Source organism: Bradyrhizobium ferriligni, from assembly GCF_056837965.1.
The window spans coordinates 1-57,671 of the sequence record NZ_JBXEJO010000049.1; the positions used below are offsets into that span (position 1 = coordinate 1).

The following is a 57,671-nucleotide window of genomic DNA, read 5'->3' on the forward strand; positions in this document are numbered from 1 at the left end:
CTTTGCGGAGATGAAGCGGACGGTGTCTTCCGACAGCCCCTTCGGGGCCTTGTCGGACTCGATCAGCGTCTCAAACCCATATCGATACTGGTCGACGTCGATGCGCCGGACGCGCTCGACCGTCTCTTGTACAGCAGGCATTCAATCCTCCGCTCGCGGTTTCAAGGACCGCGGTGGATATCAAGTTCCGAAAATCTCTTACGATGCTTTGATGACGAAATCCGCTTAGAACAGTTCAAGCTGTGTTTCGTCGTCCCCCCTTAACTAAGGTATCGGCGAGCTTTCGCCAAGCCTTGAGGGTCAAATCCACGTCTGTCTCCGTGGTAGACCAGCCAAGACTGAGCCGCACCGCTCCCTGGGACACCTCCGAACGGTATCCCATTGCCTCCAGCACGTGGGAAGGCTGGACCTTGCCCGACGAACAGGCGGAACCGGACGAGACTGCGATTCCCCCAAGGTCGAACCCGATCACCGCCGTCTCGGCCTTCATTCCGGGTACCGTGAACAGGACGGTATTGGGCAACCGCTTGACGTCATCGGAGAACACCAGCACGTCCGGCGTCTGCCGCAGCCCGTGCTCGAGCTGGTCGCGCAGCCCCCTGACGCGGGCCGCGTCGCCCTTCAGCGCCGCCATCGCGGCCTTGGCGGCCGCACCGAACCCGGCAATGCCGGCGATGTTCTCGGTCCCTGCCCGCCGCCCGAGCTCCTGCCCGCCGCCGCGCAGAAACGCCTGCAGGCCCTCGACGCCCTCGGCGAGCACCAGCGCGCCCGCGCCCTTCGGTCCGCCGATCTTGTGCGCCGACAGCGTCACCAGGTCGGCCTGCGTCGAGGCCAGATCGAACGGGATCTTGCCGAACGCCTGGATCGCGTCGACATGCAGCAGCCCGCCAGCCGCATGGACGATTGCGGCGACATCAGCCACCGGCTGAATGGCACCGGTCTCGTTGTTCGCCAGCATCACCGAGACCAGAGCCGGCGGACCGTCGGCCAGCAGTGCGCGCAGGTGGTCGAGATCGATCACACCGGCGCGCGTGACATGGATTGCGGCGGTCGCCTCCGTCGCAAACCGACCGCCCGCGAGCACGGACGCGTGCTCGATCGCCGACACCAGCAGCCGCTGCACCGGTGCGCCCGCGGCGCGGCGCAATCCCGGAGTCAGTGCAAGCGCATTGGCTTCGGTCCCACCGGACAGAAACACCACGTCCTGCGGCCGGCCGCCGACCGCCTTCGCCACGGCATTGCGGGCATCCTCGAGCAGCCGTCGCGCCCGCCGTCCCTCGCTGTGCACTGAGGACGGGTTGCCAATCAATTCCCACGCCGCAGCCATCGCCGCCTTCGCCTCCTGGCGAAGCGGCGTGGTGGCATTCCAGTCGAGATAGACGCGATCGGCCATGAAGCTATCCGCGGCAACCACCGTGGTTGCGGCCTTCACTGCGACATAACGACAGTTGACGACCGAGACCAGATCAGACGTCACCGGCACGGGAGATTTTTCACGCGCGGCAGGAGCGTTGCTGCGGCGAGACACGGCGTTCGCGGTCCCCCGAGCGCGATAGCATTATGACAGACTGAAACGTCAGGTAGCCTTCGAAGCAATCCGGCCGTGTCGATCCGGATCGCCGCCGCCGCGTCGGCAACGCGCGCAACGCGACGCGGATTCGCGACCGCCAAGCGGCACAATTTCCTTGATTTTTGCCCCTTGCGTCATGCTAGAAGGCCTCCAGCGTGCCGCGCGGCGGTGCCTGCGCCGATTTCATCACGAGCTGCTCTGTTCGCGAACCGTCGCTGAAGATGGCTCCAACCGGTTGATTGATCGACGTCAATCAAGGGAACGCGGCAATCAAGGGAACACAATGCCTGAAGTCATTTTCACCGGCCCTGCTGGCCGCCTCGAGGGCCGCTACCACCCGGCCAAGCAGAAGAACGCGCCGATTGCGATGATCCTGCATCCGCATCCGCAGTTCCACGGCACGATGAACCACCAGATCGTCTACCAGTGCTACTACGCGTTCGCGCACCGCGGCTTCTCGGTGCTGCGCTTCAACTTCCGTGGCGTCGGCCGCAGCCAGGGCTCGTTCGATCACGGCACCGGCGAATTGTCTGACGCCGCGAGCGCGCTCGACTGGGCGCAGGCGATCAATCCGGAGGCGCGCGCCTGCTGGGTTGCGGGCTTCTCGTTCGGCGCTTGGATCGGCATGCAGCTTCTGATGCGCCGGCCGGAGGTCGAGGGATTCATCTCGATCGCGCCGCCCGCCAATCTCTACGACTTCTCGTTCCTTGCGCCCTGCCCGTCGTCGGGCCTGATCGTGCACGGCGACAAGGATGCCGTGGTGCCGCCCAAGGACGTCAACACGCTCGTCGAGAAGCTGAAGACGCAGAAGGGCATCGTGATCGACCAGCAGGTCATCCCCGGCGCCAACCACTTCTTCGACGGCAAGCTCGAGCCGCTGATGGAGACGGTGACCGGCTATCTCGACATGCGTCTCGCCAACGTACGCTGACGTTGCCGACCTTGTAGCCCGCATGAGCGAAGCGACATGCGGGGCGCGGCCGACAAGAACCCGGATATCGCTGCGCTCATCCGGGCTACGGTCCCTACGGCACTGACCTATTCCGGCGCCAGCTTCAGCGCGGCAATCCCGATCAGCACCAGCGCGATCCCTGCGACTTTCATCGGGTTGAGCGCCTCGTTGAACAGCAGCACGCCCATGGCCAGCGTGCCCGCCGCGCCGATGCCGGTCCACACCGTGTAGGCGACGCCGACGCCGAGCACCTGCAGCGCGCGTCCGAGCAGGAACACGAACGCGGCGAGCAGCAGCAGCGAGACCAGCGTCCAGCCGAGCCGCGTATAGCCTTCGGCATATTTCATCGAAATCGCCCAGCCGACGTCCAGCAGGCCGGCGACGATGAGCGCGATCCAGGCAATCGAGTGCGACATGGCTTACGCGGCAAGCTTCAGCATATGCGCGCGGTGGCCGACCAGGAACGCGTGCAGCAGCGCCGGATAGTCAGGCGACACCGCGCTGCGTACGCTCGGCCGCTGTGCCAGCGCGCTGCGCCAGGCGCGAAGTTTTGGCGTGTGCGTGAAAACAGCGAGATCGGTCAGCTGGTCGAACAAATCGAAATAGCGGAAGATCGGCGCGAACACCGCATCCACCAGACTGAAGTTCTGGCCGGCGAAGAACGGACCGGCGCCGAGCGAAGCCTCGACGCGCGCGAATTTCGCCGCGACCGCCTGCCGCTTGCTCTCGAAGGCCGCGGCATCTGTCGCGGTCTCGAGCCCCCAGAGATCGCCGAGAATGGCCGAGCCGAACTCCATCCAGGCGCGATGCTCGGCGCGCGTCAGCGCGTTCTCCGGATGCAGCTTCGCCCCCGCCTGCGTCTCCTCGATGTACTCGCAGATCACGTTGCTTTCGAACAGCGCGACCTCCTTGCCGTCGTCGCGCGTCACCACCAGCACCGGCACCTTGCCGAGCGGCGAGATCTTCAGGAACCAGTCCGGCTTGTTGGCGAGATCGATGTCGATCCGCTCGAACGGCACGCCCTTCTCACGCAGCGCGATCACCGCGCGTTGCACATAGGGACAGAGCTTGTGGCTGATCAGCTTCAGGGCGGCCATGACGAACCTCGCGTTCAATGCAACTGCATCGAATTAAATGCAACGGCATGGAACTGTCAAGGTAGATGCATTTGCATCTAAATCACGGTCGCGCGATGATACCCCCGGTCATCGGGATCGGCACCCCCGTGGTAGCGGGATAGCTCAGCGGCAGGCCCTTCATGCCGCGCGCGGCAAGGAAGCCGAACGCCTGCGCCTCGATCGCATCCGCCGCCCAGCCGAGCGCCTCGGCCGGCTCGACGGTCGCCGGCGCCAGCCGCTCGCGCAGCATCCGCATCATCGTGAGGTTGGAGGCGCCACCGCCGCAGATGATCCAGCTTTTCGGCCGTTTCGGCAGCAGCGGCACGACGCGGGCGATGGCCGCGGCAGTGAAGGCGGTCAACGTCGCGGCGCCGTCGGCCGGCGCCACGGCGCCGAGCTTGAGGCTGGCGAAGTCGTTGCGGTCGAGCGATTTCGGCGGCGGCAGCGCAAAGAACGGCAGCTTCAACGCCTGTGCGATCCAGGCCTCGTCCGGTTTGCCCAGCGCGGCGAACTTGCCGGCGGTGTCGAACGGCTGGTGCATCTGACGGAACATGAAGTCGTCGAGCAGCGCATTGCCCGGCCCGGTGTCGCAGGCGATCAGCGTGTCCGTGCCGTCGATATAGGTGATGTTGGAGACGCCGCCGATATTGACCACGACGATCGGCCCCTCGCGGTTCAGCGATTGCACCAGCGCGCGGTGGTAGACCGGCACGAACGGCGCGCCCTGCCCGCCGGCCTCGACGTCGGCGGCGCGGAAATCGTGCATCACCGGAATATGGATCACCTTGGCGAGCGCCAGGGCATCGCCGATCTGCACCGTCAACCTGCGCTCGGGGCGATGCAGCACGGTCTGGCCATGGAACCCGACGATGTCGATATCCTGGGCGGAGATCCGGTGCTGCGCCGTGAAGTTAGCGACCGCCTCGGCATGGGCCGTGGTGACGGCCTGCTCGGCCTGCCGCAAAATCCCCGGCCGGGCGTCGCGCTGCGACAGATGAACCGCCTCCGTCAGCGCCTGGCGCAGCAGGCTGCGCTCGCCTTCGGTATAAGGCCGATAGCCCGAGGGGCCGAAAGACTTGATCTGACGGCCATCGGTCTCGATCAATGCCACGTCGACCCCGTCGAGCGAGGTACCGCTCATCAGACCGAGTGCCGTTAACATCATGTTGGAAGCGCCCCAGCCGGGAACCCCCGGCTTGTCTCAAACAAGTACATCCTATAATGCCACTGCGCGTCCGCCTGCGGCAGCCTCAGCGCCAAGGTTCCGCAAATTGATGCAAAAACCGTAAAACAGAATGAGCTGGCTGGCCGACAAATGACTGCATTTAAATCGGATTTCCTGAACACTTTACAGGAACGCGGCTTCGTCCACCAGTGCTCCGATTTCGAGGGCCTCGACGCGCTTGCCGCGAAGGGCCAGGCGACCGCCTATGTCGGCTATGACTGCACCGCACCGTCGCTGCACATCGGCAACTTCCTCACCATGATGATGCTGTACTGGCTGCAGCAGAGCGGCAACAAGCCGATCACCCTGATGGGCGGCGGCACCACGATGGTCGGCGACCCCTCCGGCAAGGACGAGACGCGCGCAATGCGCACGGTTGCGGAGATCGAAGCCAACAAGGCCTCGATCCGCGGCGTGTTCGCCAAGGTGCTGCGCTATGGCAACGGGCCTTCCGACGCCATCATGCTCGACAATGCCGAGTGGCTGACCAAATTGAACTGGATCGAGATGCTGCGCGACATCGGCCGGCACTTCTCGGTCAACCGCATGCTGACCATGGACTCGGTGCGGCTCCGGCTCGAGCGCGAGCAGGAGATGAGCTTCATCGAGTTCAACTACATGGTCTGCCAGGCCTACGACTTCGTCGAACTGTCGCGCCGCGCCGGCTGCCGGCTGCAGATGGGCGGCTCCGACCAGTGGGGCAATATCGTCAACGGCGTCGATCTCGGCCGCCGCATGGGCACGCCGCAACTGTTCGCGCTGACCACGCCGCTGCTCACCACCGCCTCCGGCGACAAGATGGGCAAGACCGCCAAGGGCGCGGTGTGGCTCAACGCCGACCAGTTCTCGCCCTACGATTTCTGGCAGTACTGGCGCAATGTCGAGGACGCCGACGTCGTCAAGTTCCTCAAGCTGTTCACTATCCTGCCGATGAGCGAGATCAGCAAGCTTGCGGCGCTGGCCGGCGGCGAGATCAACGAGGCCAAGAAGGTGCTGGCGACGGAAGCGACCGCCCTGCTCCATGGCCGCGATGCAGCGAACGAAGCCGCCGAGACCGCGCGCCGCACCTTCGAGGAAGGTGCGCTGGCCGAAACCTTGCCGACGGTGGAAATTCCGCGCGGCGAATTTGAAGCCGGCGTCGGCGTGCTCGTCGCCTTCGTCAAGGCCGAGCTCGTCGCTTCCAACGGCGAAGCGCGCCGGCAGATCAAGGGCGGCGGCCTGCGCGTCAACGATGCCGCCGTGACCGACGAGAAGATGTTGCTGACTTCGGCCAATCTCACACCGGAAGGCGTGGTGAAACTGTCGCTCGGCAAGAAGCGCCACGTCCTGCTGAAGCCTGCATAGGCGCATTCGCATTTGTCGGTTGTCGGGAGTGCGGAAAGCGCGCTCCCATCTTTCCGATGGACCAGCAGACCACGCCTCCGAACGACACGCTTGCAACGCCGGCGAAGCAGTCCCGCGTCGCGCTGAACGTGCTCGCGCTCTGCTTCGTGCTGTCGGTGCTCGGGCGCGGCCTTAGCGACAGCTTCACCGTTTTCCTGAAACCGATTTCGGAAAATTTCGGCTGGGACCGCGCCTCTGTGGTGTCGGTCTACTCGCTGACCTGGCTCGCCAGCGGCCTGACCGCGCCACTGGTCGGACGCCTGTTCGACCGCTCGGGTCCGCGCGTGGTCTATGCGCTGGGCCTGTCGCTGCTCGGTTGCGCATTCCTCGTTGCTTCACGCGCGCAAGAGCTCTGGCAATTCCAGCTCAGCGTCGGACTCTGCGTCGGTTTCGGCACCGCGCTGATCGGCAATGTGTCGAATTCGATCCTGCTCGGCCGCTGGTTCGGACCACGCCTGCCGACTGCGATGGCCGTGATGTATTCGGCGACCGGCGCCGGCCTCTTGCTGCTGTTGCCGCTGTCGCAGGTCTTGATCGACCGGATCGGCTGGCGCGAGGCCTATCAGGTGTTCGGCATCGGCGCGCTCTGCCTGCTTGTTCCGCTGGTCTTTCTGCCGTGGCGGCTGCTCGCCGGCGGATCGCCGCATATCGTCAGGAAGGCGGAAAGCAGCTTGGCCGACGAAGGCTGGACACTGCTCAGCGCGATGCGCCACCACGCCTTCTGGGCGCTGTTCTCCACCTTCTTCTTCACCGCGATCGCGATGTATGCGCTGACCGCGCAGATCGTCGCCTATCTGATCGATGTCGGCTTCCCGCCGCTACAGGCGGCAACCGCCTGGGGCTTCTCCGGCGTCGCGCTGTTCGTCGGCATGCTCGGCGTGTCCACCCTCGACGGCATCATCGGCCGCCGCCCCTCGGTATTGTTCAGCTACGGCGTCTCGATCCTCGGCATCATTCTGCTCTGGCTGCTGCAGTGGTATCCGAACTACTGGCTGCTGACCGGCTTCATCATCTGCTTCGGCAGCATGATCGGCTCGCGCGGCCCGCTGATCACCGCGACCGCGCTGAAGATCTTCCGCGGCGAGCGCGTCGGCACGATCTACGGCACGATCATGATCGGCAGCGGCCTCGGCTCCGGCCTTGGCTCGTGGGGCGGCGGCCTGATCCACGACTGGACCCACAGCTACAATCCGCTGATCGTCTTCGCGCTGGTCAATGTGGTGCTCGGCCTGATCCCGTTCCTGGTGGTGCCGGCACTGCGGCGGTGAGTTCGCGACCGGCACGTCCGCTTACCCCGCGAAGGGCAACGTGGAATCCGACATGAACGCATGCGGCCTCGGGCCAATGCTTGGGTCGACAGGCGTTCGCGAAATGAAACAGGCCGCCAATTGCAGCGGCCCAAGTCGATGACTCCAATTCCTTGATTGCGAGAACCGGCTCGAGCGGTCTTGTAAGCCACGGAAGTCGATTCCCTGGTCCGGTACTGCTAGTCGCAGCGACGGACCCTCCGGACCGATCCGTCGTCACGCTCGATCGTGACGGTGCGGCATCCGCGATATCCGCGATCATATCCGTAGGCGCGATAAGCGGGTCGATCGTAGTCTCGGTAGTAACGGGGCTCCGGGCCCACTCTTACGCCGCCGAGCGGCGTATCAACGGCAACCTGAGCTGACGCGGGTGCAATGGAGATCGGCGTGGCCATCGCGAAACCGGCTACCGCCAGTGCACCAGCCAGTAACAGCGTTCTCATGAGAGTTCCTCCTGAGTCATTGAATTGCTCTCCAACATCCCAGATAGGGCAAGGTTCCTGCGCGAACTTCATCCGGACGGCGGGCCGCTCGGACTTGGTGGCAGCCTCGGATGAATGCGGACAGAAACCCGCCGCCGCGCGCATTCCTGAACCAGGCAATGCAACCGAGAAGTCGGGCGAGGGTCGAGAGCGGACGGTGAGACGGCCGGCGCGCGATCTCCACCGGCCTCGAAAGCAGGCGTCGATGAGCGAGCGCGCTAATTGTTCGTCGTCGGCAGATCGTTCGGGCCGTACTGCTTGAACTCGAAGATCTTGCGCGTCAGGCCGGGGGCCAGCGCGGAGATCGGATTGACGCGCAGCACCGGCGCGCTCGGCGTTCCCACCACTTCATAGGTCACGCCGATCAGGCCTTCATTGCTGCCGGCGCCGAGGAAAATCCCGAAGAACGGGATCTGGCCGAACATGTTGTTCAAACCGTACATCGGAATGAAGGTGCCGTTCATCCGCACCTGGTTGCCGATATAGTCGATGCTGCCTTCGATGGTCGCGCCGATGGTAGGCCCCTTGACCACACCATTGCGGATCGAAAGCTGGCCGCTCTGGCGGGTGAATTCGGCGCGCAGCGCGTCGAACCCGATGCCGTTCTGGGTGCTGACAGGCCCGCCGGCAACGGCGCGATCGAGCTGGGTTTCGCCCTTCACCGAGAAGCCGGTGATATTGATGAGCCCCTCCCTTGGGCTCGGCTCGGGGATCGGCGGCTCCATCGCGAGCGTAAGCTGGCCGCCGACCACCTTCGAATAGGTGTCGATGAAGCGCAGGAACGCGCCGGCGTCGGCGGTCTGCAGATAGATCACCTCGCGACCCTGCTGGCGTCCGCGCATATCGACCGTGACGGGGGTGTCGCGTCCGACCTTGCCGCTCAGCGTGAACGCCTTGAAGAACCCGTTGCGGCGCGAGACCTTGGCGTCGACGCTGCGCAGCGCTTCGCCGTTGAATCCTGCGACCGCGCCGAGTTTCAGATCGACATCGAAATCGGTGGTCCTGGTCTTGCTCTTGGGATCGCTATCGCGGCCGGAGATCGCCGACTTCAGGAAGCCGCGGCCGTCGAACACGTCGCCGCGCATCGTCACCTTGATCACGCCGTCGGGACCGCGGTCGGCACGCAGCGATGTCTTGTCACCTTCCGACGGCGCGTAGGTCGGGAAGTAGGCATTCATGAGGTCGCCGTTCTGGTCGACCTCGAGCGCGCCCTTGATCGACACGCCGGCGCCGTCGATCGAGATATCCTCAAACCTGGTCGATTGACCCTTCGGCACCACGTTGAAGGTCGCCTTGCCGGCCCTGCCCTGCGCCTTGACCCAGCCCGGCAGGATGTTGTCGAGCTTGAGCTGGGTCAGGTCGGCCTCGACGCCCATCTTGGTGGTGGGATTGTCGCCGCTGCCGATCTTGCCGGTCAGCTTGATCGGGATCGCGCCGGACACCGCGGGGCCGAGATCGAGCCCAAGGCGCGCGCGGCTCGCATCGTCCAGCGTCGCCTGCAGCTTGACGTCGGCATCGCCCTCGGCCGGCTTGCGGTAGTCGAGCGAGGCCGCCTGTCCGTTGATCTTGACGTCGCCCTTGACCTGGAAGCCGGCATTGCTGGCGATCACCTTCAGCGTGTTGGCTTCGAGCTTCTGGTTCATCACCAGCTTGTCGACGGCAACGCCGGAGATGTCGGCGGTGACCGAGTAGAGCGTATCGGCCTTGGTCAGCTCGCCCTTCACGGGCATGCCGAGATTGATCGTCGCGGTGACGTTGCCCTTGCTGGCGTTGGGATCGATCGGCGGACCGGAGAGATCGCTGAGCCGGTCGGACGCGAGGATTTCGGCGGCGGCCGGCACCGGACAGTCGACCCGGAACTTGACCTTCGACGGCGACGGCTTCGGCGCCATGTCCGGCACCTCGAAGGTGAAGTCCGACAGCGTGATCTTGCGGCCCGCCGGCGTGTCGGCAATGCCCTGGTTGATGGTCACGGTCGCGGTGCGGCCGGTCACCCGGGCCTTCAAATCCGCGTCATGCACCGCGGGCATCTGATCCACCGGACGCACTGTGACACCCGAGGCGACAATGTTGACCGAGAGGCCGTCATCCGGGATCGGCGGTCCCTTGCGCGACAGGTTGTGCACCGGCGAATTGACGCCGACATCGATACGCTGGAGCGTGCCGCGGTCGATCCGCTCGAGCACCCATTCGCGCACCTCGGGCACGATGATGATCGGCCATATCCTTTTGAGGGCCGAGGCCGACATCGGCGTGCCGGCGAATCCGAGTTGCAGCCGCGGCTCGCCGGAATAGTCGATGCTGCCGGTTCCGGCGACGCCGATCTCGCCATTGGAGATGTCGGCCTGGGTCAGCAGTACGCGCTTCTTGTCGGTGTCGAACCGGAAGCCGATGTTGATGCGATTGAAGATCAGCGGCGGTTCGTTCTTGTCGGCGCCGGCCAGCACGATGGTGCCGCCGGACAGGCCGGCCTGCCAGTCGGTGACGTTGTCGTTCGGCGGCTCGAGATGGCCGAGCAGCGTGATGCGGTTGGCGCCCGAGATGATCTTGATCGGCGCCAACAGCACGCGCCGCCCCGAATCCCATTCGACGCTCATCTCGGCCGAATCGACCGGCATCGGGTAATCGGGCGTGTCGGTGTCGATGATGTTGCCGGCGCCGACATTGATCTTGCCGCGGAAGTAGGTCGGCAGGCCGTCGCGGCCGAGTTCGCCCTTCATCTCGCCCGAGAGCGGCAGGTCGGCGGTGTAGGTCAGATCCTTGGTCCGGAGCGCGAGCAGGATGTTCCGGGTGGAAACCTTGTCGGCCTTGATGTCGACCGAGCGCACGCCGTTCTGCTGCGGTCCGACCAGCACGCGCACCGACCAGGGTTTTGCGCCCTCCTCGCCGAAGCTGAGCGCAACGCCGCCGCCGCTCGGGCGCCGCAGGCTGAGGCTGATGTTCTCAAAGCTCCATTTGTTGCCGCGCTGCTGATCGTCGACGACGAGATTGCCGTTCTTCAGGCCGATCTCGTTGAGGTTCTGCCCGTCGAGGCCGGTCATGCTGAGGCTGTCGAGCCAGTCGAGACCGGCGAGCAGCCCGCTCTGGGCCGAATCGGGTGACGCGGAGGGCTCGGCGGCAACCGGCGGCGAGGCAACCGGCGGCGGCGGTGCTGCGGGTGTCGGCCGCGGGAATGTCGGCGGCATCCCCGCCTCCCGCTTGGAGGCAACGCCGGTGGCCAGCGGTTTTGCGGTGTCGCCGGCGGACACGGTGACATTGCCGTCGGGCGTGATGCGCACCGACAGCTCCGCATCGACCAGATTGAGGCTCTCCGCCCGCAACTGACCCATCAGGAGCGCGGTTCCCGACAAGCGCACTTCGGCCTTGGGCGCGCTCGCAACCACCGCATGGTCGCGGTCGCGGACGATGATGTCGCGGATGCGCACCGCGATCCTGACGCGGCCGGCGCGCTCGATCTGCGTCCCGCCGACCTCGACCGTGTTGCCGTGGCCGATATTCTCCTCGATCGCCGCGGCAAGCCACGGCGTCGCCATATCGAGATTGATCGGGCCGGCGCCGAGCCGCCACCACAGCGCGCCGAAGCAGGTGGCGAACATCGCGACCAGCACCACGAAGACCAGTCCGATGCGACGGATCCAGCGCCCGCCGTTCAGCCAGCGCTGCATGCCGGAGCAGAAATCGGTGAAGCGATGCAGGTTGGTGTTGGAACGCGCCAGCAATTGCCGCGCACGGTTGCCCGCCGCCTCATCCTGCTCGTCCCACGCAGCGTCGACTTCCCATTGCGAGAAGTCAGCCCCGGCGCGCGGATTTGGACCCTGCGGCGACGTGTTCCTTGCCATTGCCTCTCGGTGCTGACGGCGAAGCTGATCGCCGCCATCGGGGCGCCCGTCGATGCGTATCGAGCGCTCCTGTGCCGGCATCGCCGCCTATCCTCGCCTAATCATGTTACTCGCCGATGGCCCCCAGAACGGACCAAACCAACCAATCAAAAGCCAATTCAGCAAGCGGACGGGTCACGCGTCGAATTCCTTGTCACCATACTCCGTGGCCATCAAACTTGCCCAGCGGCCGGAGCGAATCCGGCCGCCGCCAATAAGACCCGCAATACCCCAATGGTTGAGCTTCGGAAAGCGACGAAAGGAAGGCGTATGTCCAAGAAAACGCGCAAGAAATCCTCCAACACAACCGGAAAGCGGGTCGCAACAAAGGTTGCGCGTGCCGCAAGCGCAAGCACTGGGAAGTCCGCGACGAAAACCCGCACAACGGTTGCGAAGAAGGCAGCGGCCAAGAAAACAACTAGGAAAACAACTAAGAAAACGACCAAGGCAACGAAAGCAAAGACCGCAGCGGGTGTTCGAAGCAAAGCCTCGCACAAGGCGGCATCGAAACCGTTAAAGCGAGAGCCGACCGCGACCGTGACCAACTCGTCCGCCGTCACACTTGCCGAGGGTGCCACGGCGCCTGGCTTCAACCTGCCGCGCGACGGCGGGGGCAGCGTTTCGCTGAAGGATTTTGCCGGCAAGAAGCTGGTGCTGTTCTTCTACCCCCGCGCCGACACCCCCGGCTGCACCAGGGAGGCGATTGATTTCACCCGGCTCAAAAGCGAGTTCGTAGCCAGCGGGACCGAAGTGGTCGGCATTTCCGCCGACACGGTTAAGGCGCAGGAGTCATTTCGAAACAAACACCAGCTGTCGGTGCCGCTGGTCTCCGATCCGGCCCACCGGATGCTTGAGGCGTACGGCGCCTGGGGCGAAAAATCCATGTATGGCAGGACCTTCATGGGAATTATTCGCACCACGGTTCTGGTCGATTCCAGTGGAAAAATCGCCCGCGTCTGGCGTCATGTGAAGGTCGACGGCCACGCCGAAGCGGTATTGGAGGCTGCCCGAGCGCTCTGACGGGACGAGTTCCGTTTCCTGAAAATTAACCATGACGGGCTCAAATCGGCCCCGCAAATTAGCCGTACGGAGCTTGGTCCGACCGGCCGCGGGAGTACCGATGTCGAGCCGGTCCGGTCACCACCAGGAACATCACAAACACCATCATGCGCAGGACCATGGCCGGACGCCGGCGCGCCGTCCGGCAGCCCATCACCCCGCAGCGGTGGCAGCGGTGGCGACCTCCGGCGAGGGCTATACCCTGGTCCATGCCGGCAAGCAGGTCCGGTTCGGGCCGGTGGTGTTCTGGATTATCGTCGGCACCGTGGTGCTGCTCGGCATGTGGTCGGCGGCGACCGCGACCTATTTCGCGTTCCGCGACGACGTGCTGACCCGGCTGATCGCGCGCCAGGCCGAGATGCAATACGCCTATGAGGACCGCATCTCGGAGCTGCGCGCCAAGGTCGACCGCACCACCAGCCGTCAGCTGCTCGACCAGGAGCAGTTCGACCAGAAGCTCGACCAGATCATGAAGCGGCAGTCGACGCTGGAATCGCGCGCCACCGCGCTTGGCGCGATGCCCGACGTCACCAGCACCGGATCGATCAAGCCGCAGGGCCGCGCCGAGGCGGCGCCCTCCTCCGGCCCGCTGAAACCCTCGCCGATCAGCGACACCGTGATCTTCGTGGCGCCGCCGGATCGCGAGGCACGGCTGGAATCGCGCGCGCCGCTGATCGCCAAGACGCAGCCGAACCAGTTCGCCAAGGCTCAGGGCGTCGACAACGTGCTGGTCCGCCTGCAGACCTCGCTTGACCAAGTCGAGCGGCGCCAGGTTGCCGCGCTCGCCTCGGTCGAGGACAGCATCGATTCCAAGGTGCGCCGGATGCGCGGCGTAATCTCCGATCTCGGCCTCAACATGGCGCAGCTCGAAGCGGCGACGCCGCGCTCCGGCATGGGCGGGCCCTTTGTCCCTGTGAAACTCTCTGCCGACGCCGGCGGGTTCGAACGCCAGCTCTATCGCATCAACATCAACCGCGCACAGATGCAGCGGCTGAACCAGACGCTGGCGCTGGTGCCTTACCGCAAGCCCGTGGTCGGTGAAGTCGAATTCACCAGCGGCTTCGGCGTGCGTACCGATCCCTTCCTCGGCCGGCCGGCGATGCACACCGGCCTCGACTTCCGGGCCGCGCAAGGCGATCCGGTGCGTGTCACCGCCAACGGCAAGGTGGTGTCGGCGGGCTGGGCCGGCGGCTATGGCCGCATGGTCGAGGTCGATCACGGCAATGGCCTGTCGACGCGTTACGGCCATCTCTCCGAGATCGGCGTCAAGGTCGGTGAATACGTCAAGATCGGCCAGGTGATCGGCGCCGTCGGCTCGACCGGCCGCTCCACCGGTCCGCATTTGCATTACGAGACCCGCATCGACGGCGAAGCGGTCGATCCGCAGAAATTCCTCCGCGCCGGCGTCCGGCTCAGCGCGGGCTAGCTCAATCGCACAACGATCGATCTGAACATCGGCGCAAGCGGTCTCGCTTGCGCCGATCGCGCGTGTCGTTTCAGCGGCGGCCGCCGCCGCCCATGCCGCCGGGCGGCCCACCGCCACCGAATCCACCGCCGGGCCCGAACGGACCACCACCGCCACCGGGCCCGAACGGTCCGCCGGGCGGGCCGAAGCCACCGGGACCGGGGCCGGTCGGTCCACCACCCAGCGGATCAGGCGCAGGCCCGCCGCCTGGCGGGCTGCCGCCCGGCATGCCGGACGGCGCTCCACTGGGGCCGCCACCCGGACCGCCGCCACCAGGCGCGCCGCGGCCGCCCGGTCCGCCAGATCCGGGTCCATGACCCGGTCCGGATCCGCCGCCGCCGGGGCCACGGCCCGGCGTGCCCGGGCTCTTCACCGACGAGCCCGGGAACTTGCCGACCGATTGCACCGATTCGACGCGCAGTTCGCGCGGGCCCGACAGCTGCGCGTTGACGACGACGCGCGTATCGGCCGCCGGCGAGAACCGCGAATGGTCGCGCGCGACAAAGCCGGAGCCGAGCTGCAGGTCATTGCCGACCCGCCGCACATAGGCCTCGATCAACAGTCGGTTCGCGCCGGCGAGATCGGAGAAATCATCGGCGCGGCTGCGCGACACCTGCATCACGCCCTGCGCGAGATGTCCCTCGGCCTGCACGCGCTGACCGACCAGCGCCGCATCGACGCCGGCGAGCTTGAGCTCGCCGATCCGCAAGGCGCCGGCGCGGTCGCGCTCGAGCGGCCCCGCGACGCGCGCGGCGGCGTCATGGCGCTCCTGCACCAGACTTGCGACGACGACGCCGTCGGTGCGGCGCAGCCCGAACACGGCGACATGCGCGCCCATCTTCAGCCAGCTCTCGCGCCCGGTCCAGGCGACCGTCTGGCCGAGCACCGTCAGCCCGCCCGGCCTCACCTGCTCGACCGGCCCGGTCACCTCGCTGGTCACATCGATGCGCTTGGTCGACAGCGTGCCGCCGGCGTCGCGCTGCGCCATCACACGCGCGAGCTGTCCGATCCGCAGCGCCTTGGCGCTCGCCGCCTCGCCGTCGATTCTGACCGGCACGTCGGGTGCATAGGCGACGCGCTCGCCATTGACATAGATCGAGCCGAACCGCTGGATCACGCCGACGATGCCGGTGCCACCGATGCCCTGATCGGAACCGGTGATGCCGGTGCCGCCGATGCCCTGATCGTTGCCGCGCTTCTTGACCTGCGCGCCCGCGAGCGACGTTCCGGCAAGCCAGAAGCCGACGAGCAGCGCACGGCGCGAGATAACGGGCGGACCGTTCACGACGCACCGCCTTCGTCGGCGTCGTCATCGACCGGGCCGTCCGGACCCTCGCGATAGATGTAGATGCCGAAATTCCAGCGATAGTCGCCGCCCTTGTCTTTTGCCAGCGCGCGGTTGGCCTCGCGGTTGGCGACCTTGAGCGCCTCCATCGCCAGCTCGCGCGAGCGGCCCTCGAGCCGTTTTGCCAGCTTCGCCGACAGGCCGTCGTAATGCACCGCGCGTTCGAGGAAGCGCGGCGCGGCCGAGGATACGTTGAGCTCGGCGGCCGCGACATGGTCGTGCAGGTTGCGGCCGAGATAGTGCCATTTGCGGTCGTCGTCGCCATGCGGCACGAAGGCCTCCTCGACCAGCATGATCTCGTCGTCGTCATTGATGGTGACGAGCTTGCGGTCGAGCCATTCGTCGAGCACCGCGCGCGGCCGCACATCCTTGGTGATCGATTCGACCAGCGTCTCGAACGACGGCGCGCCGCCGTCGGCGGTGCGCGGCAGCGGCAGCGGATCGCCCTTGGCATCGGTGAACTCGGGCGCGGCCAGCCAGCGCGCGATGATCGCGCTGGTGCGCGACAGCGTCGCCGGCACCGCATTGACCGGCGCGCCGGCGCCGCGCAGCCGCGCCACCTCCTTGCGGTGAATGCCGGTCAGCAGGCTGACGCGGCTGTCGGTCTGCTCCTTGCCCTCGAGCGCGAAGTCGTGCTCGGCGACGTTGACATAGAGCTCGCGCAGCAGCTGGGTCAGCGCCGGAAACGTCATGCCGCCGCGGATACAGAGCCGCACCAGCGGGCGCAGCATCCGCGCCAGTGGCGCATGCAGCTTCGCCGCGGCGATCGGCGCGGACGATCCCACCTTCGACTTCGGGGCCTTGGCATTCATGCCTAACTTTTAGCCGCCCGCGCCGTGAGACACAATCCCACCTCACTTGACGTGTGACATTTTCCCACTTATGGGAAACAAAATCACCTCCGGACACAGTCCGCGCGCTCGCTAACGGGTGCCACGGTGTCCGGCATTGCCGCCATCGCCACGGACCGCTCCATGACGACTGCCCGATTCGACCTTGCAATCGCGGAAGCCTGCCGGATCGCCCAGGTTCCCTTTGAGGAGTTCGTGTCGACGGTGATGGCGGGCGGCTATCCCTGCCTGCCGGGCGTTGCGCCCGGATCACCGCGCCGCTTCGACGAAACCGACCTGCTCGCGCTCTACATCTACGGGCGCCTGCTCGCCTTCGGTTTCGGCGGTCTGCGCGCCGGCGAATATGCCTGCCGCGCGCATGCCGGCCTCCGCGCCGAGCCACGCGCGCAATCGATCTCGATTGCGCTGACGTCCGACGGCGGCAAGCGCGTCGTCATCGAGCAGGATCTGCAGCGCCCGGCAGCGGCAATGCTGCCCGAGCGGATTCATTTCGACATCGCCGCGATCAGGCGCCAGCTCCAGCAACCGGCCGACCGCAGCGCCGCCGAGCCGGTCTGACGCTCCGCTAGCAACTCGCGCATTTGCTTGCCCGCCCCGCGCCATCGCGGCGCGATCGCACCGTCATGCGTTCCGATCCTTCCTCCCAGAAAAGTTGTCCACCGCCATACGTGGGACATAATCCCACATTTTAGTTCGACGCCATTGACGTGTGAAATATTCCCACGTATCCAGAATCCGTTCAGCAGGGAATCCGACGCAATGTCTCTTCGTTCGGCCCGCGAATCCGGTTCGTTTCACGAATCCGGTCGGTTCGCCGCCACCACATTCCGCTTCACGCCGCAGGTCCCCTGCGGCCCGATCGAGCCGGTGTTTCCGGCGCTGCTGCGCTCGCTGGTGTTCGCCGCCGCGCTGGCGCTGCCGTTCATCGTCGCCCTGTTCGTCGCATGATCCGGATCGAGCCGCCCATGATCGTCGTCAACGAGCCGGCCCGGCGTCCGTCGGTGCTCCACATCTTCAAGGTCTACTATCCCGACCTGTTCGGCGGCACGCTGACGGTGATCCGCGATATCTGCGCCGGACTGAAGGACACCTTCAACGCCGCCGTGCTGGTCTGCTCGCGCTCCGGCGGCGAGCGGCAGATCGTGGTCAACGACGTTTCGGTCGAGCGCGTGCACTCGTTCGGCGACGTGCTGTCGCTGCCGGCGGCGCCGACCTATCCGTGGCGGCTGTGGCGCCGCATCGCCGAGCACGATCTGCTGGCGCTGCACGCCCCCTTCCCGCTCGCCGACCTTGTCTTCGCCTTCGGGCTCGGCCGCACCCGCCCGCTGGTCGTGCACTGGCACGCCGACATCGTGTCGCACGCGGCCTTGCGCTTCCTGGTCGAGCCGATGATGCGGCGAACGCTGCGCCGGGCCGCCGCGATCATCGTCTCCGATCCGGTGCTGATCGAAACCACGCCGCTGCTGCAGGAATTTTCCGACAAGTGCCACGCCGTTCCGTTCGGCGTCGATGTCGCCAAATATGACCGGCCGGCCGCCCAGGCCGACGACGTCAACGCCCGCGGCCGTCTCGTGCTCGCCTGCGGACGCCTCGTTCCGTACAAGGGCTTCGACGTGCTGGTGCGTGCCGCCCACGCCCGCAATTTCGAGGTCTGGATCGTCGGCGAGGGCCGCGAGCGCGACAACCTCGAGCAGCTGATCCGCGACTACGGCCTGCAGGACCGCGTCCGCCTGCTCGGCTCGGTGTCCGAGAGCGAGCGCGTCAAGCTGATGCGCATCGCCGACGTCTTCGTGATGCCGTCGGTGACCAACGCGGAGACCTTCGGGCTGGCGCAGCTCGAGGCGATGGCCGCAAGCCGGCCCGTCGTCAACACAGCACTCGACACCGGCGTTCCGCATGTCGCCCGCGACGGCCTCGAGGCCATCACGGTGCCGCCCGGCGATCCCACCGCGCTTGCCGACGCCATCGAGACGCTGATCAACGATCCCGAGCGGCGACGCCGCATGGGGCGGGCCGCGCGCCATCGCGCGATGACGAAATACTCAACCGCAGCCTTCAAGGAGGGAGTCGAGACGGTGTATCGCAAGGTCGTTACCGAGGAGGCCGCCGCAAAGGACGCGGGGTCGTCAGCCCCAGCCCCGCGTCCCCGAACGGCAGGTTTCGTCGGCGCGATCCAGATCGCGGCAACACTGGCCTGGTCCGACGTGCGTCATCGCTACGTCCGCTCCCTCCTTGGACCCTTCTGGATGTCGATCCAGATGGCGATCATGGTGGCCGTGCTCGGCTCGGTGATCGGCCATCTCTCCAACGCCAGCACGGTGGCGCGGCTGCCGATGCTGGCGGCGAGCCTCACCGCATGGACCTTCCTCAACAGCGTGGTGCTCGACGCCACCACCGCGCTGCAGGGCTCGGCCAGCCTGATCAAGGATCGCGCGCTGCCGCCGGTGATCTTCCTGCTGCAATGTACCTTCCGGCAGGCGCTGTTCGCCGCCCATAACGCGATCGTGCCGCTGCTGCTCTGGCTCGTGCTGACGCCGCACGATGTCGGCGGCGCCATCGCCGCCCTCCCCGGCCTCGTTCTGTTCGTGGTCTGCACGCTGGGCCTGAGCCTCGTGCTCGGCGCGCTGGCGACGCGTTACCGCGACATCAAGCCGATCATCGAGTCCTCGCTGACGCTGGCCTTCCTGGCCTCGCCGATCATCTGGACATCCGAGATGATCGATCGCGGCTCGACCGTGATGCGGCTCAATCCGCTGACGCATCTGTTCGCGATCTGGCGCGACCCGCTGACGACCGGTCATGTCGCAACGGCGAGCGTGATCTACGTGCTGGCCTGCCTCGCTGCGCTCGCGGTCGCCGCGATCGTCACCATCACCCATCTGCGCAAAGCGGCATTCTGGATCTAGGGCATGGCAAGCATCCACCTCCGCGACGTCTGCCTCGATTATCCGCTGTACGGCGCCTACGACTTCTCGCTGAAGCGCCGCCTGCTCGGCCGCCTGTTCCGCCAGACCAGCGAGATGCGGACCATCCGCGCGGTCGACAACATCTCGATCGAAGCGAAGGCCGGCGCACGCATCGGCCTTGCCGGCCCGAACGGATCCGGCAAGTCCACTCTGCTGCGGCTGATCGCCGGCGTGTTCCCGGCGACCAGCGGCCGCGTCGAGATTTCCGGCAACATCGTGCCGCTGCTCGGCCTCGGTGCCGGCGTCAATCTCGATTTCGTCGCCGCCGACAATATCAGCCTGCTGCTGCGGATCTCGGGACGCAAGCCGACGCCGGCGGTCCTGGACGAGATCTGGGCGTTCACGGAACTGGAGGAGCGCATGCAGCGGCTGCCGCTGCGCATGTTCTCGTCGGGCATGCTGATGCGCGTGCTGTTCGCGACCGCGACCGCGTTTCCCGCCGACATCCTGCTGCTCGACGAATGGCTCAGCGTGGTCGACGAGAATTTCTCGGCCAAGGCCGAGCAGCGGCTGCGCAAGATGGTCGAGAGCGCGGCGATCGTGATCATCGCCTCGCACGACCACGCTCTGCTGCGCCGGACCTGCAACAGCATCATCAATCTCGATCACGGCCGCATCGCCAGCACCGTCGCGCTGGAGGCGCCCGTCCCGCATCACCTCGAGCTCAGAGAAATCAGCGTATGACAAAGATCCTGGTCGTCAGCGAGGCGCTTGGCGAGCCCAACCACAAGCGCGGCATCTTCCATTTCACCCGTGAATTGATCCGCTCGCTGGCCGGCGACGGACATGCCCTGACCCTCGTCGTGGAGACCACGCGCCGCTACCGGAAGCTGCGCCGCAGACAGCAGCGGACGCGCCTGCTGCCCGAGGACTCGCGGCTGATCGAGCTGCTCGCGCTCTATCGTTACCTCGATGAAACCGACATGAACTCGCCGATCATGCGCGGCGGCCTGCGCCGCACGGTCGACTGGTTCAAGCACAAGCTCAACGCGGCGACCTCGCTCGAATTCATCATCGCCTTCCTGCGCTCGATTCATCTGCTGCCGACCAGCGTCACGCTGATCGAGAACCGGACCGAGGGCCTCGAATACATTCCGACCGATTTGCGCCATCTCGAGTTGTTCGGCGATTTCCTGCTCGAGCCCGGCTTCTACAGCTATCAGGACACGTCGGCGCTGACCAGGTTGCCGCCGCCGCGGGTCGATGCGCGCGACTACGACGTCATTCTCATCGACACCCCGACCCGGGTTGCGATCCAGCGCCGCCCGGGCGCAAAGGTGATTTGCGTCGTGCATGACCTGTTGCCGATCACCGATCTCAAGCTGGATGACATCGCAACCCGCCTGTTCCTGTCGCGCCTTTTCACCAGCGTGAACCAGGCTGACGAGCTCGCCTTCGTCTCGAACTACAGCATGAACCGCTTCCGCGCCCTGCTCCCGCAATATGCGCACATTCCGGCGCGAGTGGTCTATCCGCGGACCCGTTTCGACGTCGCGGAAGCGCCGCTTGCGCCGGTGCCAACCGCGGTCCCGGCACGGCCGGGCTTCGTCGTCATCGTCTCGAACGAGCCCCGCAAGAACCTCGCGGCCGTCATCCGCGCCTTCCGCAAGCTGCCGGAGGCCGATCTCGTCGTGATCGGGTATGCCGGCGGCGCCAACCAGGCGCGCAACCTGCCGAAGAACGTCCGCTTCTCCGGCTATGTCGACGAGCACGAGAAGGCGGCACTGATCGCGGGCGCGCACGGCCTGATCATGCCGAGCCTCGCCGAAGGCTTTGGCGTCCCGATCATCGAGGCATTCGCGGCCAATACCCCCGTGCTATGCTCCGATATTGCCGTGTTCCGCGAGGTCGCGGGCGAGCTTGCCGACTATTTCGATCCGTTCTCGACCGACTCGATCTGCGCCTCGGTAGGACGCGTGCTGGCGCAGCAGGAGCAATGGCGCGACCGGATCCGCGCGCGGCGGACCGAGCTCGCCGAGCGCTTCGGCCACCACACCCAGGCGCGCGACCTGCTGTCCCATCGGGCTGCCCCGGACGTCGCGGCCGCCGCCGCGGCGCTCGCCGCCGCGATGGCGACCTTCAACGGTGCAACCGCGCATGGCGTGTGACCGGCCATGAGCACCGATTCCGACGCCATTGGTCTTGCAATCGAACCGCCAGCACGATGGCGCGATCGCGTCCGCGCCTGGTCCGGCTCGGTCGCCTATGTCCGCGCCACCGATACCCTGATCGCCCTGACCGCGGCGTCGCTACCCTGGTCGACCACGGCACTCGCCGTCTTCATGCTGCTGTGGCTTGTCGCCGTAATCCCGACCATCGACTGGGAGCAGTTCATGCTCGACCTCGCGCAGCCGGCCTTTGCATTGCCGATCGCGTTGGTCGCACTTGCCGTGATCGGCGTGGCGTGGTCGGAGACGAGCTGGGCCGAACGGCTGCAGGGCATCAAGCCGCTCAGCAAGCTGCTGCTGCTGCCGTTCCTGCTCGGCTATTTCCAGCGCTCGCAGCGCGGGCTCTCCGTGTTCCTGGCCTTCCTGGTATCGTGCACGCTGCTGATGATCCTGTCCTGGATCGTGCTGGCGCTGCCGCAGCTCAAGCTCGCGCACACCGCCTCCGACGGCGTGCCGGTCAAAAACTACCTCGACCAGAGCCAGGAGTTCGCGCTCTGCGCGTTCGCACTGGCGCTGCCGGCATTGACGGCGCTGCGGGCCCGGCAATGGCGCATCGCAGCCGGCGCCATCGCGCTGATGCTGCTGTTCGTCGCCAACATGCTCTACGTCGTGTCGGCGCGGACCGCGCTGGTCTACATGCCGGTGCTGTTGATCCTGTTCGCCTCGCTGCATCTGTCGCGGCACGCCACGCGGCTGCTGTTCGCCGGCGTCGCTGTCATCAGCCTCGTGGTCTGGACCACGTCCCCCTACCTCCGCCAACGCATCGCCGACGTCGGCATCGAGTATCGCGCCCACGACACCTCGGGCATCGCCTCGACCGCGCAGCGCCTGACCTATTGGCGGAAGTCGGTGAAATTCATCGCCGAGGCGCCTTGGCTCGGCCACGGCACCGGCTCGATCAGGCACATGTTCACGCAGGATGCCGTCGGGCAAACCGGCCTTGAGGCCGAGGTGATCAACAACCCGCACAACCAGACCCTCAATGTCGGGATCCAGTGGGGGCTGATCGGCATCCTGCTGCTCTGCGCGATGTGGACCAGCCACGTCAGGCTGTTCGCCGGCCGCGATCTCGCGACCTGGATCGGACTCGCCGTGGTCGTGCAGAACATCACGAGCTCGCTGCTCAATTCGCATCTCGCCGATTTTCACGAAGGCTGGATGTACGTGATCGGCGTCGGCGTCGCCGGCGGCATGGCGCTCCGCGCCCGCCGGCCGGAGAGGATTTTGGCGTAGATTTGTGACTCACGCCGCGCAGCACACTCGGTGTCGTCCCTGCCTAGTGCGCAATTGCGCACGGGAGCAGGGACCGATAACCACAAATGCTGATTGTTGCGCGATGCTGGAAGGACGAGTCCCTTCAACAACATCCGCCGCGGCGTATGGGTCCCTGCTTTCGCAGGGACGACGGTGGTGTTGCGGCGCGAGCGGCGCCTCCCCCTACCGCGACGCCTCGTGCCCGACCTCGCCCGTGATCACGTCGCCGAACAGCTCCCACGCCTCGCCGTTGAACCGCATCAGCTGCATCTGCTCGATCGGGAAGTAGTCGTCGGGGGAGGTGTTGACCATGACGCCCGGCAGCATCAGGTCGGAGTGGAAGTTCTTCAGGTTGGCGGCCTGCTTCATCACGTTCTCGCGCGTGAGATTGTCGCCGCATTGCTTCAACACCTGCATCATCGCCTCGGCCTGGACATAGCCATAGAGGTTGTTGGCGTTGGCCTTGTCGCCGTCGGGATAATACTTGTCCATGAAGGCGCGCCAGCTTTGCACCGCCGGATCCTTGTCCCAGGTCGGATCGGTCGGGTCCTTCAGATAGGCCGTCGAGATGATGCCCTTGGAGAACTCGAGGCCGGCCGCTTTCAGCACCGAGGCGACCGAGGTCGCGGTGTTGGCGAGGAAGAATTTCGGCTTCCAGCCGAGTTCGCCCACTTTCCGGATCGCCTGCGCCGAGCCCTTCGGCGCCGCCCAGGAGAAGAAGATGTCGGCGCCGGAATCGTGCAGCGCGACGATCTGCGAATCGATCGAGGGATCGGAGACCTCGTACGACTTGTCGGCGATGATCATGCCGACCTTGTCGCCGAGCCCGTCCTTCAGGCCCTTGAACTGATCCTTGCCGGCATCGTCATTCTGCCAGAACACCGCGATCTTGCTGTCAGGGAATTTGTCGCGAATGTACTTGGCGTAGATGCGTCCCTCGCTCTGGTAGTTGGGCTGAAAGCCCATCGTCCAGGGGAAGTTCTTGGGGTCGCCGAATTTGGTGCCGCCGGAGGCGACGAACAATTGCGGCACCTTCTTGGCATTCATGTATTTCATGATTGCCGAATTGGACGGCGTGCCGAGCGGCTGGAAGATCAGCAGCACCTCGTCGCTCTCGACCAGCTTGCGCGCCTGCTCGATCGCCTTCGGCGGCGAATAGGCGTCGTCGTAGCTGATGAAGTTGATCTTACGGCCGTTGATGCCGCCCTGCTCGTTGATCATCTTGAAGAACGCGGCCTCGGTCTTGCCGATCACCCCATAGGACGACGCCGGGCCGCTGTATGGCATGATGTTGCCGATCTTGATTTCGCCATCACTCGCGCCGGGATCGTATTTCTTCTGCGCGGTGGCCGAGGTCGCGATCAGCGCGGCACTTGCGAACGCCGCGATTGCGCCAATATATCCGAAACGAGCCGGCATCGTTTTCTCCCGATTTTTGTCGTTGGTTTTGGCGGCAAGTCTCGCAAGAGACGCATGTGCTGGCAAGCGCTGGGTTTTTCCGTTGGGCGAAACGGCATTGTTGCCTGGCGCTATTTGTGATTGAAGGTCGATCTGGGGATCACGAGTCGAGGCGTTCTGATTGCGTAAACCGGACATCCGTACCGGTCCGCGGCATCCGCATCTTGCGGCCGCGGGCTATGAGATCACGCGCCGCCTCAGCGAGTCAGCGTTGGCGAAGCGTGGCCTGCACAAGGCCAATGGCGAGTTCGCGCAGCGCACGATCGCGTCGATCCGCGAAAAGCTGCAGCGCGGCGAGACGGTCTACATCGCCGGCCTCGCCTGCCCCGGCACGCACAATACCGGCGTCGCGCTGGTCGAGGTCACCCAGAAGGACGGACCGCGCCTGATCGTCAACAACGAGGAAGAGCGCTTCTCCGGCAACAAGCACACCAACGAGTTCCCGCAGCATGCGCTCGACGACATGCGCAAGGTGTTGCAGCGGGTGGGCCGCGACATCGGCGATATCGCCGCCTTTGTCACGACGTGGGACTATCCGGCGCTGCTGGCGATGCTGATCCGCACCTCGCTCGAGGAAGCGCCGGCCAGCCTCAAATTGCTGCGCGCCCCGATCGCACCAGCAATCAATCTGCGCCAGCTGGATCAGGTGCGGCGGCTGTCGCGCCGGCTCGGCAGGATGTACGGGCTCGACAAGCAATTGCCGCTGATCTGCATGCCGCATCACGACAATCACGCCTGGTACTCGTTCACCGCCTCGCCGTTCGCCGATACGCGCGAGCGTGTCGCGATCGCGGTGCTCGACGGCACCGGCGACGTCGGCTCGATCTCACTCTATGTCGCCGAGAACGGCGAGATGAAGCAGCTCTATTGCAATGAGAGCCTGTTCGACTCGCTCGGTGCTTTCTACACGGTGATCTCATCCAGCCAGGGCGGCTGGACCTGGCTCTCCAGCGAGGGCCGCTACATGGGCGCCGCCGCCTGGGGCGACATGAATCGCGCCACCAATCCGTATTATCAGCGCCTGAAGGCGGTGCTGCAGCTCGGGCCCAATGGCAGCGTGCAGCTCAATCGCGCGATGGCCAATTGGTACGCCGATCCCGCCGACAATCCCTATCATCAGCCGCTGATCGACATTCTCGGCCCGCCGCTGCGCCCCGACCAGCTCTGGAATCCCGATGCCGTACTGCGCGTCGAGGACATCAATCACCGCCCCGACACCAAAGACCGCGTCGACAAGGCGGCTGCGACGCAATTGGTGTTCGAGGACGCGATGATCCATGTCATCGACCATCTCTTGCGCACCACCGGCACCGACCGCCTTGTGCTGACCGGGGGCGTCGCGCTGAACGCGCTCGGCAACATGCGGCTGCTCGAGCATTTCGACGAGGCGTGGTTCGAACGCGCGCAGCAGCGCAAGACGCGGCTGCATATGTGGGTGCCGCCGGTGCCCGGCGATCCCGGCGTGCCGATCGGCGCGGCCTGGCTGTTCGCGCATATGGCGGGCGCGCCACGCGGCGCGCCGCTGTCGCACGCATTCTACTGCGGCCTGCCGCCCTCAAACGCCGACATCACGACGGCGCTGCAAGCCGACGACGTTGCCTCGACCGAGATCGGCAATGTGGCGACTTCAGAAGGGCGCGACGCGGTTGCCGACCTGATGGCGTCCATGGTCGCGCAAGGCGGCGTGATCGCGATCTATCAGGGCGCCGCCGAAACCGGCCCGCGCGCGCTCGGCCACCGCTCGATCCTCGCCAATCCCTGCGATCCCGAGGTGCGCGAGCGGCTCAACGAGCGCGTCAAGTATCGCGAGGCGATCCGGCCGCTGGCGCCGATGGCGACGCTAGAGACCGCGCGCGACTATTTCGAGCTCGAAGACGGCGCCGCCGACGCCGACTACAACGCCTATAACTACATGGTGCTGACCGCGCATTCGAAGCCCGAGGCGCGCGCGAAAATTCCGGCGGTGGTGCATGCCGACGGCACTGGCCGCATCCAGATCGTGCGCGAGGCCGACGATCCCCTCACCCATGCCTATCTGAAGGCGCTCGGCCGTCATATCGGCGTCGAGATGTCGGTCAACACCTCGTTCAACGTCGCAGGTCCGATCGCACAGACGCCGGCGCAGGCGATGGACACGCTGCGCCGCTCCAGGGGGCTAGATGCCGTGGTGCTGGTCGCCGACGATGGCACCGCCTATGCCGCCTGGCACGGTGGCGAGCGCGACAGCGGCCGCTTCAGCGGATGGTATGCGGCGTGGAAGCGGGCGCGCGGCTGAACCAGGCCAGCACGCGGCCGTCGATCAAGAGCAGCGCGCTCGCGATCACCAGCGCGCCGATCACCTCGCGCAGCGCGATCGGCTCGCCGAGCACGAGATATCCGAGCAGCATCGCGGTGACCGGAATCAGCAGCGTCACCAGCATCACATTGGTCGCGCCGGAACGCCGCAGGATCTGAAAGAACACGATATAGGCCAGCGCCGTCGACAACGCCGCGAGCCCGAGCACGGCGAGCCATGTCGCCGGATGCGGCATCGGCAACAGCCACGGCCGATCGACGACGGCGGCGATGGGCGCCATCAGCACCGCCGAGGCGATCATCTGGAACGTCGCCGTCCCCAGCGGCGGCACGCGCTGCGGCAGCCGCCGCCCGACCAGCGCAGCGATGCCGTAGCTGAAGGCGCCGGCGAGGCACAGCAGGATGCCGATGCCCTGCCGGCTCTCGAAGCCGAGCGCATCGCCGTGCAGGATCGCAACCCCGATCAGCCCGACCAGGACGCCCGCCACGCGGCGCGCCTGTAGCCGCTCCTCGCCGGCCGCCGCCATCACGACCACCGCGAACAGCGGCGTCGTCGCATTGAGGATCGAGGCCAGCCCGCTCGGAATATAGGTTTGCCCGAACACGATCAGCGCAAACGGCAGCACATTGTTGAACAGCCCCATCGCAACGAATGGCGCCCAGCCGGACAGGCCGCGCGGGAATTCGATTCTGGCGGCCCGCAGCAGCGGCAGCAGGATGATCGTGCCGAGCACGACGCGCAGCAGCACGAGGGTCAGCGGCGGCAGTTCGCGCAGGATCACGCCGTTGAAGAAGAACGAGCCGCCCCAGAGCACCGACAGCAGGACGAGCAGCCCCCAGTCGCGACGATCGATGCGGTTGTCGGCGGAAGGCATGTCGGGCACTCACCTGCAGTCGCACAGGTGACTAGCGCAGCGCCGCGAATATTCCCACCCGATTTCCGAGAATGGCGGCCCCGCCTATTTCGGCCGCGACACGATCTCGATCATCTGGCCCTCGTCGGCGTCGGGCGCATGGGCCTTCGCCTTGTCGTAGGCGGCGAGCGCGGCGCGGCTGACGGGCACACCGGGCAGCAGGGTCTCGGCGAGCCGCACGGCGTAGTCGGCATCCTTGTGGCGCAGCGCCGCGGTGAACGATGCGCCGGAGAAGTTGCGGTCGATCATCCGCTTGCTGTGGCGGATCACCTGCGGGCTTGCCACCGCGCCGGTCGCCAGCGCCTCGGCCACCAATTGCATGTCGAGGCCCGCCTGCTCGGCAATCGCCACGCCTTCGGCGAGGCTTGCGATCTGCACCGCGCCGATCAGATTGTTGATCAGCTTGAACACGGTGCCGGTGCCGACCGGGCCGAAATGCCGGATCGTGCTGCCGATCGGCGCGAGATAAGGCTGCGCGCGTTCGAGATCGGCCGGATCGGCGCCCACCAGCAGCGTCAGGTTGCCGGCGGCCGCCGCCTCCGGCAGGCCGGTGACCGGACAATCGATGTAGATCAAGCTGCGGCTGTTGAGCTCGCGCGCCATCTCGAGCGTGTGCTGGTACGAGACCGTGGAGCATTCGATCGCGAGGGTACCGGCCTTCATGTTGGCGGCCGCGCCGTCCTTGGTCAGCCAGACCGCGCGTGAGGCCTCGTCGTCGGCGACCATGGTCACGACAGCATCGGCGTCGATCGCGGCATCCTCCGGCGAGGTTGCCCAGAGCGCGCCGCGAGCGATCAGGTCCGCGGCCTTGGCTTTGCTCCGGTTCCACACCGCGACCGTGAAGCCGGCATCGAGGTAACGGCCGGCCATGCCGTGGCCCATGCGTCCCAATCCGATGAAAGCGACGCGCGGCATGGGCTAATCCACATCCTCGACGGAGCCGGGCCCGGTGCCGAAGGCACGCTGCGCCAAGGTCGCCGCCATGAATTCATCGAGGTCGCCATCGAGCACCCCCGACGTATCGGAGGTCTGCACGCCGGTGCGCAGGTCCTTCACCATCTGATAGGGCTGCAACACGTAGGAGCGGATCTGGTGACCCCAGCCGATATCGGTCTTGGCGGCCTGATCGGCCGCGGCCTGCTCCTCGCGCTTCTTCAGCTCGATCTCGTAGAGCCGCGCCCGCAGCATGTCCCAGGCCTGCGCCCGGTTCTTGTGCTGGGAGCGGCCGGCCTGGCAGACCACCGCGATGCCGGTCGGGATGTGCGTCAGGCGCACCGCCGACTCGGTCTTGTTGACGTGCTGACCGCCGGCGCCGCCCGACCGCATGGTGTCGGTGCGAACGTCCGACTCCTTGATCTCGATCTTGATGCTGTCGTCGATCACGGGGAAGATCTGCACCGACGAGAACGAGGTGTGCCGCCGCGCGTTCGAGTCGAACGGCGAGATGCGCACCAGGCGATGCACGCCGGCCTCGGTCTTCAGCCAGCCATAGGCGTTGTGGCCACTGATCTGGATGGTGGCTGACTTGATGCCGGCCTCTTCGCCCTGGGACTCTTCGAGGAACTCGATCTTGAAGCCGTGCTTCTCCGCCCAGCGCGTGTACATGCGCAGCAGCATCTGCGCCCAGTCCTGGCTCTCGGTGCCGCCGGCGCCGGCATGGACTTCGAGATAGGAATCGAACTTGTCGGCCTCGCCCGACAGCAGCGCCTCCAGCTCGCGCCGGGCGACCTCCTTCTTGAGGTCCTTGAGCGCCTTCTCGGCCTCAGTGACCACGCCCTCATCGTTCTCGGCCTCGCCGAGCTCGATCATGCCGATATTGTCCTCGAGCTCGCGCTCGACCTTGCCGATGCCCGAAAGCGCATCCTCCAATGAGGTACGCTCCTGCATCAGCCGCTGGGCCTTCTGGGGATCGTTCCAGAGATTGGAGTCTTCTGCGAGCTTGTTCAGCTCAGCGAGGCGTGCCGTCGATTGCTCGACGTCAAAGATGCCTCCTCAGCAGCCCGACTGACTGCTTGATCTCTTCAACAAGGCGTTCGATTTCCGCGCGCATGGTCTTTCAGGTGTTGGCTAAAAAGGTTCCGGGGGATGTAGCGACCGGCGCGGCAAAGCGCAATCGGCTTGACCGCACTATCCCGGCGATTTGGCCGGATCGGCCGCTAGTAGAGTCCCCCGGTTCCCGGACGCATGAAGAAGCCACCATCCGGCTGCGCGCCGTTCTGCGACGGCTGCGGGCCAGGCGCAGGGCCGCGCCCATCGGCATCGGCGACGCCGATGACCGAATAGTTCTCCGGCGGCGCGGTGCCCGGCTTGAAGGCTTCGAGGATGGTGTTGCCGCCGTCGCCGGGACCGGCGCGCATGCCGGTCTTGGCGTCGACACGGATCAGCTTGATGCCGGCCGGAACCTTGAACGGCGTCGGCGGCTTGTCGGCGAGCGCGAGCTTGAGGAAGTCGCGGGCGATTGGCGCGGCAACGTGGCCGCCGGTGGCGGCGCGGCCGAGATTGCGCGGCTTGTCGTAGCCCATGTAGACGCCGACTGCGAGATCGGGCGAGAAGCCGACGAACCAGACGTCCTTCTCGTCGTTGGTGGTGCCGGTCTTGCCGGCGATCGGTTTGCCGACCTCCTTCACGACGGTCGCGGTGCCGCGCTGGACCACCCCTTCCATCATCTCGGTGATCTGGTAGGCGGTCATCGGATCGAGCACCTGCTCGCGGCGGTCGACGAGCTGCGGCTCCGGCTGGCTCTTCCAGCCCCCGGGCGCGTCGCAGCCGCGGCATTCGCGGGTGTCGTGCTTGAAGATGGTATGGCCGTAGCGATCCTGGATGCGATCGATCAGCGTCGGCTTCACCCGGCGGCCGCCATTGGCGAACATCGAATAGGCCGTGACCATGCGCATCACGGTCGTTTCGCCGGCACCGAGCGCATACGACAGATAGTTCGGCAATTCGTCATAGACGCCGAAGCGCTTGGCGTATTCGCCGACCAAGGGCATGCCGATATCCTGCGCGAGGCGCACCGTCACGGTGTTGAGCGAGCGCTGCAACGCGTTGCGCAGCGTGGTCGGGCCGTAATATTTGCCGGTCGAATAGTTTTCCGGACGCCACACGCCGGCGCCCTGCCCCTGATCGATCTCGATCGGCGCGTCGATCACGGTGGTCGACGGCGTATAGCCATTGTCCAGCGCCGACGAGTACACGATCGGCTTGAACGACGAGCCCGGCTGCCGGTAAGCCTGCGTTGCGCGGTTGAACTGGCTCTGGTCGAACGAGAAGCCGCCGACCATCGCGAGCACGCGGCCGGTCCATGGATCCATCGCCACCATGGCGCCAGACACTTCAGGCAATTGCCGCAGGCGATACTGGCCTTCGACCGCGTTGCCTTCCTTGGTCACCAGCGGATCGGCGTAGATCACGTCGCCCGGCTGCAGCACCTGCGAAACCGCGCTCGGCGCCTTGCCCCTGGTCTTGGCCCAGCGCACGCCGTCCATCGTGATGATGCCGGTCTGCCGTTCCTTGCTGACCGCGCCGCCGAGCTCGCGGCCCGGCTGGAAGCCGATCCGCGCCGACTGATCGCTGGTCTCGAGCACGACGGCCATCCGCCACGGCGAGATGTCGGACAGCGACTTCACGTCGGCAAGCTTGACGCCCCAGTCACCGGAAATGTCGAGCTTGTGCAGCGCCCCGCGCCAACCCTGTGCCTCGTCGTAATTGACGAGACCTGCGACCATGGTCTTGCGCGCCATCACCTGGATCTTGGGATCGAGCGTGGTGCGCACTGACAGGCCGCCCTCGTAAAGCTTCTTTTCGCCGTAGCGCTCGAAGATGTCGCGGCGGACCTCCTCGGCGAAATATTCGCCGGCGAAGATGTGCGCGCCGTTCGAGCGGCTGGTGACGTTGAGCGGGTCCTTGCGCGCCTTGTCGGCGTCGGCCTGCTTGATCCAGCCGTTCTCCAGCAGACGGTCGATCACATAATTGCGGCGCTCGATCGCGCGGTCACGGTTGCGCACCGGATGCAGCGCCGCCGGCGCTTTCGGCAGCGCGGCGAGATAGGACGCCTCCGCAATCGTCAGCTCGTTGACCGACTTGTCGAAATAGACCAGCGACGCCGCCGCGATCCCGTAGGCGCCGAGGCCGAGATAGATTTCGTTCAGGTAGAGCTCGAGGATGCGGTCCTTGGAATAGGCGCGCTCGATGCGCATCGCGAGCAACGCTTCCTTGATCTTGCGGCTGAACGAGACCTCGTTGGTGAGCAGGAAGTTTTTCGCGACCTGCTGGGTGATGGTCGAGGCGCCCTGCGGGCGACGGTTCGAGCCGTAGTTCTGCGCATAAAGGATCGCAGCGCGCGCCATGCCCTGATAGTCGATGCCGCCGTGCTCGTAGAAGTTCTTGTCTTCGGCGGCGAGAAAGGCGTTGATCACGAGCTTCGGCACCGCCTGGATCGGCAGATAGAGCCGGCGCTCCTTGGAGTATTCGCCAAGCAGCGCGCCGTCGGCGGCATGCACGCGGGTCATCACCGGCGGCTCATAGTCCTGCAGCTGCGAGTAGTCGGGCAGATCCTTGGAGAAATGCCAGATGGCGCCAGCGACGGCGGCGACACCGACCAGGAACACGACGGTTCCGGCGGCGAACAAGAAACCCATGAACCGCACGAGCAGGCGCATTATCGACGTTCCGTTCCTACCCTCCGGCGCTCAGTCGTCAGAAGCGCCTGTCCAAAAGTGCGAAAGCCTCACACAACGAAGCTTTGGCCCAGCGAGCCACTTGCGCACGCGAATATACAAGAGCCGCCGGACAATATGGTCGATTCTGCGGACCTGCGGTCCATTGTCTATACCGTCGCGGCTGTGGCCAAACTAGGGCTTCGGCGCAACGGCCACGGCTTTTCAGCGGGCCGATTTCACTTTGCCGACCCGGCAGTTGCCAGCCGTTTGGCGAAGAACGTGTCGATCGCCTGGACCATCGAGCCGACCGCCTTGTTCCGCCAGCTCTCCGAGACCAGGTGCTCGAGGTCCCCCTTGTTGGAGACGTAGCCGATCTCGACCAGCACGGACGGCACGTCGGGCGCCTTCAGCACCCGGAAGCCGGCCGATTTGAGCGGATGCTTGTGCATCCGCACCGTGGTCTTCATCTCGTCCATCAGAAGACGGGCGAAGCGATTGGAGAAAGTCTTGGTTTCGCGCTGCGCGAGGTCGATCAGGATGTCGGCGACCTCGGTCGGCTCGTCGGTCAGGTTCACGCCGGCGATGGCGTCGGCCTTGTTTTCGGCCTCCGCCAGCCGTTCGGCCTCGGCGTCGGAGGCCTTGTCCGACACCGTGTAGATCGTGGCGCCCTGGGCATCGCCCTCGCGGCGCGGCAGGGCGTCGGCGTGAATCGAGACGAACAGCGCCGCCGACTGGGAGCGCGCGATCTTCACCCGGTCGTTGAGCGGGATGAAGGTGTCGTCGGACCTCGTCATGACCACCCGATACTTGCCCGACCTCTCGATCCGGTCGCGCAGCGCAAGGCCAAAGCCCAGCACCAGGTTCTTTTCGGTCTGGTCGCCGGATTGGGTGCCGTTGTCGATGCCGCCGTGACCGGGATCGATCACGATCAGCGGGCGTGCGTCGGTGACCGCGACCGGCGGCAGCGCCGCCGAGGTGACGGCCGGAATGGTCGCGGTGGTGGATTCGGAAGTCGCCGGTTTCGATTCGGGCCGGCTCGCGGGCGCGAGCGACTGCACGAAGCTGGTGCGGTCGACCTCCTCGAAATCCAGCACCAGCCGCGGCGGCTGACCGTTGGCGGCGTCGAGCACGTATGAATTGGCGATCTTCACCGGTCCGGTCAGGTCGAACACGATCCGCGAGCCGCCGGGCATCACGAGGCCGTAGCGGAACGCCTTCACCAGGCCCCGCCCCGCCGAGCCGGTGCCGGCCGCGAGCTGGAAATCGACCTGCGGGATATCGACCACGACGCGGTAGGGGTCGGCCAGCGGGAAGGCGCGAAATTCGATCTTGCGGTCGAGATCGAGGATGAATCGGGTCTGCTTGGCGTCGCCGGCGAGCCTGGCGCCGGATGCGACCGGGAAATTCGGGGCGCTCGCGGCCGGCACAGGCGGGCCGTTCTGCGGTCCCTCGGCGGCGCTCGGGGCGCCGGCAATGGCAAACACCGATATTGCGACGCACAATAGCCCGCATCCCAGAAAAACAAGGTGTTTTGCGCGGTTCGCCACCCGATTCGTAGCCTCCCAGCTGCTTCTTACCGCATTAGAACCACACGGTTAATCGCCCCCTAATGACGCGCCAGCGAAAAGAACCGAGTGTTGCGGCGGCGTGACGCTTCCCTTGCACGCGGCGGTCAATCCACGTATGTACGGGGTGCTGACGGCTAGTACTCCCGGTTGTGTCGCGTTCAGCCTCCCGGTGCAGCGGTGGAACCTTCCAGATCGAAGATCCCGCCGTGTTTTTCCGGTCCCTCCCCAGCCAGCGCCGCGCGCGGCTGACACGGAGTGGCGGATTCAAGCCCGAGCGGCGTCCGGTCCCAGGCACACTCCCTCGCCAGAGGGACGGTTTGAGACACGGCATAACCGATTATCCGGTCCCTTGGGGCCTCGATATGCGATGGCCGGCGGGCGCTTCGGCGCCAGGCGGGGCTTTCAGCAAAAGATACGGCGGTATTTTTCGCCGCCAACATGTTTAGACGGGCCGACGCTTAATGCGCCAGACTGTATTGCCGACCAGGATCCCCCGAATGATCGCGCTGACGCGAGGTGAAAACTTCGCCCGTCGCATCATCCCGGTGAGTTCCCGTCCGGCGCTGCGCCGCGAGATGCGTTTCGGCCTTCCCCTCACCCCCGAATCAGGTGGACCGTCGCGTCACCGGGCGGCGCAGTTTGCGCGCGCCATGATCCGCGCCCGCCGCCGTCAAGAGCTCCAAAATGCCCAACAAGATGTTGATCGATGCCACCCACCCGGAAGAGACCCGGGTCGTTGTGGTCCGTGGCAATCGCGTCGAAGAGTTTGATTTCGAGACCGCCCAGCGCAAACAGCTGCGCGGCAACATTTATCTCGCCAAGGTTACGCGCGTAGAGCCGTCGCTGCAGGCCGCCTTTATCGAGTATGGCGGCAACCGGCACGGCTTCCTGGCCTTCAGCGAAATCCATCCCGACTATTACCAGATCCCGGTCGCCGACCGTCAGGCGCTGATCGAAGCCGACGAGCGCGCCCATCGCGAGGCCGAGGAAGAGCACGAGAACCGCGGCCATCGCCGCCGGTCGCGCCATCGCAATGCCCGTCGGCGCGGCCATGGCGAGCGCGTCCAGAGCGAGGTGATCGAGGGTGCGAACGACACGCAGGCGTTGCCCACCATCGAGGCTCACGAACATCCGGTCGATGCCGAGCATCATGAACATGATGCCGGACACCACGATCACGGCGTGATCGCCCACGAAGGCCACGAGCATGAGGCGCATGATCATGCGCATCACGAGGACCATGAGCCTCACCATGATCATGACCACGATGATCATGACCACCACGATCATGGTCACGACGACCATCACGATCATGCGCATGATCACGACCACGCCCCCGAAGTGAGCGAGGCGGCGGCTGCCGACGCCCCGTCCGACCCCGTCGTTGCGGTGGTCGAAGCCTCCGCTGCGTCAGCCGCGCCCGAGACCGTCGAGGCGATCGAGGTCAATCATGAGCCCGAGCGGGTCCATGAGGAGCAGATCGAGGAAAACGCCGCGCATGCCGACGACGCGCCGCATGTGGCTTCCGACGACGTTCACGCCGCCGCCGATGAACACGCGGTCGCCGAATATGGCGCGCTCGCCGAGGTGGTCGCGCCCGAGACCGGGCCTGGCGACGAGGCCGGCGAAGATGACGAAGAGGATGACGGCGAGGAAGGCGAGGAAGAGGACGTCGTCGAATCGGTCGGCGGCGACGACGTGCTCGAGGAGGTTCCGGAGCGCCCGTTCCGTCCGCGCCGCCAGTACAAGATCCAGGAAGTGATCAAGCGCCGGCAGGTGATGCTGGTGCAGGTCGTCAAGGAAGAGCGCGGCAACAAGGGCGCCGCGCTGACCACCTATCTGTCGCTCGCCGGCCGCTACGCCGTGCTGATGCCCAACACCGCGCGCGGCGGCGGCATCAGCCGCAAGATCACCTCCGCCCAGGACCGTTCGCGGCTGAAGGAAGTGGTGCAGGATCTCGATGTGCCCGAGGGCATGGGAATCATCCTGCGTACCGCCGGCGCCTCCCGCAGCAAGCCGGAGATCAAGCGCGACTTCGAATATCTGATCCGGATGTGGGAAACGGTGCGCGACCTGACGCTGAAGTCACAGGCACCGACGCTGGTCTACGAGGAAGGCTCGCTGATCAAGCGCTCGCTGCGCGACCTCTACAACAAGGAGATCGACGAGATCCAGGTGGCGGGCGAAGCCGGCTACCGTGAAGCGCGCGACTTCATGAAGATGCTGATGCCGGCCAATGTGCGGGCGGTGAAGCAATATCGCGACGGTCAGCCGCTGTTCTCGCGCATGGGCGTCGAAAGCCAGCTCGACGCGATGTTCTCGCCGACCGTGCAGTTGCGCTCCGGCGGCTACATCGTGATCAACCAGACCGAGGCGCTGGTCTCGATCGACGTCAACTCCGGCCGCGCCACGCGCGAGCACCATATCGAGGACACCGCGCTCAAGACCAATCTGGAAGCGGCGGAAGAAGTCGCGCGCCAATTGCGCCTGCGTGACCTCGCCGGCCTGATCGTCATCGACTTCATCGACATGGACGAGAAGCGCAACAACCGCGCGGTCGAGCGCAAGCTGTCCGACTGCCTGCGCCAGGACCGTGCGCGGATCCAGGTCGGCCGCATCTCGCATTTCGGCCTCTTGGAAATGTCGCGCCAGCGCATCCGCGCCAGCGTGCTCGAAAGCTCGACCGAGCCCTGCCCGCAATGCGGCGGAAGCGGTCACGTCCGCTCGGTCTCGTCGGTGGCGCTGCAGCTCTTGCGCGGCATCGAGGAAATCCTGATGAAGGGCGCGACCCACAATCTGGTGGTCCGCACCCGTACCGACGTCGCGCTCTACGTGCTCAACCACAAGCGCGGCCATCTGCGCGATCTTGAAGACTCCTTCCGGGTTTCGCTGTCGATCGTCGCGGACGCCACGGTGCACGGCCAGCAGTCCTACATCATCGACCGCGGCGAGCAGGTGCATACGCTCGAAGCGGCCAAGGCGCTGCTCGCTGCGCAGGCTGCCGCTGCGCCGGCCCAGGCCGAAGAGGCAGATGACGAGGAAGAGCTGTTCGAATACGAGGCCGAGATCGAGACCGACGAGACCGAGGGCCTCGCCGACGAGCGGGCGGCCGGTGATGAGGCAGGCTCCGCCGAGGGCGAAGGCGACGGTCAGCGCCGCAAGCGGCGCCGCCGGCGTCGCGGCCGCGGTGGCAGCGAGGCGCGTGAAGGCGTCCAGCAGCCGCGCGAGGACGGCGATCTCATGCATGTCCTGCCCGAAGGCACCGAGGCGGTTGCCGCCGCCGATGCCGAAGGCGATGAGGACGAAGGCGACGAGCAGCAGGGCGCTGCCCGCGACGACCAGGCCGGCAATGGCGATCGCCGTCCGCGGCGCCGCGGACGTCGCGGCGGCCGCCGCCGGCGCGGCAGCGGCGGACCGGACGACGGTCTCGCTGGATCGATCTCCGATGAGTTGAGCCCGGCGGCGACGTCGGAGGCCTCCGACGCAGTCGCCGATTTCGATAGCCATGATGCGGAGCCGACTCCCTCGCTGGCGCAGCCCGAGTTGGTCGCCGAGCCGGCGGAGTGGCGGCCGACCGAAGTCGCCCCCGTTGAGCCCGTCGAGCCGGTCGCGGCACCCGAGCCCGAAACTGCCGCGGCGTCTGCCGCCGAGGACACGGCTGCCGAAGGCGACCGCGCGCAGCGCCGCCGCTCCACGGTGCGCGAAAAGGTCAACTTCGCGTCGAGCCCACTGCCCGAGGCATCAGCGGCGCTGGTTCAGAGCCCCGCGGAGGAAGCTGCCCCTGAGCCGGCCGCGGCCGCTCCAGAGCCGGCACCGGCCGGTGCGGCCGAGGCTCCGGCCCGCAAGGGCTGGTGGTCGCGCCGCTTCGGCGGCGGCAACTAGCACCACCTGCAAGTCAAAACGCCCGGTTCACGCCGGGCGTTTTTATTGAACAGGCAATCCGTTCGTCAGATGCCGGCGTAACGGAGCCTGACGGAGACGGATCCCAATGCAAAGCGCGATCGTTCTTGGCGGCGGCATGGTGGGCGTCAGCACGGCGCTGCATCTGCAGCGTCGCGGCTGGTCGGTGACGCTCGTCGACCGCAAGGAACCGGGCCGCGAAACCAGCTACGGCAATGCCGGCATCATTCAGAGCGAGGCGGTGCGGCCCTACCCGATGCCGCGCGATCCCGCCACGCTCGCCAGGATCGCGATGGGGCGCACCAACGACGTGCGCTATCGCCTGGCGTCGCTGCCGCAGCACGCCGGTCCGCTGCTGCGCTACTGGTGGAACTCGACGCCCGAGCGGCACCGCGAAGCCACCCTCGCCTGGGCGCGCCTGATCGCCTACGCCACCGCCGAGCACGACACGCTGATCCGCGACGCCCATGCCGACAATCTGATCCGCCGCGCCGGCTATCGCCTGCTGCATCGCGACCCGGCCGCGCTCGAACAGGCGATCGCCGTCGCCGAAGAGAACCAGCGCGACTTCGGCGTGACGTTTCGCGTGCTCGATGGCCGCGAACTCGCCAAGGCGGAGCCACTGCTGCGCGACGACCTGCCCGGCGCCATCCACTGGCTTGGGCCCTGGACCGTGTCGGATCCCGGCGGGCTTGTTTCCGCCTATGCCGGATTGTTCGAGCGTCTCGGCGGCACGCTGCTGCGCGGCGATGCGCAGACGCTGACGGAGACGACGTCCGGCTGGTCGGTCGACACCAGTGGCGGCCGGATCGATGCCGCCCACGTCGTGGTCACGCTCGGGCCGTGGTCACCGCAATTGCTCCGCAAGTTCGGCTACCGGATCCCGCTGGTGCGCAAGCGCGGCTACCACATGCACTACCAGGGCGGCCGCTCGCTCGACCTGCCGCTGGTCGACACCGCAAATGGATATGCGATGGCGCCGATGGCCAAGGGCATCCGCATCACCACCGGCGCGGAGCTGACCAGTCCCGACGCACCGGCGACGCCGATCCAGCTCGGCTACGCCGAAGCGGCGGCGCGCGAGCTGATCGAGATCGGCAGCCGCGTCGAGCCCGAGCCGTGGTTCGGCACCCGCCCCTGCACGACCGACATGCTGCCGGTGCTCGGGCCGGTGCCGTGCCATCGCGGACTGTGGGTCAATTTCGGTCACGGCCATCAGGGATTCACGCTCGGCCCCGCGACCGCGCGCGTGCTGGCCGAAACGATGAACGGCGAGGCATCCGCGGTGGACACCTCCCCGTATCGGCCGGACCGGTTCTGAGACGTCGAAGCAGACTTAGTCCGTCGTCAACGCGGTCTCCATGTCGGTCGGGTCGACCTGTTTGGCGAGATTGGCGTTGAGCTTGTCGCGGTCGAGCTCGCCCTCCCACCAGGCGACGATCACGCAGGCGACGCCGTTGCCGCACAGATTGGTCAGCGCGCGGCACTCGCTCATGAACTTGTCGATGCCGAGCACGATCGCCATGCCCGGCACCAGCCGCGGATCGACCACCGCAAGCGTCGCCGCCAAGGTGATGAAGCCGGCACCGGTAATGCCGGAGGCGCCCTTCGAGGTCAGCATCGCCACGATCAGGATCGTGATCTGCTGGCTGAAGGTGAGATCGAAGCCCAGCGCCTGCGCGATGAACAGGGTCGCCAGCGTCATGTAGATATTGGTGCCGTCGAGGTTGAACGAATAGCCCGTGGGCACCACGAGGCCGACCACGGATTTCGAGCAGCCGAGCCGTTCGAGCTTCTCCATCAATGACGGCAGCGCGCTCTCGGAGGACGAGGTGCCGAGCACGATCAGGAGCTCGTCCTTGATGTAGGCCAGGAACTTGAAGATCGAGAATCCGGCGATCCGCGCGATGGTGCCGAGCACCACGAACACGAACAGCGCGGCGGTCAGGTAGAACGTCGCGATCAGCCCCATCAGGTTGAGGATCGCGCCGGTGCCGAACTTGCCGATGGTGAAGGCCATCGCGCCGAACGCACCGATCGGCGCCGCCCGCATCACGATCGAGATGACGCCGAACACCGCATGCGCGGCGTCGTCGATGAACGAGCGGATGGTGTGGCCGCGCTCGCCGAGGCCCATGATCGCGAAGCCGAACAGCACCGAGAACAGCAGCACCTGCAGGATCTCGCCCTGCGCGAATGCGCCGACCACGGTGTCGGGAATGATGTGCAGCACGAAGTCGACGCTCTTCTGCGCCTCCGCCTGCTTGGCGTAGCCCGCGACCGCCTGCGCGTTCGCCGCCGCATTGCCGAAGCCGGCGCCGGGCCTGACCAGATTGCCGACGAGCAATCCGATCACCAGCGCGAAGGTCGAGACGACCTCGAAATACACCAGCGCCTTGACGCCGATGCGGCCGACCTTCTTGGCATCTTGTATATGGGCGATGCCCGACACCACGGTGCAGAAGATGATCGGCGCGATCACCATCTTGATCAGCTTGATGAAGCCGTCGCCGAGCGCCTTGATCCACTCGTTGGTGGCAAGGCCCGGCCACAACCAGCCGACCAATGCGCCGAGCACGATCGCGATCAGGACCTGGACATAGAGAACTTTGTACCACGGCTTGCTGCCGGCACTCGCCGGTGCAGTCGTGGCAACGGTTGTCGTCGCCATGTGTCACTCCCCCTCAGAAATGGCGGAAATAGCCAAGATCAACTTGGCGGTTCAAGTCAAATGGAACTGTGTGGGCCCTGCCGCTTATCCGCGATGATCCGCCCGCCACAGCGCCGGTGAAACCACGACGCTGCGCTGCGAAACCGATCCGAAAGGCAAAGCGAACTCCGGACGGCTCTTGAAGGCTCTTAAAGCGCTTGGAGTTCGCGGGCTATTTAAGCCAATGCGCGATCCGTGCAACTGCTTCCTGCATCTCCGCGGCCGAGCGTGCATAGGAAAAACGGATGAAGGCGCGGCCGTGGATCGGATCGAAATCGACGCCGGGGGTCGCCGCGACATGCGCCTTCTCGAGCATCTCGCTGGCGAAGGCGAAGCTGTCGGAGGTGAAGTCGGAGACGTCGGCATAGAGGTAGAACGCGCCGTCAGCGGGGAGGAATTTGGTCAGGCCGGCCTTCGGCAGCCCTTCGATCAGGATGCGGCGGTTCTCCTGATAGCCGCGCTTGATCGCCTCCATCTCCTCACGGCCTTCGAACGCCGCTTCGGCCGCGATCTGCGACAGGGTCGGCACCGAGATCGACAGGTTCTGCTGCAGCCGCTCGATCGGCCGCACCAGCACGTCGGGCACCACCATCCAGCCGACACGCCAGCCGGTCATGCAGAAGTACTTCGAGAACGAGTTGATCACGAGCGCGTTCGGCGACAGCTCGGCGGCCGTCACCGCAGGGAACGCGTAGTCGAGGCCATGATAGATCTCGTCGGAGATGAAGCGGATGCCCGCACTGTCGGCGGCCGCCATCAGGGTCGACAGCGCCTCGCGCGACATCATGGTGCCGGTCGGGTTGGCGGGGCTGCCGACCAGCACGCCCTTCAGCGGCGCCTTGCGATGGGCGGCGAGCAGCGCCTCGCCGGTCAGGGCATGGCGGGTGTCACCGGAGGTCTCGATCAGCACCGGCTCGCAGCCCAGCGCGGTCAGGATATGCCGGTACGGCGGATAGCCCGGCACGGTGACCGCGACCCGGTCGCCCGGCTCGAACATCGCAAGAAACGCCAGGATGAACCCACCCGACGAGCCGGTGGTGACGATGATGCGCTCCGCGTCAACCGCGCAACCATTCGTGTCGCGATAGTGCCGGGCGATGCGCGCGCGCAGCGAGGGAATGCCGAGCGCCGAGGTGTAGTCGATCCGCCCCTCCGCAAGCGCGGCCTGCGCGGCCGCGATCGCCGGCTTCGGCGCGCCTGCGGCAGGCTGTCCCACCTCCATATGGATGACATGGCCGCCGGCGGCTTCGATTCGCGCCGCGGCCGCCATCACGTCCATCACCATGAACGGCGGAACATCGCTCCGTCGGGACGCTGTCAACAGGCTGCTTACACGGTCTCTCGGTGTCGCTTCACGCATGGATTTCTGCTATTGCACGGCCGCTGCCGAATTCGGGTTCCCGTTACCGGCTGCCGCCCCAGACTGGCCGCATTCGGTGGCTCCTTATAACGCTTTCAGGCCAAGTGAATACCCGGTTCGCGTGAAGAAGAACTGCAAAAACAACAGACTGCGCCACGCGCCAAATCCGGTCGGGCCCGGACCACGGACGTGTGCCGGCGCGGCTAGTCATCGCCGATAGATCGCCCATGCTGTTCCGCCTCGCGCTTCGCACCAGGACCTTCAAGCTGACCGCGCTCATGACTGCGGTTGCGCTCGCGGTCGGGCCCGTCGTCCCTGCGCGAGCCCAGCAAAAAGGCCCGCCGGTGCTGCGCGACACCGAGTCCGAGCAGCTGCTGCGCGAATACACAAGGCCGATCCTGCGCGCCGCCGGTCTGGAGAAGCAGAACATCCAGATCGTGATCATCAACGACGGCTCGTTCAACGCCTTCGTCGCCGACGGCCGGCGCATCTTCGTCAATTACGGCGCGCTGCTGCAATCGGAGACGCCGAACCAGATCATCGGCGTGCTGGCGCACGAGACCGGCCACCTCGCCGGCGGCCATCTCGCCAAGATGCGCGAGCAGCTGGCGCAGGCCCAGACCCAGATGATCATCGCGATGCTGCTCGGCGTCGGCGCGCTTGCCGCGGGTGCGGGCGGCCGCGGTGGCGGAAACGGGCTCTCCAGCGCCGGCGCCGCGGCGATCTCGGCGCCGCAAGCGGTTATTCAGCGCACGCTATTGTCCTATCAGCGCCAGCAGGAAGAGAACGCCGACCGCGCCGGCGTCAAGTTCCTGAACGCGACCGGACAGTCGGCCCGTGGCATGTACGAGACGTTCAAGCGCTTCACCGACGAGAGCCTGTTCGCCGCGCGTGGGGCCGACCCCTATTTGCAGTCGCACCCGATGCCGGTCGATCGCGTCTCCGCGCTGCAGGAACTGGCGCGCTCCAGCCCCTATTGGGACAAGAAGGACGATCCGGCGCTGCAGCTGCGCCACGACATGATGCGCGCCAAGATCTCGGGCTTCATGGAGCGGCAGGACACGGTCTACCGCCGCTATCCGCTGTCCAACACCAGCCTGCCGGCGCGCTATGCACGCGCGATCACGACCTATCTGCACGGCGATCTGCGCTCGGCGATCGCGCAGATCGACGGCTTGATCCAAGTGCAGCCCAACAATCCCTATTTCTACGAATTGCGCGGCCAGGCGCTGCTCGAAGGCGGCCGGCCGGCCGAAGCCATCGCGCCGCTGCGCCGCGCGGTGCAGCTCTCAAGCAATTCGCCCCTGATCGAAATGCTGCTCGGCCAGGCGCTGGTCGCCTCCGACGACAAGGCCTACACCGACGAGGCGATCAACATGCTGCGCGCCGCGGTGGCGCGCGAGCCCGAAGCGCCAATCGGCTATACCCAGCTCGCGATGGCCTATGGCCGCAAGGGCGACTATGCCCAGGCCGACCTCGCCTCGGCACAGGCCGCCTATCTCCGTGGCGACACCAAGACCGCCCGCGACCTTGCGTCACGCGCCAAGACGCGGTTCGCGATCGGCACGCCCGGCTGGGTCAAAGCTGACGACATTGTGAGCGCCAAGCCCATGCCGGGTCAGAAAAACAACTAGAAATAAACCGTAGTTCCATACAACGATCACCGAAACCGGCTCACGGCCACGCCGCTTTTTTGAGCCACCGCGAACAAGGATTTTGTCATGCCAGCGCTTCGTTTTCTTGCCCCCGCCCTGCTCGCGCTCGGCGTTTGCGCCGCGCCGCTTTCGGCGTCCGCGCAGAGCTTCACCGACACCCAGCGCGGCGACATCGAGACCATCGTGCGCAACTATTTGATCGCGCACCCGGAGGTGCTCGAGGAGGCGATGAACGAGCTGAGCAAGCGGCAGGCCGCCGCCGAAGCCGAGAAGCACGAGCAGAGCGTCGCCAAGAACGCCGACACCATCTTCAATTCGCCGCGCGGCGTCATGCTCGGCAACAAGGACGGCGACGTCACCTTCGTCGAGTTCTTCGATTACAATTGCGGCTACTGCAAGCGCGCGATGTCCGACATGCTCGATTTGATGAAGGCGGATCCGAAGCTCAAGGTCGTGCTGAAGGAATTCCCGGTGCTGAGCCAGGGCTCGGTCGAGGCCGCGCAGGTCGCGGTCGCCGTGCGCATGCAGGATCCGACCGGCAAGAAGTATCTCGATTTCCACCAGAAGCTGCTCGGCGGCCGCGGCGCCGCCGACAAGGCACGCGCGCTGGCGGTCGCCAAGGAGGTCGGCCTCGACATGGCGAAGATCGAGAAGGATATGGCGAGCCCCGAAGTGAAGGCTACCATCGAGGAGAACTTCCGCCTCGCCGAATCCATGGGCATGAACGGCACGCCGAGCTACGTGATCGGCAAGCAGGTCGTGATCGGCGCCGTCGGCGTCGACAATCTCAAGGAAAAGATCGGCATTGCCCGCTGCGGCAAGGCGACCTGCTGATCGCCGCTCCGACAGCGCTCATCGCGTGCAAAATCCGGCTGCCATGCAGCCGGATTTTTTTATTGCCTTCGCCGAACCGATTCCGCGCGGGCCGCAAGCAAGGGCCGTCACCAACAACGAAAGTCGCAGGAAGCCGAAATACAGCGCGGCCTAATCTCGAGATTGAAGAGCATTTCGGCGGCTTCAATTTCGGCGGCGGCAATGGCCAGCGCGATCTTGCGAGCATGGAGTTTGACTGGGCCTGCGCGGTTGAAGCAGCCGCGCATTCATCTCGCGCGTTCATCGCGCATTCACCTAAAGAACAAACCGCAAGGAACCGCAAATCAACAGGAACATCGCACATGCTCTCCCGTTGTCGGCGCGGGCAATGCTGAAAAACGAGGAGGAATTACGATGTCTAACCGCTTTCTGATTTCGGTCGCCGCAGCCGCTTTGATCGCCGGCACCGGTTTCGCGAACGCACAGGGCGCCGGCGGCGCCAACAGGGAAACCGGGGCTGGTGGTGGTGCGACCACGCAGCAGTCTGCACCGTCCGGTGGCGCGTCATCGGGCACCATGCAGCATGACAAGAGCGGCATGAAGGGTTCCGAGCATTCCACCACCGGTGAGTCTCCGAGCACGAAGGGTGCAGAGTCCGACAAGTCCGGCACGGCCACCAAGGGTGCGCAGGACAGTACCCAAAAGTCGAAGGGCATGAGCTCGGAGAACGATGCGGCCAAGGGCTCCAAGGAGGGCTCGAAGGACATGAAGGCCGAGGGTCGCGACAAGAGCGGCAACATGAAAGCCGAGGAGCGTGACAAGAGCGGCAAGATGAACGCCGAAAGCCGCGACAAGAGCGGTAGCGGTGCCACGACCAACCAGAACGCTCAGACCAAGAGCCCGCCCGACACCAACCGCGCGCAGACCAACGACACGAGCCGCACGCAGACGACGACCGGTAACGCGGCAACGTCGGCGACCGCGGCTCCGCCGGCCGAGAAGCGCACCCAGATCACGACCGCGATCAAGTCGGAGCACGTGACCGAAGCCACCAACGTGAACTTCAACGTGGCGGTCGGCACCCGCGTTCCGGCCGACATTCACTTCTACCCGGTGCCGGAGCGGGTCGTGACGATCTACCCGCAGTGGCGCGGCTATCAGTTCATCCTGGTCAAGGGCCGCTACGTGATCGTGCAGCCTGAGACCCATGAGATCGTCTACATCATCGAGGGCTAAACCGGCCTCGGTTCGAGGGCGCCAAGACGGGCCCTCGAAGATGGGCCCTCGCCTTCATCTCGACCCCGCCCCCCTTCGGGGCGGGGTCTTGCTTTCGACCGCAACCCGCATCACGCCGGTGGATGGCGGGCCGGAGCGCCCGCCGAAGGCAGCTTCCGCAAGATTTGGTTAATCAGCATTTTCCGTAGGTTAGGGCGACCATCTAACAGGGCGGAGGAAGTTGTTGAAGACGTTCCCATTTCACCTAAAGACTTCCCCTTCGGCCGGTTGTTACCTATAACCCCGCCCACTCCACCCCTTGTCGGATCCCCTCTCGGAACCTTTGGCCGGACCCCTTGGCAGGAAACTCTGGAATGGCTGCTGCCGGAACGATCTATGTGCTGAACGGCCCGAACCTCAATCTGCTGGGGACGCGCGAGCCGGAGACCTACGGCCATGCCACCCTCGCCGATGTCGAGAAGCTGTGCGCGGACACCGCGCGCCAGTTCGGGTTGACCGCCGACTGCCGGCAGTCCAACCGCGAGGGTGAATTGATCGACTTCATCCATGAGGCCCACGCCAGGAAGGCGGTCGGCATCATCATCAACGCCGGTGGCTACTCTCATACCTCGATCGCGCTGCATGACGCGCTGGTCGCGGTCAAGATCCCCGCGGTCGAAGTCCATGTCAGCAATATCCACGCCCGCGAAAGCTTCCGGCACCACTCGTTCACTGCTAAAGCCGCCTTCGCTTCACTTTGCGGCTTCGGCATCGACGGCTACCGGCTTGCCATCATCGGCCTCGCCACCAGGATCGGCGTCAAGATCGACGCCAAGCCAAAGACTTAATCGTCAATCCTGACGTTCCCCGTCACCAGACAGAGATTTTGGATCACAGAGCATGGCGCGCCAGCCAGACGACAAATCAGCCGCAAAAAAGAACGACTCCAAGAGCGACGACAGCGTCCTCATTCGCGAGCTCGCGCTGCTGCTCGCGGAAACCAATCTGACCGAGATCGAGATCGAGCGCGCCGGCCTGCGTGTCCGTGTCGCGCGCAACATCAGCATCGCGGCGTCGGTGCCCACCGTGGCAAGCGTTGCCGCACCGTCCGCAATGGCTGTCCCGGTGGCTACGGCTGCGACCGATCTCGCCAAGCACCCGGGAGCCGTGCCCTCGCCGATGGTCGGCACCGCGTATTGGGCGCCCGAGCCGGGCGCCAAGCCGTTCATTGAGATCGGCACCAAGGTCTCCGCCGGCCAGACGCTTCTGATCATCGAGGCGATGAAGACGATGAACCAGATCCCGTCGCCGCGCGCGGGCACCGTGACGCAGATTCTCGTCGAGGACGGCCAGCCGGTCGAATTCGGCGAGCCGCTCGTCATCATTGAATAGCTTCCGTCAACACCAGGCGCTGCGATGTTCGACAAGATCCTCATAGCCAATCGCGGCGAGATCGCGCTTCGCGTGCTGCGCGCCTGCAAGGAGCTCGGCATCTCGACCGTCGCGGTGCATTCCACCGCCGACGCCGACGCCATGCATGTGCGGCTCGCCGACGAGAGCGTGTGCATCGGCCCGCCGCCGTCGAAGGATTCCTATCTCAACGTGCCGGCGCTGCTCGCGGCCTGCGAGATCACCGGCGCCGACGCCGTGCATCCGGGTTACGGCTTCCTGTCCGAGAACGCGCGCTTCGCCGAGATCCTCGCCGACCACAATCTGGGCTTCATCGGACCGAAGGCCGAGCACATCCGCCTGATGGGCGACAAGATCGAAGCCAAGAAGACCGCCAAGCGCCTCGGCATTCCCGTGGTGCCCGGCTCGGACGGCGCGGTGACCTCGGAGGTCGACGCGCTCGCCATCGGCAGGGACATCGGATTCCCGGTGCTGGTGAAGGCGGCGGCCGGCGGCGGCGGCCGCGGCATGAAGGTCGCCCATACCGAGGCTGACCTCGCGCTGGCGCTCTCGACCGCGGCCAACGAAGCCAAGTCGGCATTCGGCGACGCCGCGGTCTACCTGGAAAAATACCTGCAGAAGCCGCGCCACATCGAGATCCAGATTCTCGGCGACGGCAGCGGCGGCGCCATTCATCTCGGCGAGCGCGACTGCTCGCTGCAGCGCCGTCACCAGAAGGTCTGGGAGGAAGGCCCCTCGCCCGTGCTCGCGGCGGCGGCGCGCGCCAGGATCGGCGAGACCTGCGCCAAGGCGATGCGGGACATGAAATATCTCGGCGTCGGCACCATCGAGTTCCTCTACGAGGACGGCGAGTTCTATTTCATCGAAATGAACACGCGCATCCAGGTCGAGCATCCCGTCACCGAAAGCATCACCGATATCGATCTCGTGCTGGAGCAGATCCGGATCGCCGCCGGCGGCGACCTTCCGGCCAAACAGGACGACATCGCGATCATCGGCCACGCCATCGAGTGCCGCATCAATGCGGAGAACCCGCAGACCTTCCGTCCCTCGCCCGGACGGATCACGCAATTCCATCCGCCTGGCGGCCTTGGCGTGCGGATCGATTCCGCCGTCTATCAGGGCTATGTGATCCCGCCCTATTACGACTCGCTGGTCGGCAAGCTGATCGTGCACGGCAAGACCCGCGGCGAATGCCTGATGCGGCTGCGCCGGGCGCTGGACGAGATGGTGGTCGACGGGATCGAGACGACGCTGCCGCTGTTCCGCGCGCTGGTGCGCGAGCCCGACATCATCGAGGGCGACTACCACATTCACTGGCTGGAGCAGTACCTCGCCGGTCAGCCATCCGACGCCGCAAAATAGTTCGGAACTCCGTGGAACCCAGTCCTTCCTCAAACGTACTATAGGGTTATTGGCTTTCCACGGGGACGCGTTGAATCCCACTCCCACAGCGAGATCGTCGTGACGCTCGATTCACGACGCCGGTCGACGTTACAGATCCTCCTGCTGTCGGCGGGATTTTTCGTGCTGGTCGCGGTCAGTGTGGCGTCGGTCGTACTGGTCAACAAGGCGCGTGAAGACAACGCCTGGGTGATTCACACCGTCGAGACCGAGAGCCAGGTTGCCAATCTGCTGCTCGACATCAGGCGCGCCGAAAGCGCGACCCGGGCGTATCTGCTGACATCAGCACCGCAATACCTGTCCGAGTACCAGGCCGCTGCGGCGGGACTCCCGGCCGCGCTCGGTCATCTCCAGATGATGACCGTCGACAATCCGGCGCAGGTCGCCAATGCCGCGAAGCTCAAGGCCGCGGTCGAGCAGCGCCTCGCCGAGTTCGCCCTCAGCATCGAGCGCGTCAAGAACAACGACGCGGCGACCAGCATCGACATCTTGCGCAAGGGCACGTCGACCGATGCGTTGGAGGCGATCGCCCGGATCGGCCGCGACATGCGCGCCGAGGAGGATCGGCTGCTGGCGGTACGCACCGCGACGGCCGACAAGACCCAGGTGCTGGCCTCCTCCGTCACGATCGCCGGCTCCTGCATGGTGCTGGCGCTTGCCGCTCTCTCGGTGGTGCTGCTGCGGCGATCGTCGCGGGCGCGCGACGACGCCGAGGCCAGGCTGCGCGACAGCAACCTCAATCTCGAAACCATCGTCGACGAACGCACCTCCGACCTGCGCGAGGCCAACGAGGAAATCCAGCGCTTCGCCTATATCGTCAGCCACGATCTGCGCTCGCCGCTGGTCAACATCATGGGCTTCACCAGCGAGCTCGAGGAACTGCGCGGCGACATCTTCAAGCGGATCGCCACGCTCAATCGCGCGGCGTCGCTGGCGCCGGCGATGCCGGAAGACGCGACCGATGTGGCCGAGCCCGAGCTCGAAGGCTCCGACAAGCAGCTATCCGACGATTTCAACGAATCGCTCGGCTTCATCAAATCGTCGATCGCCAAGATGGACCGCCTGATCAGCGCGATCCTCAATCTCACCCGCGAGGGCCGCCGCGAGTTCAGGCCCGAACGCGTCGATCTGCGCGAGCTGATCGATGGCATCGTCAAGACGGTGGCTCACCAGGCCGTCGAGGCCAACGCGACCGTCGAGGTCGGCGCGTTGCCCAATATCGTCAGCGACCGCCTCGCGCTGGAACAGATCTTCTCCAACCTGATCGACAACGCACTCAAGTACCTCAGGAACGGCGTTCCCGGCGAGATTTCGATCGAGGGCCGCACCAAGCTCGGCTTCGCGATCTTCGAGGTCACCGACAACGGCCGCGGCATCGATCCGAAGGACCATCAGCGCATCTTCGATTTGTTCCGTCGCGCCGGAACCCAGGACAAACCCGGTCAGGGCATCGGGCTTGCCCATGTCCGCGCACTTGTGCGCAGACTGGGCGGCACCATGTCGGTAGCATCGGAACTTCACAACGGCAGCACCTTCACGATCACGCTGCCTATCAATTGGTCAGGCAAGAATCGGGACAAAGTGACATGAGTGATCCAGTCACCATCATCATGATCGAGGACGACGAGGGCCATGCCCGCCTGATTGAGCGGAATATCCGGCGCTCAGGTGTCAACAATGAGATCATCCCGTTCACCAACGGTACAGAGGCCGTCAACTACCTGTTCGGCAAGGACGGCAGCGCCGTCGAGCGCAAGGGCCAGGCCCTGCTGATCCTGCTCGATCTCAATCTGCCCGACATGACCGGCATCGATATTCTGAAGCGGGTCAAGGAGAACAAGTATCTCAAGTCGACGCCGGTGGTCGTGCTGACCACGACCGACGACTCCCAGGAGATCAAGCGTTGCTACGAGCTCGGTTGCAACGTCTACATCACCAAGCCGGTGAACTACGAAAGCTTTGCCAACGCCATTCGCCAGCTTGGCCTGTTCTTTTCCGTGATTCAGGTGCCGCCGGCTTCCGTATGACCAGCGCAACGCCGACACTGCTCTACATCGACGACGACGCGGCGCTGGCGCGCCTGGTCGAACGCGGGCTGACGCGCGCGGGCTACAAGGTCGTGCACGCCGCAAGCGGCCAGGAAGGCCTCGACCGGCTCGCCCAGGGCGGCATCGACGTCGTCGCGCTCGATCAGTACATGCCCGGCCTCGACGGGCTGGAGACGCTGGAGCAGATCCTCAAGATACCGGACGCTCCGCCGGTGGTGTTCGTCACAGCGTCGCAGGATTCGGCGATCGCCGTCACCGCGCTGAAGGCCGGCGCGGCGGACTATCTGGTCAAGGACGTCAGGGGCGAGTTCATCCCCCTGCTCCAGGTCGCCGTGAACGGCGCGATCCGGCAGGCCGCGCTCCAGAAGGCGCGCGACGAGGCCGAGGCCGAGGTGCACGCCTCGCGCGACCGCTATGCCGCGCTCGCCGCCGAGCGTGAGGTTCTGCTCCGCGAGGTCAACCATCGCGTCGGTAATTCGCTGCAGATCATTGCCTCGCTGCTGCATCTGCAGGCCAACTCCGCGGCCCAGCAGGATGTGAAGGCAGCGCTGACCAACGCGATGGGGCGCGTCGCGGCCGTCGCGCAGGTGCACCGCCGCCTCTACACCTCGCACGACTTCAAGACGGTGATGCTCAACCAGTATCTCGAGGCACTGCTCGAGGATCTCCGGCGATCGGCCGAAGGCAACAAGATGTCGCGGCTGACCTTGAAGGCCGACCCGATCGAGATCGATCCCGACCGCGCGGTCGCGATCGGGATCATCGTCAACGAGCTGGTGATGAACGCCGTGAAGTACGCCTATCCCGACGGCGCCGGCCCGATCCATGTCGAGCTGAAGCCGCAGGGCGACGATCTGCAGCTCGCGATCGGCGACGACGGGGTCGGTTTTTCCGACAAGGCCGATCCGCGCGGCACCGGCATGGGCCAGCGCATCGTCAGCGCGATGGCCGCCAAGCTCGATGCCAGCGTCGAGCGCGACCCCGGCCACAAGGGCACCCGCTTCGTGGTGCGGTTCGCCCGCGTCAGCCCGGCGCTCGACAAATCGACAAGCGCCGCCGCCGCCAGCTAATGCCGCAAATTTCGGCAAATTCGATTGATTTGTCTGGTTCGCTTTAACGGCTACGTCATGCTGTTGATGGATCACGGCCCGCCGAGCCCGACCGGTTAAGAAAGTTCTGGGCGTCCTTTGCGATGCTTGTGCCGACTGCTTGGCAGGAGCGGCACGCGATGTTCGGGCGCAGGCCAGTTTTTGGAAAGAAGCAAGAGACGACCTTGGGCGAGCTCAAGGAGACCGCGCGTCCGGCACCGGGCGCCGACGGCGCGACGCCCGCTTTTCACAAGCAGCAGTGGGATCACCCACTGATCGGGTCGATGCTGCGCGATGCGGGCTTCGCGCCTGACGACGAAGCCGGCATCGTGCCGACGGCCGACAATCGCCTCGCCGTGTTCGCTGCGGCCAGCAAGCGATTGCAGGATCGTACCGAGACCTTCAACCGCGACATGACTGCGCGCCACGGCCACTGCCACGCGGTGCCGTTCCTGGTCATCGACCAGAAAATCTGGGATGGACCGCATGGCGCGTTTCTCTACGCGCAGATGGGGCTGATCGGCTACGACGAGTGGAACGTGATCATGCTGGCAGGAGACCCGCAGACCACGGCGTCATGCGGCCTCGCAGGCCATCCCGGCTTCCTTCCATCCGTGACGCAAGTCATGACCGAGCATGTGATCGCGTGGAAGGCGCGGCACAACGCCCTGCTCGAGACGTACGGAATCACCGCGACCGGTGGCCGGGAAATCTCGCATGAACAATACGAGATGGAAAAGGACACCCTGCGCAACGAAATCATCGACAAGGCCGGCTGGATGAAGCCGCGCATCATCGACGAGCTCTTGCGCAAGGCCTAGAGGCATCAAGCCTCTCCGAAGCGCCTCACTCGTGCCTGCCGCGGTGCCGGCGTGCGCGCTGCGGACGGCAGTCCTGACACGGTGCGCCAAACACAACCTGCGACGGATAGGGCCGCGCCGAATGCCACGGCGTCGAGCCGAACAGGCCGGCCGCACCGAAACCTGCGCTGAAGGGATCGGCTGCGAAATTGCCGGGGAAATAGCCGTTGGTTCGAAAATCGCGATCGTCGTCCCTGCCGTCGAAATACGCGCCGCCGGTGCTGCCGTAGCGCAACGACCGCTGCTGGGCCGACGCCGCGGCTACGCTCAGCGCGATGGCGGCGCAGGCGATCAGTCCTCTCATGGCGATCATGGCCGAAACCCTCATTGCGGAAGGGTGCCCCAATCGCCCTTCCAGGCGATCAGGCGTCCCTTGCCGAATTGCAGATAGAGCCCGTCGCTGCGCCTCGACAGCACGCTGCCCCTGACATTGGGCAGCGCGACGAACAATTCATTGCCCGGCGTGCCGCGCACGTAGTTCAGGGGAACGCCGAGCGACTGGCTGGCCTGCTCGGCGCTCATGCCGAAGGCGAGCGGAACGCTGTTGGGTGGCCGTTGCTGCGCGCGGGACGCGCCGTTCAATGCGCCAAACCCGATGACAAGGGCAACGAGGAGTGTCGCGAAACGCTGCATGGCTGACCTCATGGCACCGCCGCCGCCAGCGTACCGGCGGGCGTCCAGCCGCCGCCGAGCGCCTGGAACAGGCTGCTCGCCGCCAGCAGCTTGTTGAGCCGGACCGTAACCAGATTGTTTTCGGCGGTGAATAGCGTCTGCTGGGCCTGCAGCACCGTGATCAGGTTGACCGTGCCGCCGCGCAACTGCGTCTCGGCGACCTCGAACGCCTTGCGCGAGGCGGCGACGACGTCGGACTGCAGGCGCTCCTGCAATGTGTACTTCTGCAACGCGATCAGCGCCTTCTCGACATCGGCGAAGGCCGACAGCACCGCCTTGCGATAGGCCTGCAGGTTTTGCAGCTGCTGGCCCTTGGCGAGCTTGAGCTGGCTCTCCAGCAGGAAGCCGTCGAACAGCGGCTGGGTCAGCCCGGCGGCGAGCGTGTAGTACCAGGCGCCCGGCGCAAACAGCGAGGCCAGCGCCGCGCTCTGGAAGCCGGTGGTGCCGGTCAACTGAATCTGCGGAAAGAACGCCGCGCGCGCCGCGTCGACGCTGAAATTGGACGACGCCAGCTGCGCCTCGGCCTCGCGGACGTCAGGCCGCTGGTAGAGCAATTCCGACGGCAGTCCCGGCGTGACGCGCGGCACCGCGATCTGCGTGGTGGACCCGCCGCGCACCTTGAAATCGGCCGGCGCGCGCGCCACCAGCACGGCGAGCGCCGCGATGTTCTGCCCGACCGTCACCTCGAGCGGCGGGATCGCCGCGCGCTGCGTGGCGACCAGCGCCTCCTGCTGCGACAAATCGAGCTGCGAGGCGGTGCCGCCGGCGAATTGCGACTTGATCAGCGCAAGGATGCGCTCGGCCGCCGCGAGGTTGCGGCGGGTGACCTTGATCTGATCCTGCGCCGCCAGCAGCTGGAAATAGGTGTTGGCGACCGTCGCCATCGTGGTCAGTGCGACCACCTCGCGATTGTAGCGCGCGACGGTCGCGCTCTCCTCCGAGGCCGACAGCGTCGCGCGGTTCTTGCCCCAGAAATCGACGATGTAGCTTGCGCTCAGCCCCAGGCTGTATTGCGAGAAAGTGCCGCTGGTACCGAACGACGAACTGGACCCCGTTGCCACACGCTGACGCTCGGCATTCGCCGATCCGGAGATGGACGGCAGCAGCGCGGCGCCGGACACGCCGACCTGGGCGTCGGCCTGCACGATCTGGGCGATCGCCACCGCGATGTCGAGATTGTAGAGCTGCGCGGATTCCATCAGCCCGGTCAGCTCGGGCGAGCGGAAGCCGCGCCACCAGGCGAGCGCCGGAACGGCCGCGTCGGCATCGCCCTTGGCCGCAGTCTTGTAGCTCGCCGGCACTTCGAGGCTGAGCTCGGGCTTCTCCGCCCCGGGAATACAGCCGGACAGACCGAGGCTGAGGCCGCCAAACGCCGCCACGCGCAGAAACCGGATCGGCTTGCGCATCAACTGAAGATTTCGCAACGCTGCACCTGTCGGCATTTACTCGCCCGGTTGAAGTGAGGAGCCCGACATCCGCGGCGCGCCGTCGCGGCGGAGGCGCTGGGCCCACAGGCGGAACCGGTCGAGATAGAGGTAGATGACCGGCGTCGTGTAGAGCGTGAGGACCTGGCTCAGGATCAGGCCCCCGACGATGGCGATGCCGAGCGGCTGCCGCAGCTCGCCGCCATCGCCCATGCCGATCGCCAGCGGCACCGCCCCGAGCAGCGCGGCCATCGTCGTCATCATGATCGGGCGGAAGCGCAGCAGGCAGGCCTCCCGGATCGCCTCGAGCGGCTCCAGTCCGCGCCCGCGTTCCGCCTCCAGCGCAAAGTCGATCATCATGATGGCGTTCTTCTTCACAATGCCGATCAGCAGGATGACGCCGATCAGCGCCATGATACTGAACTCGGTCTTGAATGCCATCAGCGCCAGCAAGGCGCCCACACCCGCCGAGGGCAATGTGGACAAGATGGTCAGCGGATGGATGTAGCTCTCGTAGAGCACGCCCAGCACGATGTAGATCGCAACCAGCGCGGCCAGGATCAGGAACGGCTGGTTGCTCAGCGAGTCCTGGAACGCCTTGGCGGTACCCTGGAAGGTGCCGCGGATCGTGGCCGGGACCCCGATCCGGTTCATGGTCGCCTCGATGCTGCCGACCGCCGTGCTCAGCGACACGTTCGGCGGCAGGTTGAACGAGATGGTGTTGGCGACCAACAGACCCTGATGATTGACCGCAAGCGGCGTCGCGCCCTGCTTGAACGCTGCAACTTCCGACAGCGGGATCATGGTCTCGCTGCTGGTGGAGACGGCCGATCCGGTCGAGGCCACGCCCTTCCCGGTCGAACCGATCGAATTGGTGGCCTGGTTGCGCGCAGCCTGGGCGTTGGCCGCACTGGCCGCGCTGGAGTTGCCCGGCGCGACGACCGTGCCCGCCACCGCGTTGGTCGATTGCGACCCGCCGACCGATCCGCCGGACGTGCTGATATAGACGTCCTTCAGCGTCTCCGGATTCTGCCAGTAGCGCGGCGCGACCTCCATGATGACGTGATACTGGTTGCGCGCGACATAGATTGTCGACACCTGCCGCTGGCCGAACGCGTCGTAGAGGGTGTTGTCGATCTGGCTCACCGTGATGCCGAGCCGGGCCGCGGCGTCGCGGTCGATCACGAGATCGGATTCCAGGCCCTTGTTCTGCTGGTCGCTGTTGACGTCGGCGAGATCAGGATCGCGTTGCAGGGCCGCCGCGATCTTCGGCGTCCATTCATTGAGCTCCTCCAGCGTCGATCCCTGCAGCGTGTACTGATACTGCGCGTTCGAGGCCCTGCCCCCGACCCGGATGTCCTGCACCGCCTGCAGGAACAGGCTCGCACCCGGCACCACCGACATCTCGCGGCGCAGCCGCGCGATCACGCCGTCGGCGCCGATCTTGCGCTCATCGAGCGGACGCAGCGAGACGAACACGAAGCCGGAATTGGTCTGCCCGCCGCCGGTGAAGCCGACCGCCGTCTCCACCGCCGGATCGCGCTTGATGATGCCGACGTACTGCGCGAGCTTCTGCTGCATCAGCTGGAACGACACGCTCTGGTCGGCCTGGATCGAGCCGACCAGCCGGCCGGTGTCCTGCTGCGGGAAGAAGCCCTTCGGGATCACGTCGTAAAGATAGAAGTTGAGGCCGAACACCGCCGCCAGGATCAGCATCACCGAGAGCGGATGTGCCAACGCCGCGGTCAGCGTCCTGCGGTAGAAATTCAGCATCGCCTCGAAGAAGCGCTCGCTCGCCCAATAGAGCCGGCCGTGGCCGCCGGCGTCCGGCTTCAGCAGCACGGCGCACATCATCGGCGTGGTCGCCAGCGAGACCGCGAGCGAGATCAGGATCGAGATCGAGATCACCATCGCGAATTCGCGGAACAGCCGCCCGACGATGCCGGCCATCAGCAGGATCGGGATGAACACCGCGATCAGCGAGATGCTCATCGACAGCACGGTGAAGCCGACCTCGTTGGCGCCCTTCAGAGCCGCCTCGAGCGGGCTCAGCCCTTGCTCGATGTAGCGGGTGACGTTCTCCAGCACCACGATGGCGTCGTCGACCACGAAGCCGGTCGCGACCGTCAGCGCCATCAGGGAGAGATTGTCCAGGCTGTAGCCGAACAGGTACATCGCCCCGAAGGTCGCGACCAGCGACACCGAGACCGCCACCACCGGAATGAAGGTGGCGCGCGCATTGCGCAGGAACGCGAACACCACGATGATGACCAGCAGCACCGCCAGAACGAGGGTTCGTTCGACGTCCCGGAGCGAGGTGCGGATGGTGGTCGAACGGTCGACCGCAAAGCCGATGTCGATCGCCGGCGAGACCGATGCCTGCAGCTGCGGCATCAGCCCCTTCACGAGGTCGACGGTCGAGATGATGTTGGCGTTCGGCTGCCGGTATAGGATGATCAGAACCGCCGGCTTGCCGTTGGCGAGCCCGGCATTGCGGAGGTTCTCGACGCCGTCGGCCACCTCGCCGACGTCGGAGAGATGAACCGGCGCGCCATTGCGGTAGGCCACGATCAGCGATTTGTAGTCGTCGGCCTTGTTGGCCTGGTCGTTGGCGTAGACCTGGTAGCGCTGGTCGCCGACGTCGATGCCGCCCTTGGGGCTGTGGGCGTTGGCGCTCGACAGCGCCGCGCGGACGTCTTCCAGGCCGATGCCGTATTTGTAGAGCGCCTGCGGGATCAGATCGACGCGCACGGCCGGCAGCGAGCTGCCGCCGACCACCACCTCGCCGATGCCCTCGACCTGCGACAGCTTCTGCGCCAGCACTGTGGAGGCGGCGTCGTAGAGATCGCCGCGCGTCAACGTATCCGACGTCAGCGTCAGGATCAGGATCGGCGCGTCGGCAGGATTGACCTTGCGGTAGGTTGGATTGCTGCGCAGGCTGGTCGGCAGGTCGGCCCGCGCCGCATTGATCGCGGCCTGCACGTCGCGCGCCGCGCCGTTGATATCGCGGTTCAGCCCGAACTGCAGCGTGATGCGGGTCGAGCCCACCGAGCTCGACGACGTCATCTCGGTGACATCGGCGATCTGTCCGAGATGGCGCTCGAGGGGACTTGCGACCGTGGTCGCGACATCCTGCGGGCTGGCGCCGGGCAGCGTCGCCTGCACCGAGATGGTCGGGAAATCCACCTGCGGCAGC

45 protein-coding genes (1 of these 45 running past the window's edge) are annotated in these 57,671 nt (G+C 65.8%); 25 read left to right on the forward strand and 20 right to left on the reverse strand.

Annotation, left to right across the window (positions count from 1 at the left end; all coding sequences use genetic code 11):
• Window positions 1–235: 235 nt before the first annotated feature.
• Window positions 236–1,393, reverse strand: coding sequence for a cysteine desulfurase family protein (locus tag AC1VNY_RS26780; RefSeq protein ID WP_482407493.1), 1,158 nt, complete (start codon window positions 1,391–1,393; stop codon window positions 236–238).
• Window positions 1,394–1,853: 460 nt separating this feature from the next.
• On the opposite strand from AC1VNY_RS26780, the gene AC1VNY_RS26785 reads away from it, so the two are divergent.
• Window positions 1,854–2,501, forward strand: coding sequence for an alpha/beta hydrolase (locus AC1VNY_RS26785; protein WP_016843213.1), 648 nt, complete (start codon window positions 1,854–1,856; stop codon window positions 2,499–2,501).
• A gap of 107 nt (window positions 2,502–2,608) precedes the next feature.
• Here AC1VNY_RS26785 and AC1VNY_RS26790 read toward each other — a convergent pair whose 3' ends face one another.
• The 3 genes from AC1VNY_RS26790 to AC1VNY_RS26800 form a co-directional block, all read right to left on the reverse strand.
• Window positions 2,609–2,938: a DMT family transporter gene (locus AC1VNY_RS26790; protein ID WP_482407447.1), complete on the reverse strand. Its 330-nt coding sequence runs from the start codon at window positions 2,936–2,938 to the stop codon at window positions 2,609–2,611.
• A 3-nt stretch (window positions 2,939–2,941) separates the two neighbouring features.
• Window positions 2,942–3,619: a glutathione S-transferase family protein gene (locus tag AC1VNY_RS26795; RefSeq protein WP_482407448.1), complete on the reverse strand. Its 678-nt coding sequence runs from the start codon at window positions 3,617–3,619 to the stop codon at window positions 2,942–2,944.
• 82 nt (window positions 3,620–3,701) lie between these two features.
• On the reverse strand, window positions 3,702–4,805 hold the full coding sequence (locus AC1VNY_RS26800; protein ID WP_482407449.1) for an anhydro-N-acetylmuramic acid kinase: 1,104 nt from the start codon (window positions 4,803–4,805) through the stop codon (window positions 3,702–3,704).
• 150 nt (window positions 4,806–4,955) lie between these two features.
• Here AC1VNY_RS26800 and tyrS point away from each other — a divergent pair, with 150 nt between their 5' ends.
• Together tyrS and AC1VNY_RS26810 are read left to right on the forward strand one after the other, a co-directional pair.
• Window positions 4,956–6,209 (forward strand): tyrosine--tRNA ligase, encoded by a 1,254-nt coding sequence (tyrS, locus tag AC1VNY_RS26805; protein WP_253608780.1) that lies wholly within the window; start codon window positions 4,956–4,958, stop codon window positions 6,207–6,209.
• A gap of 56 nt (window positions 6,210–6,265) precedes the next feature.
• Window positions 6,266–7,516: an MFS transporter gene (locus AC1VNY_RS26810; RefSeq protein WP_028344964.1), complete on the forward strand. Its 1,251-nt coding sequence runs from the start codon at window positions 6,266–6,268 to the stop codon at window positions 7,514–7,516.
• Between the two features lie 739 nt (window positions 7,517–8,255).
• Here AC1VNY_RS26810 and AC1VNY_RS26815 read toward each other — a convergent pair.
• Window positions 8,256–11,957 (reverse strand): YhdP family protein, encoded by a 3,702-nt coding sequence (locus AC1VNY_RS26815; RefSeq protein ID WP_482407450.1) that lies wholly within the window; start codon window positions 11,955–11,957, stop codon window positions 8,256–8,258.
• A gap of 228 nt (window positions 11,958–12,185) precedes the next feature.
• Between AC1VNY_RS26815 and AC1VNY_RS26820 the strand changes: the two genes are divergently transcribed.
• Together AC1VNY_RS26820 and AC1VNY_RS26825 are read left to right on the forward strand one after the other, a co-directional pair.
• Entirely contained in the window at window positions 12,186–12,935 is a 750-nt protein-coding gene (locus tag AC1VNY_RS26820) for a peroxiredoxin (RefSeq protein WP_482407451.1), read from the forward strand.
• Between the two features lie 100 nt (window positions 12,936–13,035).
• Window positions 13,036–14,400 carry a M23 family metallopeptidase gene (locus tag AC1VNY_RS26825; RefSeq protein WP_482407452.1) on the forward strand — a complete coding sequence of 455 codons (1,365 nt, stop codon included), beginning with the start codon at window positions 13,036–13,038 and terminating at the stop codon, window positions 14,398–14,400.
• 70 nt (window positions 14,401–14,470) lie between these two features.
• Here AC1VNY_RS26825 and AC1VNY_RS26830 read toward each other — a convergent pair whose 3' ends face one another.
• Together AC1VNY_RS26830 and AC1VNY_RS26835 are read right to left on the reverse strand one after the other, a co-directional pair.
• A complete protein-coding gene (locus tag AC1VNY_RS26830) occupies window positions 14,471–15,724 on the reverse strand; it encodes a DUF5666 domain-containing protein (protein ID WP_482407453.1) in 1,254 nt (417 codons plus the stop codon).
• Window positions 15,721–16,596 carry a DUF6502 family protein gene (locus tag AC1VNY_RS26835; RefSeq protein WP_038388399.1) on the reverse strand — a complete coding sequence of 292 codons (876 nt, stop codon included), beginning with the start codon at window positions 16,594–16,596 and terminating at the stop codon, window positions 15,721–15,723. The genes AC1VNY_RS26830 and AC1VNY_RS26835 overlap by 4 nt, the downstream gene beginning before the upstream one ends.
• 162 nt (window positions 16,597–16,758) lie before the next feature.
• Here AC1VNY_RS26835 and AC1VNY_RS26840 point away from each other — a divergent pair, with 162 nt between their 5' ends.
• From AC1VNY_RS26840 to AC1VNY_RS26865, 6 genes are all read left to right on the forward strand, one after another.
• Entirely contained in the window at window positions 16,759–17,193 is a 435-nt protein-coding gene (locus AC1VNY_RS26840; protein WP_482407454.1) for a hypothetical protein, read from the forward strand.
• Window positions 17,194–17,394: 201 nt separating this feature from the next.
• Window positions 17,395–17,583 carry a hypothetical protein gene (locus tag AC1VNY_RS26845; RefSeq protein WP_482407455.1) on the forward strand — a complete coding sequence of 63 codons (189 nt, stop codon included), beginning with the start codon at window positions 17,395–17,397 and terminating at the stop codon, window positions 17,581–17,583.
• Between the two features lie 17 nt (window positions 17,584–17,600).
• Window positions 17,601–19,541 carry a glycosyltransferase gene (locus AC1VNY_RS26850; RefSeq protein ID WP_482407456.1) on the forward strand — a complete coding sequence of 647 codons (1,941 nt, stop codon included), beginning with the start codon at window positions 17,601–17,603 and terminating at the stop codon, window positions 19,539–19,541.
• Between the two features lie 3 nt (window positions 19,542–19,544).
• Window positions 19,545–20,285 carry an ABC transporter ATP-binding protein gene (locus AC1VNY_RS26855; protein WP_482407457.1) on the forward strand — a complete coding sequence of 247 codons (741 nt, stop codon included), beginning with the start codon at window positions 19,545–19,547 and terminating at the stop codon, window positions 20,283–20,285.
• Window positions 20,282–21,709: a glycosyltransferase family 4 protein gene (locus tag AC1VNY_RS26860; RefSeq protein ID WP_482407458.1), complete on the forward strand. Its 1,428-nt coding sequence runs from the start codon at window positions 20,282–20,284 to the stop codon at window positions 21,707–21,709. Before AC1VNY_RS26855 ends, AC1VNY_RS26860 begins: the two co-directional genes overlap by 4 nt.
• Window positions 21,710–21,715: 6 nt before the next feature.
• Entirely contained in the window at window positions 21,716–23,002 is a 1,287-nt protein-coding gene (locus AC1VNY_RS26865) for an O-antigen ligase family protein (protein ID WP_482407459.1), read from the forward strand.
• A gap of 204 nt (window positions 23,003–23,206) precedes the next feature.
• Here AC1VNY_RS26865 and AC1VNY_RS26870 read toward each other — a convergent pair whose 3' ends face one another.
• Window positions 23,207–24,442: an ABC transporter substrate-binding protein gene (locus tag AC1VNY_RS26870; RefSeq protein WP_482407460.1), complete on the reverse strand. Its 1,236-nt coding sequence runs from the start codon at window positions 24,440–24,442 to the stop codon at window positions 23,207–23,209.
• A 160-nt stretch (window positions 24,443–24,602) separates the two neighbouring features.
• Between AC1VNY_RS26870 and AC1VNY_RS26875 the strand changes: the two genes are divergently transcribed.
• Window positions 24,603–26,756: a carbamoyltransferase C-terminal domain-containing protein gene (locus AC1VNY_RS26875; protein ID WP_482407461.1), complete on the forward strand. Its 2,154-nt coding sequence runs from the start codon at window positions 24,603–24,605 to the stop codon at window positions 26,754–26,756.
• On the opposite strand, the gene AC1VNY_RS26880 is transcribed toward AC1VNY_RS26875, so the two are convergent.
• From AC1VNY_RS26880 to AC1VNY_RS26905, 6 genes are all read right to left on the reverse strand, one after another.
• Window positions 26,716–27,651 carry a DMT family transporter gene (locus tag AC1VNY_RS26880; RefSeq protein ID WP_482407462.1) on the reverse strand — a complete coding sequence of 312 codons (936 nt, stop codon included), beginning with the start codon at window positions 27,649–27,651 and terminating at the stop codon, window positions 26,716–26,718. The two genes, AC1VNY_RS26875 and AC1VNY_RS26880, sit on opposite strands and share 41 nt — an antisense overlap.
• Before the next feature lie 84 nt (window positions 27,652–27,735).
• Window positions 27,736–28,605: an NAD(P)-dependent oxidoreductase gene (locus AC1VNY_RS26885; protein ID WP_482407463.1), complete on the reverse strand. Its 870-nt coding sequence runs from the start codon at window positions 28,603–28,605 to the stop codon at window positions 27,736–27,738.
• Window positions 28,606–28,608: 3 nt separating this feature from the next.
• A protein-coding gene (gene prfB, locus AC1VNY_RS26890; RefSeq protein ID WP_100213632.1) for a peptide chain release factor 2 occupies window positions 28,609–29,740 on the reverse strand; the annotation gives its coding sequence in 2 pieces (ribosomal slippage) (window positions 28,609–29,670 and window positions 29,672–29,740; 1,131 coding nt in all).
• Window positions 29,741–29,846: 106 nt separating this feature from the next.
• A complete protein-coding gene (locus AC1VNY_RS26895) occupies window positions 29,847–32,348 on the reverse strand; it encodes a penicillin-binding protein 1A (RefSeq protein ID WP_482407464.1) in 2,502 nt (833 codons plus the stop codon).
• 236 nt (window positions 32,349–32,584) lie between these two features.
• The gene (locus AC1VNY_RS26900) at window positions 32,585–33,895 is read right to left on the reverse strand and encodes an N-acetylmuramoyl-L-alanine amidase (protein ID WP_482407465.1); all 1,311 of its coding nucleotides are present in this window, start codon (window positions 33,893–33,895) and stop codon (window positions 32,585–32,587) included.
• A gap of 615 nt (window positions 33,896–34,510) precedes the next feature.
• Window positions 34,511–35,236 (reverse strand): hypothetical protein, encoded by a 726-nt coding sequence (locus tag AC1VNY_RS26905; RefSeq protein ID WP_482407466.1) that lies wholly within the window; start codon window positions 35,234–35,236, stop codon window positions 34,511–34,513.
• Between the two features lie 21 nt (window positions 35,237–35,257).
• Here AC1VNY_RS26905 and AC1VNY_RS26910 point away from each other — a divergent pair, with 21 nt between their 5' ends.
• On the forward strand, window positions 35,258–37,798 hold the full coding sequence (locus tag AC1VNY_RS26910; protein WP_482407467.1) for an Rne/Rng family ribonuclease: 2,541 nt from the start codon (window positions 35,258–35,260) through the stop codon (window positions 37,796–37,798).
• A 106-nt stretch (window positions 37,799–37,904) separates the two neighbouring features.
• Window positions 37,905–39,137, forward strand: coding sequence for an NAD(P)/FAD-dependent oxidoreductase (locus tag AC1VNY_RS26915; protein ID WP_482407468.1), 1,233 nt, complete (start codon window positions 37,905–37,907; stop codon window positions 39,135–39,137).
• Between the two features lie 15 nt (window positions 39,138–39,152).
• Here the strand turns inward: AC1VNY_RS26915 and AC1VNY_RS26920 are convergent, their stop codons facing one another.
• Both AC1VNY_RS26920 and AC1VNY_RS26925 read right to left on the reverse strand, forming a co-directional pair.
• Entirely contained in the window at window positions 39,153–40,487 is a 1,335-nt protein-coding gene (locus tag AC1VNY_RS26920) for a dicarboxylate/amino acid:cation symporter (RefSeq protein ID WP_482407469.1), read from the reverse strand.
• Window positions 40,488–40,698: 211 nt separating this feature from the next.
• Window positions 40,699–41,886 carry a pyridoxal phosphate-dependent aminotransferase gene (locus AC1VNY_RS26925; protein WP_482407470.1) on the reverse strand — a complete coding sequence of 396 codons (1,188 nt, stop codon included), beginning with the start codon at window positions 41,884–41,886 and terminating at the stop codon, window positions 40,699–40,701.
• Window positions 41,887–42,113: 227 nt separating this feature from the next.
• On the opposite strand from AC1VNY_RS26925, the gene AC1VNY_RS26930 reads away from it, so the two are divergent.
• The 11 genes from AC1VNY_RS26930 to AC1VNY_RS26980 all read left to right on the forward strand — a co-directional run bounded on the left by AC1VNY_RS26930 (window position 42,114) and on the right by AC1VNY_RS26980 (window position 52,340).
• Complete coding sequence (locus AC1VNY_RS26930; RefSeq protein WP_482407471.1) at window positions 42,114–43,520, forward strand: M48 family metalloprotease; 1,407 nt, start codon at window positions 42,114–42,116, stop codon at window positions 43,518–43,520.
• Between the two features lie 87 nt (window positions 43,521–43,607).
• A complete protein-coding gene (locus AC1VNY_RS26935) occupies window positions 43,608–44,375 on the forward strand; it encodes a DsbA family protein (RefSeq protein ID WP_038388333.1) in 768 nt (255 codons plus the stop codon).
• Between the two features lie 62 nt (window positions 44,376–44,437).
• Window positions 44,438–44,749, forward strand: coding sequence for a hypothetical protein (locus AC1VNY_RS26940; RefSeq protein ID WP_482407472.1), 312 nt, complete (start codon window positions 44,438–44,440; stop codon window positions 44,747–44,749).
• Between the two features lie 19 nt (window positions 44,750–44,768).
• A complete protein-coding gene (locus AC1VNY_RS26945; protein ID WP_482407473.1) occupies window positions 44,769–45,590 on the forward strand; it encodes a DUF1236 domain-containing protein in 822 nt (273 codons plus the stop codon).
• 353 nt (window positions 45,591–45,943) lie between these two features.
• Window positions 45,944–46,417 carry a type II 3-dehydroquinate dehydratase gene (gene aroQ, locus AC1VNY_RS26950; protein ID WP_482407474.1) on the forward strand — a complete coding sequence of 158 codons (474 nt, stop codon included), beginning with the start codon at window positions 45,944–45,946 and terminating at the stop codon, window positions 46,415–46,417.
• A gap of 52 nt (window positions 46,418–46,469) precedes the next feature.
• Window positions 46,470–46,961 (forward strand): acetyl-CoA carboxylase biotin carboxyl carrier protein, encoded by a 492-nt coding sequence (gene accB / locus AC1VNY_RS26955; RefSeq protein ID WP_028344934.1) that lies wholly within the window; start codon window positions 46,470–46,472, stop codon window positions 46,959–46,961.
• Between the two features lie 24 nt (window positions 46,962–46,985).
• Window positions 46,986–48,344: an acetyl-CoA carboxylase biotin carboxylase subunit gene (gene accC, locus AC1VNY_RS26960; protein WP_482407475.1), complete on the forward strand. Its 1,359-nt coding sequence runs from the start codon at window positions 46,986–46,988 to the stop codon at window positions 48,342–48,344.
• A 99-nt stretch (window positions 48,345–48,443) separates the two neighbouring features.
• Entirely contained in the window at window positions 48,444–49,973 is a 1,530-nt protein-coding gene (locus tag AC1VNY_RS26965; protein WP_482407476.1) for a sensor histidine kinase, read from the forward strand.
• Window positions 49,970–50,410 carry a response regulator gene (locus tag AC1VNY_RS26970; protein WP_076860123.1) on the forward strand — a complete coding sequence of 147 codons (441 nt, stop codon included), beginning with the start codon at window positions 49,970–49,972 and terminating at the stop codon, window positions 50,408–50,410. Before AC1VNY_RS26965 ends, AC1VNY_RS26970 begins: the two co-directional genes overlap by 4 nt.
• Window positions 50,407–51,501 (forward strand): sensor histidine kinase, encoded by a 1,095-nt coding sequence (locus AC1VNY_RS26975; RefSeq protein ID WP_482407477.1) that lies wholly within the window; start codon window positions 50,407–50,409, stop codon window positions 51,499–51,501. The genes AC1VNY_RS26970 and AC1VNY_RS26975 overlap by 4 nt, the downstream gene beginning before the upstream one ends.
• Window positions 51,502–51,704: 203 nt before the next feature.
• The gene (locus AC1VNY_RS26980; RefSeq protein ID WP_482407478.1) at window positions 51,705–52,340 is read left to right on the forward strand and encodes a hypothetical protein; all 636 of its coding nucleotides are present in this window, start codon (window positions 51,705–51,707) and stop codon (window positions 52,338–52,340) included.
• 25 nt (window positions 52,341–52,365) lie between these two features.
• On the opposite strand, the gene AC1VNY_RS26985 is transcribed toward AC1VNY_RS26980, so the two are convergent.
• The 4 genes in view from AC1VNY_RS26985 to AC1VNY_RS27000 are tightly spaced (at most 11 nt apart) and all read right to left on the reverse strand, a layout consistent with a single transcriptional unit that may run on beyond the window.
• Entirely contained in the window at window positions 52,366–52,692 is a 327-nt protein-coding gene (locus tag AC1VNY_RS26985; protein WP_482407479.1) for a BA14K family protein, read from the reverse strand.
• 11 nt (window positions 52,693–52,703) lie between these two features.
• A complete protein-coding gene (locus AC1VNY_RS26990) occupies window positions 52,704–53,012 on the reverse strand; it encodes a hypothetical protein (protein WP_482407480.1) in 309 nt (102 codons plus the stop codon).
• 8 nt (window positions 53,013–53,020) lie between these two features.
• The gene (locus AC1VNY_RS26995; protein ID WP_482407481.1) at window positions 53,021–54,493 is read right to left on the reverse strand and encodes an efflux transporter outer membrane subunit; all 1,473 of its coding nucleotides are present in this window, start codon (window positions 54,491–54,493) and stop codon (window positions 53,021–53,023) included.
• On the reverse strand, window positions 54,494–57,671 hold the 3' portion of the coding sequence (locus tag AC1VNY_RS27000) for an efflux RND transporter permease subunit (protein ID WP_482407482.1). Its footprint extends 107 nt past the window's final position; the window shows 3,178 of its 3,285 coding nt (coding positions 108–3,285); its start codon lies beyond the right edge, outside the window; its stop codon occupies window positions 54,494–54,496.

Bases quoted from the DNA above. Each gene is read 5' to 3' on its own strand.
- AC1VNY_RS26975 (WP_482407477.1), top strand. From the start codon at position 50,407: ATGACCAGCGCAACGCCGACACTGCTCTACATCGACGACGACGCGGCG.
- AC1VNY_RS26835 (WP_038388399.1), bottom strand. From the start codon at position 16,596: ATGAATGCCAAGGCCCCGAAGTCGAAGGTGGGATCGTCCGCGCCGATC.
- AC1VNY_RS26915 (WP_482407468.1), top strand. From the start codon at position 37,905: ATGCAAAGCGCGATCGTTCTTGGCGGCGGCATGGTGGGCGTCAGCACG.
- AC1VNY_RS26850 (WP_482407456.1), top strand. From the start codon at position 17,601: ATGATCGTCGTCAACGAGCCGGCCCGGCGTCCGTCGGTGCTCCACATC.
- AC1VNY_RS26935 (WP_038388333.1), top strand. From the start codon at position 43,608: ATGCCAGCGCTTCGTTTTCTTGCCCCCGCCCTGCTCGCGCTCGGCGTT.
- AC1VNY_RS26860 (WP_482407458.1), top strand. From the start codon at position 20,282: ATGACAAAGATCCTGGTCGTCAGCGAGGCGCTTGGCGAGCCCAACCAC.
- AC1VNY_RS26870 (WP_482407460.1), bottom strand. From the start codon at position 24,442: ATGCCGGCTCGTTTCGGATATATTGGCGCAATCGCGGCGTTCGCAAGT.
- AC1VNY_RS26905 (WP_482407466.1), bottom strand. From the start codon at position 35,236: ATGCGCATGATCGTGATGGTCGTCGTGACCATGATCGTGGTGGTCATG.
- AC1VNY_RS26880 (WP_482407462.1), bottom strand. From the start codon at position 27,651: ATGCCTTCCGCCGACAACCGCATCGATCGTCGCGACTGGGGGCTGCTC.
- AC1VNY_RS26925 (WP_482407470.1), bottom strand. From the start codon at position 41,886: ATGCGTGAAGCGACACCGAGAGACCGTGTAAGCAGCCTGTTGACAGCG.
- accB (WP_028344934.1), top strand. From the start codon at position 46,470: ATGGCGCGCCAGCCAGACGACAAATCAGCCGCAAAAAAGAACGACTCC.
- AC1VNY_RS26840 (WP_482407454.1), top strand. From the start codon at position 16,759: ATGACGACTGCCCGATTCGACCTTGCAATCGCGGAAGCCTGCCGGATC.
- AC1VNY_RS26995 (WP_482407481.1), bottom strand. From the start codon at position 54,493: ATGCCGACAGGTGCAGCGTTGCGAAATCTTCAGTTGATGCGCAAGCCG.
- AC1VNY_RS26990 (WP_482407480.1), bottom strand. From the start codon at position 53,012: ATGCAGCGTTTCGCGACACTCCTCGTTGCCCTTGTCATCGGGTTTGGC.
- AC1VNY_RS26895 (WP_482407464.1), bottom strand. From the start codon at position 32,348: ATGCGCCTGCTCGTGCGGTTCATGGGTTTCTTGTTCGCCGCCGGAACC.
- AC1VNY_RS26985 (WP_482407479.1), bottom strand. From the start codon at position 52,692: ATGATCGCCATGAGAGGACTGATCGCCTGCGCCGCCATCGCGCTGAGC.
- AC1VNY_RS26800 (WP_482407449.1), bottom strand. From the start codon at position 4,805: ATGATGTTAACGGCACTCGGTCTGATGAGCGGTACCTCGCTCGACGGG.
- AC1VNY_RS26970 (WP_076860123.1), top strand. From the start codon at position 49,970: ATGAGTGATCCAGTCACCATCATCATGATCGAGGACGACGAGGGCCAT.
- AC1VNY_RS26810 (WP_028344964.1), top strand. From the start codon at position 6,266: ATGGACCAGCAGACCACGCCTCCGAACGACACGCTTGCAACGCCGGCG.
- AC1VNY_RS26865 (WP_482407459.1), top strand. From the start codon at position 21,716: ATGAGCACCGATTCCGACGCCATTGGTCTTGCAATCGAACCGCCAGCA.
- AC1VNY_RS26790 (WP_482407447.1), bottom strand. From the start codon at position 2,938: ATGTCGCACTCGATTGCCTGGATCGCGCTCATCGTCGCCGGCCTGCTG.
- AC1VNY_RS26795 (WP_482407448.1), bottom strand. From the start codon at position 3,619: ATGGCCGCCCTGAAGCTGATCAGCCACAAGCTCTGTCCCTATGTGCAA.
- tyrS (WP_253608780.1), top strand. From the start codon at position 4,956: ATGACTGCATTTAAATCGGATTTCCTGAACACTTTACAGGAACGCGGC.
- AC1VNY_RS26785 (WP_016843213.1), top strand. From the start codon at position 1,854: ATGCCTGAAGTCATTTTCACCGGCCCTGCTGGCCGCCTCGAGGGCCGC.
- AC1VNY_RS26855 (WP_482407457.1), top strand. From the start codon at position 19,545: ATGGCAAGCATCCACCTCCGCGACGTCTGCCTCGATTATCCGCTGTAC.
- aroQ (WP_482407474.1), top strand. From the start codon at position 45,944: ATGGCTGCTGCCGGAACGATCTATGTGCTGAACGGCCCGAACCTCAAT.
- AC1VNY_RS26815 (WP_482407450.1), bottom strand. From the start codon at position 11,957: ATGCCGGCACAGGAGCGCTCGATACGCATCGACGGGCGCCCCGATGGC.
- AC1VNY_RS26780 (WP_482407493.1), bottom strand. From the start codon at position 1,393: ATGGCCGATCGCGTCTATCTCGACTGGAATGCCACCACGCCGCTTCGC.
- AC1VNY_RS26920 (WP_482407469.1), bottom strand. From the start codon at position 40,487: ATGGCGACGACAACCGTTGCCACGACTGCACCGGCGAGTGCCGGCAGC.
- AC1VNY_RS26845 (WP_482407455.1), top strand. From the start codon at position 17,395: ATGTCTCTTCGTTCGGCCCGCGAATCCGGTTCGTTTCACGAATCCGGT.
- AC1VNY_RS26930 (WP_482407471.1), top strand. From the start codon at position 42,114: ATGCTGTTCCGCCTCGCGCTTCGCACCAGGACCTTCAAGCTGACCGCG.
- AC1VNY_RS26825 (WP_482407452.1), top strand. From the start codon at position 13,036: ATGTCGAGCCGGTCCGGTCACCACCAGGAACATCACAAACACCATCAT.
- AC1VNY_RS26945 (WP_482407473.1), top strand. From the start codon at position 44,769: ATGTCTAACCGCTTTCTGATTTCGGTCGCCGCAGCCGCTTTGATCGCC.
- AC1VNY_RS26820 (WP_482407451.1), top strand. From the start codon at position 12,186: ATGTCCAAGAAAACGCGCAAGAAATCCTCCAACACAACCGGAAAGCGG.
- accC (WP_482407475.1), top strand. From the start codon at position 46,986: ATGTTCGACAAGATCCTCATAGCCAATCGCGGCGAGATCGCGCTTCGC.
- AC1VNY_RS26885 (WP_482407463.1), bottom strand. From the start codon at position 28,605: ATGCCGCGCGTCGCTTTCATCGGATTGGGACGCATGGGCCACGGCATG.